At 29.7% G+C, this 56,659-nt stretch carries 58 protein-coding genes, 1 tRNA gene and 2 pseudogenes (2 of these 61 running past the window's edge); 42 read left to right on the top strand and 19 right to left on the bottom strand.

Annotated features, from left to right (window positions below; genetic code table 11):
* The 7 genes in view from ELQ12_RS01485 to ELQ12_RS01515 are tightly spaced (at most 18 nt apart) and all read left to right on the top strand, a layout consistent with a single transcriptional unit that may run on beyond the window.
* Positions 1 to 127: the 3' portion of an ABC transporter substrate-binding protein gene (locus ELQ12_RS01485; protein ID WP_070242939.1), read on the top strand. Its footprint begins 983 nt before the window's first position; the window shows 127 of its 1,110 coding nt (coding positions 984–1,110); the start codon falls outside the window, past its left edge; it ends in the stop codon at positions 125 to 127.
* Positions 128 to 145: 18 nt separating this feature from the next.
* Complete coding sequence (locus ELQ12_RS01490; protein WP_002852952.1) at positions 146 to 1,042, top strand: branched-chain amino acid ABC transporter permease; 897 nt, start codon at positions 146 to 148, stop codon at positions 1,040 to 1,042.
* Complete coding sequence (locus ELQ12_RS01495) at positions 1,042 to 2,094, top strand: branched-chain amino acid ABC transporter permease (RefSeq protein ID WP_070242940.1); 1,053 nt, start codon at positions 1,042 to 1,044, stop codon at positions 2,092 to 2,094. Before ELQ12_RS01490 ends, ELQ12_RS01495 begins: the two co-directional genes overlap by 1 nt.
* On the top strand, positions 2,091 to 2,861 hold the full coding sequence (locus ELQ12_RS01500; RefSeq protein WP_044793971.1) for an ABC transporter ATP-binding protein: 771 nt from the start codon (positions 2,091 to 2,093) through the stop codon (positions 2,859 to 2,861). The genes ELQ12_RS01495 and ELQ12_RS01500 overlap by 4 nt, the downstream gene beginning before the upstream one ends.
* Entirely contained in the window at positions 2,848 to 3,543 is a 696-nt protein-coding gene (locus tag ELQ12_RS01505; RefSeq protein ID WP_002852965.1) for an ABC transporter ATP-binding protein, read from the top strand. Before ELQ12_RS01500 ends, ELQ12_RS01505 begins: the two co-directional genes overlap by 14 nt.
* A 17-nt stretch (positions 3,544 to 3,560) precedes the next feature.
* A complete protein-coding gene (ccsA, locus tag ELQ12_RS01510; RefSeq protein ID WP_070242941.1) occupies positions 3,561 to 6,806 on the top strand; it encodes a cytochrome c biogenesis protein CcsA in 3,246 nt (1,081 codons plus the stop codon).
* Between the two features lie 15 nt (positions 6,807 to 6,821).
* On the top strand, positions 6,822 to 7,271 hold the full coding sequence (locus ELQ12_RS01515) for a hypothetical protein (protein WP_074486965.1): 450 nt from the start codon (positions 6,822 to 6,824) through the stop codon (positions 7,269 to 7,271).
* A gap of 2 nt (positions 7,272 to 7,273) precedes the next feature.
* Here the strand turns inward: ELQ12_RS01515 and ELQ12_RS01520 are convergent.
* The 3 genes from ELQ12_RS01520 to tgt all read right to left on the bottom strand — a co-directional run bounded on the left by ELQ12_RS01520 (position 7,274) and on the right by tgt (position 9,293).
* Positions 7,274 to 7,350 (bottom strand) — tRNA-Arg (locus tag ELQ12_RS01520).
* A gap of 52 nt (positions 7,351 to 7,402) precedes the next feature.
* Positions 7,403 to 8,170, bottom strand: coding sequence for a magnesium transporter CorA family protein (locus tag ELQ12_RS01525; protein WP_070242943.1), 768 nt, complete (start codon positions 8,168 to 8,170; stop codon positions 7,403 to 7,405).
* Between the two features lies 1 nt (position 8,171).
* Positions 8,172 to 9,293, bottom strand: a complete 1,122-nt coding sequence (tgt, locus tag ELQ12_RS01530; RefSeq protein ID WP_014516779.1) for a tRNA guanosine(34) transglycosylase Tgt — start codon at positions 9,291 to 9,293, stop codon at positions 8,172 to 8,174.
* 29 nt (positions 9,294 to 9,322) lie between these two features.
* Between tgt and ELQ12_RS01535 the strand changes: the two genes are divergently transcribed.
* From ELQ12_RS01535 to ELQ12_RS01555, 5 genes are read left to right on the top strand one after another with little or no spacing between them, the layout of a single operon-like run.
* Positions 9,323 to 10,723, top strand: coding sequence for a COG3400 family protein (locus ELQ12_RS01535; RefSeq protein WP_052857657.1), 1,401 nt, complete (start codon positions 9,323 to 9,325; stop codon positions 10,721 to 10,723).
* Positions 10,724 to 10,768: 45 nt separating this feature from the next.
* Positions 10,769 to 11,824 carry a 3-dehydroquinate synthase gene (gene aroB / locus ELQ12_RS01540; protein ID WP_070284217.1) on the top strand — a complete coding sequence of 352 codons (1,056 nt, stop codon included), beginning with the start codon at positions 10,769 to 10,771 and terminating at the stop codon, positions 11,822 to 11,824.
* A complete protein-coding gene (locus tag ELQ12_RS01545; protein WP_002880605.1) occupies positions 11,821 to 13,392 on the top strand; it encodes a mechanosensitive ion channel domain-containing protein in 1,572 nt (523 codons plus the stop codon). Before aroB ends, ELQ12_RS01545 begins: the two co-directional genes overlap by 4 nt.
* Positions 13,389 to 14,639, top strand: a complete 1,251-nt coding sequence (gene mtaB, locus ELQ12_RS01550; protein ID WP_002861742.1) for a tRNA (N(6)-L-threonylcarbamoyladenosine(37)-C(2))-methylthiotransferase MtaB — start codon at positions 13,389 to 13,391, stop codon at positions 14,637 to 14,639. Before ELQ12_RS01545 ends, mtaB begins: the two co-directional genes overlap by 4 nt.
* Positions 14,640 to 14,642: 3 nt before the next feature.
* A complete protein-coding gene (locus tag ELQ12_RS01555; RefSeq protein WP_070261217.1) occupies positions 14,643 to 16,253 on the top strand; it encodes an ATP-dependent metallopeptidase FtsH/Yme1/Tma family protein in 1,611 nt (536 codons plus the stop codon).
* A gap of 7 nt (positions 16,254 to 16,260) precedes the next feature.
* Here the strand turns inward: ELQ12_RS01555 and ELQ12_RS01560 are convergent, their stop codons facing one another.
* On the bottom strand, positions 16,261 to 16,677 hold the full coding sequence (locus ELQ12_RS01560; protein ID WP_004305692.1) for a PepSY-like domain-containing protein: 417 nt from the start codon (positions 16,675 to 16,677) through the stop codon (positions 16,261 to 16,263).
* Positions 16,678 to 16,775: 98 nt separating this feature from the next.
* On the opposite strand from ELQ12_RS01560, the gene ELQ12_RS01565 reads away from it, so the two are divergent.
* Positions 16,776 to 17,294: a rhomboid family intramembrane serine protease gene (locus ELQ12_RS01565; RefSeq protein WP_052949359.1), complete on the top strand. Its 519-nt coding sequence runs from the start codon at positions 16,776 to 16,778 to the stop codon at positions 17,292 to 17,294.
* Complete coding sequence (locus ELQ12_RS01570; RefSeq protein ID WP_070240127.1) at positions 17,291 to 17,803, top strand: histidine phosphatase family protein; 513 nt, start codon at positions 17,291 to 17,293, stop codon at positions 17,801 to 17,803. Before ELQ12_RS01565 ends, ELQ12_RS01570 begins: the two co-directional genes overlap by 4 nt.
* 14 nt (positions 17,804 to 17,817) lie before the next feature.
* Here ELQ12_RS01570 and rpoD read toward each other — a convergent pair whose 3' ends face one another.
* Positions 17,818 to 19,686 (bottom strand): RNA polymerase sigma factor RpoD, encoded by a 1,869-nt coding sequence (gene rpoD / locus ELQ12_RS01575; protein ID WP_134264523.1) that lies wholly within the window; start codon positions 19,684 to 19,686, stop codon positions 17,818 to 17,820.
* Between the two features lie 79 nt (positions 19,687 to 19,765).
* The gene (locus ELQ12_RS01580) at positions 19,766 to 20,647 is read right to left on the bottom strand and encodes a LysR family transcriptional regulator (protein ID WP_004305699.1); all 882 of its coding nucleotides are present in this window, start codon (positions 20,645 to 20,647) and stop codon (positions 19,766 to 19,768) included.
* A gap of 112 nt (positions 20,648 to 20,759) precedes the next feature.
* On the opposite strand from ELQ12_RS01580, the gene ELQ12_RS01585 reads away from it, so the two are divergent.
* Together ELQ12_RS01585 and ELQ12_RS01590 are read left to right on the top strand one after the other, a co-directional pair.
* Complete coding sequence (locus ELQ12_RS01585) at positions 20,760 to 21,857, top strand: YeiH family protein (RefSeq protein WP_134264524.1); 1,098 nt, start codon at positions 20,760 to 20,762, stop codon at positions 21,855 to 21,857.
* 92 nt (positions 21,858 to 21,949) lie between these two features.
* Positions 21,950 to 22,522: a hypothetical protein gene (locus ELQ12_RS01590; RefSeq protein WP_134264525.1), complete on the top strand. Its 573-nt coding sequence runs from the start codon at positions 21,950 to 21,952 to the stop codon at positions 22,520 to 22,522.
* A gap of 15 nt (positions 22,523 to 22,537) precedes the next feature.
* Here ELQ12_RS01590 and rsmG read toward each other — a convergent pair whose 3' ends face one another.
* Both rsmG and ribA read right to left on the bottom strand, forming a co-directional pair.
* Positions 22,538 to 23,104: a 16S rRNA (guanine(527)-N(7))-methyltransferase RsmG gene (gene rsmG, locus ELQ12_RS01595; protein ID WP_134264526.1), complete on the bottom strand. Its 567-nt coding sequence runs from the start codon at positions 23,102 to 23,104 to the stop codon at positions 22,538 to 22,540.
* Positions 23,105 to 23,665, bottom strand: coding sequence for a GTP cyclohydrolase II (gene ribA / locus ELQ12_RS01600; protein ID WP_070252672.1), 561 nt, complete (start codon positions 23,663 to 23,665; stop codon positions 23,105 to 23,107).
* Positions 23,666 to 23,722: 57 nt separating this feature from the next.
* Here ribA and hemB point away from each other — a divergent pair, with 57 nt between their 5' ends.
* The 6 genes from hemB to ELQ12_RS01630 are packed head-to-tail and all read left to right on the top strand — an operon-like array spanning position 23,723 to position 29,478.
* On the top strand, positions 23,723 to 24,706 hold the full coding sequence (gene hemB, locus ELQ12_RS01605; protein ID WP_134264527.1) for a porphobilinogen synthase: 984 nt from the start codon (positions 23,723 to 23,725) through the stop codon (positions 24,704 to 24,706).
* On the top strand, positions 24,703 to 25,623 hold the full coding sequence (gene argF / locus ELQ12_RS01610) for an ornithine carbamoyltransferase (protein ID WP_134264528.1): 921 nt from the start codon (positions 24,703 to 24,705) through the stop codon (positions 25,621 to 25,623). Before hemB ends, argF begins: the two co-directional genes overlap by 4 nt.
* A complete protein-coding gene (locus ELQ12_RS01615) occupies positions 25,620 to 26,111 on the top strand; it encodes a DUF2603 domain-containing protein (RefSeq protein WP_044779214.1) in 492 nt (163 codons plus the stop codon). The genes argF and ELQ12_RS01615 overlap by 4 nt, the downstream gene beginning before the upstream one ends.
* A complete protein-coding gene (hemN, locus tag ELQ12_RS01620) occupies positions 26,098 to 27,453 on the top strand; it encodes an oxygen-independent coproporphyrinogen III oxidase (RefSeq protein ID WP_134264529.1) in 1,356 nt (451 codons plus the stop codon). Before ELQ12_RS01615 ends, hemN begins: the two co-directional genes overlap by 14 nt.
* A 1-nt stretch (position 27,454) precedes the next feature.
* The gene (locus tag ELQ12_RS01625) at positions 27,455 to 28,720 is read left to right on the top strand and encodes a (Fe-S)-binding protein (RefSeq protein WP_134264530.1); all 1,266 of its coding nucleotides are present in this window, start codon (positions 27,455 to 27,457) and stop codon (positions 28,718 to 28,720) included.
* Positions 28,717 to 29,478, top strand: coding sequence for a DUF5416 family protein (locus ELQ12_RS01630; RefSeq protein ID WP_134264531.1), 762 nt, complete (start codon positions 28,717 to 28,719; stop codon positions 29,476 to 29,478). The genes ELQ12_RS01625 and ELQ12_RS01630 overlap by 4 nt, the downstream gene beginning before the upstream one ends.
* Before the next feature lie 2 nt (positions 29,479 to 29,480).
* On the opposite strand, the gene ELQ12_RS01635 is transcribed toward ELQ12_RS01630, so the two are convergent.
* On the bottom strand, positions 29,481 to 29,687 hold the full coding sequence (locus tag ELQ12_RS01635; protein ID WP_002853356.1) for a membrane protein: 207 nt from the start codon (positions 29,685 to 29,687) through the stop codon (positions 29,481 to 29,483).
* A 232-nt stretch (positions 29,688 to 29,919) separates the two neighbouring features.
* Between ELQ12_RS01635 and ELQ12_RS01645 the strand changes: the two genes are divergently transcribed.
* Together ELQ12_RS01645 and ELQ12_RS01650 are read left to right on the top strand one after the other, a co-directional pair.
* On the top strand, positions 29,920 to 31,140 hold the full coding sequence (locus ELQ12_RS01645) for an MFS transporter (protein ID WP_002861726.1): 1,221 nt from the start codon (positions 29,920 to 29,922) through the stop codon (positions 31,138 to 31,140).
* A gap of 1 nt (position 31,141) precedes the next feature.
* Complete coding sequence (locus ELQ12_RS01650; protein ID WP_134264532.1) at positions 31,142 to 32,293, top strand: M20 aminoacylase family protein; 1,152 nt, start codon at positions 31,142 to 31,144, stop codon at positions 32,291 to 32,293.
* Positions 32,294 to 32,296: 3 nt separating this feature from the next.
* Here the strand turns inward: ELQ12_RS01650 and yaaA are convergent, their stop codons facing one another.
* Both yaaA and jlpA read right to left on the bottom strand, forming a co-directional pair.
* Complete coding sequence (yaaA, locus tag ELQ12_RS01655; RefSeq protein WP_134264533.1) at positions 32,297 to 33,037, bottom strand: peroxide stress protein YaaA; 741 nt, start codon at positions 33,035 to 33,037, stop codon at positions 32,297 to 32,299.
* 91 nt (positions 33,038 to 33,128) lie between these two features.
* Positions 33,129 to 34,247, bottom strand: coding sequence for a lipoprotein adhesin JlpA (gene jlpA / locus ELQ12_RS01660; RefSeq protein ID WP_134264534.1), 1,119 nt, complete (start codon positions 34,245 to 34,247; stop codon positions 33,129 to 33,131).
* 218 nt (positions 34,248 to 34,465) lie between these two features.
* On the opposite strand from jlpA, the gene ELQ12_RS01665 reads away from it, so the two are divergent.
* A complete protein-coding gene (locus ELQ12_RS01665) occupies positions 34,466 to 35,305 on the top strand; it encodes a cysteine ABC transporter substrate-binding protein (protein WP_134264535.1) in 840 nt (279 codons plus the stop codon).
* 40 nt (positions 35,306 to 35,345) lie between these two features.
* A complete protein-coding gene (locus tag ELQ12_RS01670) occupies positions 35,346 to 36,593 on the top strand; it encodes an MFS transporter (RefSeq protein WP_134264536.1) in 1,248 nt (415 codons plus the stop codon).
* Here ELQ12_RS01670 and ELQ12_RS01675 read toward each other — a convergent pair.
* Complete coding sequence (locus ELQ12_RS01675) at positions 36,576 to 37,844, bottom strand: M20/M25/M40 family metallo-hydrolase (RefSeq protein WP_134264537.1); 1,269 nt, start codon at positions 37,842 to 37,844, stop codon at positions 36,576 to 36,578. The genes ELQ12_RS01670 and ELQ12_RS01675 overlap by 18 nt on opposite strands.
* Positions 37,845 to 37,911: 67 nt before the next feature.
* Here ELQ12_RS01675 and ELQ12_RS01680 point away from each other — a divergent pair, with 67 nt between their 5' ends.
* On the top strand, positions 37,912 to 38,439 hold the full coding sequence (locus ELQ12_RS01680; protein WP_002861717.1) for a thermonuclease family protein: 528 nt from the start codon (positions 37,912 to 37,914) through the stop codon (positions 38,437 to 38,439).
* An 8-nt stretch (positions 38,440 to 38,447) separates the two neighbouring features.
* Positions 38,448 to 38,621, top strand: a complete 174-nt coding sequence (locus ELQ12_RS01685; protein WP_002861716.1) for a hypothetical protein — start codon at positions 38,448 to 38,450, stop codon at positions 38,619 to 38,621.
* Here ELQ12_RS01685 and ELQ12_RS01690 read toward each other — a convergent pair whose 3' ends face one another.
* The 4 genes and pseudogenes from ELQ12_RS01690 to ELQ12_RS10575 form a co-directional block, all read right to left on the bottom strand.
* Entirely contained in the window at positions 38,622 to 39,200 is a 579-nt protein-coding gene (locus ELQ12_RS01690) for a hypothetical protein (RefSeq protein WP_002861715.1), read from the bottom strand. It lies immediately after the preceding gene.
* A gap of 71 nt (positions 39,201 to 39,271) precedes the next feature.
* Complete coding sequence (gene cmoB / locus ELQ12_RS01695; RefSeq protein ID WP_072223887.1) at positions 39,272 to 40,162, bottom strand: tRNA 5-methoxyuridine(34)/uridine 5-oxyacetic acid(34) synthase CmoB; 891 nt, start codon at positions 40,160 to 40,162, stop codon at positions 39,272 to 39,274.
* 149 nt (positions 40,163 to 40,311) lie between these two features.
* Positions 40,312 to 40,706, bottom strand: a pseudogene (locus tag ELQ12_RS01700) (ShlB/FhaC/HecB family hemolysin secretion/activation protein); the annotation flags it as partial.
* A 39-nt stretch (positions 40,707 to 40,745) separates the two neighbouring features.
* A pseudogene (locus ELQ12_RS10575) lies at positions 40,746 to 41,275 on the bottom strand (hypothetical protein); the annotation flags it as partial.
* A gap of 344 nt (positions 41,276 to 41,619) precedes the next feature.
* On the opposite strand from ELQ12_RS10575, the gene ELQ12_RS01710 reads away from it, so the two are divergent.
* Complete coding sequence (locus tag ELQ12_RS01710) at positions 41,620 to 41,994, top strand: thioesterase family protein (protein WP_002871461.1); 375 nt, start codon at positions 41,620 to 41,622, stop codon at positions 41,992 to 41,994.
* Here the strand turns inward: ELQ12_RS01710 and ELQ12_RS01715 are convergent.
* From ELQ12_RS01715 to ELQ12_RS01720, 3 genes are read right to left on the bottom strand one after another with little or no spacing between them, the layout of a single operon-like run.
* Positions 41,986 to 43,176, bottom strand: coding sequence for a hypothetical protein (locus ELQ12_RS01715; RefSeq protein ID WP_002871462.1), 1,191 nt, complete (start codon positions 43,174 to 43,176; stop codon positions 41,986 to 41,988). The genes ELQ12_RS01710 and ELQ12_RS01715 overlap by 9 nt on opposite strands.
* Positions 43,173 to 43,781 carry a uracil-DNA glycosylase family protein gene (locus ELQ12_RS10350; RefSeq protein WP_070242959.1) on the bottom strand — a complete coding sequence of 203 codons (609 nt, stop codon included), beginning with the start codon at positions 43,779 to 43,781 and terminating at the stop codon, positions 43,173 to 43,175. Before ELQ12_RS10350 ends, ELQ12_RS01715 begins: the two co-directional genes overlap by 4 nt.
* Positions 43,778 to 44,257, bottom strand: coding sequence for a GNAT family N-acetyltransferase (locus tag ELQ12_RS01720; protein WP_002853404.1), 480 nt, complete (start codon positions 44,255 to 44,257; stop codon positions 43,778 to 43,780). The genes ELQ12_RS10350 and ELQ12_RS01720 overlap by 4 nt, the downstream gene beginning before the upstream one ends.
* Before the next feature lie 130 nt (positions 44,258 to 44,387).
* Between ELQ12_RS01720 and rpmH the strand changes: the two genes are divergently transcribed.
* The 13 genes from rpmH to ELQ12_RS01785 all read left to right on the top strand — a co-directional run.
* Positions 44,388 to 44,522, top strand: a complete 135-nt coding sequence (rpmH, locus tag ELQ12_RS01725) for a 50S ribosomal protein L34 (protein WP_002776864.1) — start codon at positions 44,388 to 44,390, stop codon at positions 44,520 to 44,522.
* Complete coding sequence (rnpA, locus tag ELQ12_RS01730) at positions 44,519 to 44,845, top strand: ribonuclease P protein component (protein ID WP_002853349.1); 327 nt, start codon at positions 44,519 to 44,521, stop codon at positions 44,843 to 44,845. The genes rpmH and rnpA overlap by 4 nt, the downstream gene beginning before the upstream one ends.
* Positions 44,842 to 45,183, top strand: coding sequence for a membrane protein insertion efficiency factor YidD (gene yidD / locus ELQ12_RS01735; protein WP_002865962.1), 342 nt, complete (start codon positions 44,842 to 44,844; stop codon positions 45,181 to 45,183). Before rnpA ends, yidD begins: the two co-directional genes overlap by 4 nt.
* Positions 45,180 to 46,772 (top strand): membrane protein insertase YidC, encoded by a 1,593-nt coding sequence (gene yidC, locus ELQ12_RS01740; RefSeq protein ID WP_126224840.1) that lies wholly within the window; start codon positions 45,180 to 45,182, stop codon positions 46,770 to 46,772. Before yidD ends, yidC begins: the two co-directional genes overlap by 4 nt.
* A complete protein-coding gene (locus ELQ12_RS01745; protein ID WP_070210837.1) occupies positions 46,769 to 47,587 on the top strand; it encodes a Jag N-terminal domain-containing protein in 819 nt (272 codons plus the stop codon). The genes yidC and ELQ12_RS01745 overlap by 4 nt, the downstream gene beginning before the upstream one ends.
* The gene (gene mnmE / locus ELQ12_RS01750; protein ID WP_134264538.1) at positions 47,580 to 48,908 is read left to right on the top strand and encodes a tRNA uridine-5-carboxymethylaminomethyl(34) synthesis GTPase MnmE; all 1,329 of its coding nucleotides are present in this window, start codon (positions 47,580 to 47,582) and stop codon (positions 48,906 to 48,908) included. The genes ELQ12_RS01745 and mnmE overlap by 8 nt, the downstream gene beginning before the upstream one ends.
* A gap of 10 nt (positions 48,909 to 48,918) precedes the next feature.
* The gene (gene purL, locus ELQ12_RS01755) at positions 48,919 to 51,105 is read left to right on the top strand and encodes a phosphoribosylformylglycinamidine synthase subunit PurL (protein ID WP_134264539.1); all 2,187 of its coding nucleotides are present in this window, start codon (positions 48,919 to 48,921) and stop codon (positions 51,103 to 51,105) included.
* The gene (locus ELQ12_RS01760) at positions 51,102 to 51,872 is read left to right on the top strand and encodes a DnaJ family molecular chaperone (RefSeq protein ID WP_002892960.1); all 771 of its coding nucleotides are present in this window, start codon (positions 51,102 to 51,104) and stop codon (positions 51,870 to 51,872) included. The genes purL and ELQ12_RS01760 overlap by 4 nt, the downstream gene beginning before the upstream one ends.
* Positions 51,873 to 51,874: 2 nt before the next feature.
* Positions 51,875 to 53,407, top strand: coding sequence for a bifunctional phosphoribosylaminoimidazolecarboxamide formyltransferase/IMP cyclohydrolase (purH, locus tag ELQ12_RS01765; protein WP_134264540.1), 1,533 nt, complete (start codon positions 51,875 to 51,877; stop codon positions 53,405 to 53,407).
* Positions 53,408 to 53,505: 98 nt separating this feature from the next.
* Positions 53,506 to 55,098, top strand: coding sequence for a methyl-accepting chemotaxis protein (locus ELQ12_RS01770; RefSeq protein WP_126213547.1), 1,593 nt, complete (start codon positions 53,506 to 53,508; stop codon positions 55,096 to 55,098).
* Between the two features lie 9 nt (positions 55,099 to 55,107).
* Complete coding sequence (locus ELQ12_RS01775) at positions 55,108 to 55,542, top strand: META domain-containing protein (RefSeq protein ID WP_002871471.1); 435 nt, start codon at positions 55,108 to 55,110, stop codon at positions 55,540 to 55,542.
* A gap of 98 nt (positions 55,543 to 55,640) precedes the next feature.
* A complete protein-coding gene (locus ELQ12_RS01780) occupies positions 55,641 to 56,618 on the top strand; it encodes an agmatine deiminase family protein (protein WP_134264541.1) in 978 nt (325 codons plus the stop codon).
* Positions 56,615 to 56,659, top strand: the 5' portion of a protein-coding gene (locus tag ELQ12_RS01785) for a cation diffusion facilitator family transporter (RefSeq protein ID WP_002853697.1). The gene runs 843 nt beyond the window's last position; the window shows 45 of its 888 coding nt (coding positions 1–45); its start codon is at positions 56,615 to 56,617; its stop codon lies beyond the right edge, outside the window. Before ELQ12_RS01780 ends, ELQ12_RS01785 begins: the two co-directional genes overlap by 4 nt.

The following is a 56,659-nucleotide window of genomic DNA, read 5'->3' on the forward strand; positions in this document are numbered from 1 at the left end:
AACTAAAAATTATCAAGGTGTTTCTGGTGTTATTAGCATTGATCAAACAGGAAATGCAACTCGTTCTGTAGTGGTTAAAGAAATTAAAAATCGAAAGCAAAATTATAAAGATATTATCAATCCTTAAAGGAAAAATAGAAAGATTATGGATTCTACTTTATTTTTACAACAACTTGTTAATGGGCTTAGTTTGGGTAGTATGTATGCTCTTATTGCTGTTGGCTATACTATGGTTTATGGCGTGTTAAGACTTATTAATTTTGCTCACGGCGATATTATGATGGTTGGTGCTTATGCAGCTCTTTTTTGCATGACTAATCTAAATGTTCCTTTTCTAGGAGCTTTGTCTTTAGCAATGATTTTTGCTGCCTGTGTTGGAATAGCTACAGATAGAATTGCTTATAAACCTTTAAGACAGGCTCCTAGAATTTCATTGTTGATTACAGCAATTGGTATTAGTTTTTTCTTGCAAAATCTTTTTAATATGCTTTTTACTTCAACACCTAGAACTTTTACACCGCCAAGTTATTTTGAGGAAAGTGTTAATTTTGGTGGAGTGATAACAACTTATGGTTCTTTAATGGTTCCTGCTCTTACATTTGTTATTTTAATAGCAGTGTTATGGATTTTGTATAAAAGCAAATATGGTATAGCTATTCGTGCTTTGGCATTTGATATACAAACAGTAAATTTAATGGGTATAGATGCAAATCGTATTATTGCTATAGTTTTTGCCCTAGGTTCAGCTTTGGCAGCAGTTGGGGGTGTTTTTTGGGCTGCAAATTATTATTCTGTTGAACCTACTATGGGAACTTTAATAGGTTTGAAAGCTTTTGCTGCTGCAGTTTTAGGAGGTATAGGTTCTGTAGTAGGTGCAGTTTTGGGTGGACTTATTATAGGATTTACTGAAGTTGTTGTTGTGGCTTTTTTTCCAGATTTATCAGGCTTTAAAGATGCATTTGCTTTTATTTTTTTGGTGTTTATATTGTTATTTAGGCCTACGGGAATTTTAGGTATAAATTTTGAAAAGAGTAGGTTTTGATGATGGTTAAAATTAAGGTTTCACATTTAATCTTTTTAATTGCTTCAATTATTTTTATTTTCACTTCTCCTTATATTTTTGGGGACTATGGATTAAACATTGTTAATCAAATTGCTATTTTTATTATTTTGGCTGTGAGTTACAACCTTATTAATGGTGTAACTGGACAATTTTCACTAGAACCCAATGGATTTGTTGCGATTGGAGCTTATGCGGCTGCTTTAGTTCTTTTAAGTGCTGATGCAAAAAATGATCAGTTTTTTTTAGATGGTCCTAGTTCTTTTATTTTAGCTATCCAATCAAATTCCTTTATTCTAGCTTTAATCGTAGCTGGAATTTGTTCATCTTTGCTTGCCCTGATTTTAGCTTTTGCTGTATTTCGCGTGAGAGGGGATTATTTAGCTATTGTAACTTTAGGCTTTGGAATAATTATTAAAATAGCTGCTATTAATTTTCCTTCTATTACTAATGGCTCAAGAGGACTGGTAGATATTCCACAATTTTCCACGATCTATTGGACAGGCGGTATTGCTATTGTAGCGGTTATTTTAATTTTAAATATAGTTTATTCTAAATATGGTCGTGCAATGAAGGCTATAAGAGATGATGAAGATGCTGCAAGTGCCATGGGAATAAATACTTTTTGGATAAAAACTTTAGCTTTTGGCACTTCAGCATTTTTAGAAGGTATAGGTGGTGGACTTTTAGCTTGTCTGTTGACTACCGTATCTCCAACTCAATTTGATTTTTTACTTACTTTCCAGCTTTTGATTATTATTGTTTTGGGTGGACTTGGTTCTACTACAGGTGCTATCATAGGTGCGATATTGGTTATTGGTGGAAGCGAGTGGCTTAGATTTTTAGATGAGTTAAATATAAAAATAGATTCTTTAAATCTTGATATCCAATCAACACCAGGACTTAGAATGGTTGTTTTTTCTATTGTTCTGATTTTAGTAATGCTTTTTGCAAGAAAAGGCATAATGGGTTATTATGAGTTGAGTGATGTGATTAGAGGGATTAAAAAGCGTTTTAAAAGGAGTAAAAAATGATTTTGGAATTAAAACAAATTTCAAAAAGTTTTGGTAGTGTTAAGGCTATTAATGAAACTTCTTTTAAAATCAATGAGGGTGAAATTTTTGCTTTAATTGGACCTAACGGGGCTGGTAAAACAACTCTTTTTAATATTATAACAGGTAACTATAAACCTAGTTCAGGTTCGGTTGAATTTCTAGGAGAAAGAATTGATCACTTAAAACCTCATAAGATTGTGCATTTAGGAATAGCTAGAACATTTCAAAATATTAGACTTTTTTCAAGTATGAATGTGCTTGAAAATGTTCTTATTGGTTTTAATAAACAAATGAAATATAATATTTTTGAAGCCTTTTTGCATTTAGGACGTTTTGGAAAAATAGAACAAGTATTTAAAGAGAAGGCTTATGCAATATTAGAAGAACTTGGTATTGCAGAATTTGTTCATGAAAAGGCTACTAGCTTAAGTTATGGACAACAAAGAAAAGTTGAGATTGCAAGAGCAATGGCTACTCAGCCAAGATTATTATTGCTTGATGAGCCAGCCGCTGGGATGAATAGCTCTGAGAGCGATGAACTTGCTGAGCTCATTTTTAAATTACGAAAAGATTATAAAATTAGCGTTTTACTTATAGAGCATGATATGAAATTTGTAAATAAATTGTGTGATCGCGTATTGGTGCTTGATTATGGAAAAACAATTTTTGAAGGTAAACTTTGCGATGCTGTAAATCATAAAGAAGTAATTGCTGCGTATTTAGGGGATTTTGATGCTAATAGTTAAAGATTTGCATGTTTATTATGGATTAATTGAAGCTGTTAAAGGGATTGATTTTAAAGTGGAAACAGGTCATATTGTTTCTCTTATAGGTTCAAATGGAGCAGGTAAAACTTCAACTTTAAATGCGCTTTTAAACTCAGTTAAAAGAACTGGTGAGGTTAATTTCTTAGGTTATGATACTAAAAGACATTTAACTCATACTTTAGTTCAAAAAGGTATAGCTTTAGTTCCTGAAGGAAGGCGTGTTTTTATCAATTTAAGCGTAGAGGAAAATTTAAAAATAGGTGCTTTTAATAATGCTGAAAATTATGAGCATTTAAGAGAGCAAATGTATAAACTTTTTCCAAGACTTGCAAGCAAAAAGCATGCTTTAGCTGGAACATTGAGTGGAGGGGAAGCGCAAATGCTTGCGATTTCAAGGGCTTTAATGAGCGAACCAAAACTTTTGATGTTGGATGAGCCTTCTTTGGGACTTGCTCCAAAGATTGTGGGCGAAGTTTTTGATATTATTGTGCGTTTAAAAGAAGAGGGTATAACTATTCTTTTGGTAGAGCAAAATGCTTATTCTGCATTAAAAATAAGTGATTATGCTTATGTTTTGGAAAATGGTCGCATTGTAATGGAAAACGAGGCTAAAAATTTAATAGGTGATGATGAGATTAGAAAGAAATATTTAGGGCTTTAAAATTTAAAGGAAAAAGAATGAAAAATATAATAAAAAGCATAGGGGATTTAAGAGTTTCGGTTGTATTGTTTTTGCTTTTCGCGCTTTTTTGTGCTTTGGCAACTTTTATTGAAAGTGCTTATGGAACTCCTACGGCTTGGGCAATGGTTTATGATACTTTTTGGTTTGAATATATACAACTTTTACTTGGTATTAATTTACTATGCGGGATGTTTCGTTATAAAATGTTTGGGCTTAAAAAATTGCCTTTAATGATTTTTCATATTTCTTTTTTATTTATTTTAGTGGGTTCTGCAATGACAAGATATGCTGGTTTTGAAGGTATTTTACCTATTAGAGAGCATACTCAAAATTCACTTATAGAAAGTTCTAAGACTTCTTTGCGTATTTCTGCTATAAAAGATGGAGAACGCTATAGTGCGGTTAATGATCGTTATATAGGAAATTTGCCTTTTGCTAATTCTTTTAAACTAAAACTTAATTTAGGTGATGATCAAGCTGTATTAAAATATAAAGATTTAATTTTAAATGCTCATTATACTTATAAAGAAAATAATAATTCTGATCCTTTATTGGTTTTGATGCTTTCTCAAAAAGGATCTCAAGGTGTTGATGTTAAATTTGAAAAAGGTGAAGTTAAGAATATAGAAGGGGTTAACTTTGCTTTTATGAATGATAATGTTAAAGCACCTTTTGTAAAAATTGATGAAAATTTAACTTTAAGTTCAAGTGAAAACTTACATTTTTTAAGTATGTTAGATGGACAAAATTTAGACCTTAAAATTGGAGAAAAGGCAAATGCTAAGGAAAGAAGGCTTTATGAAATTAATGATATTAGTTTTGTAGTTAAAGCTGCTTCTTTGCATGCGCAAGAAGCTTTAGAAGGCTCCAATAGACCTCAAGATGAAAGTTTTTGGTTATGGTTTAAATCTGCTTGGTTAGAAGTGGGTAGAACTATGTTGATTTCTACTTTTGGCGAGCCTCAAAATTGGAAAAATTCTTTATTATTACATTTTAAAGATTTTGCTTTAAGCAATGAGAATAAAAACTTAGAATTAACTGGCTCTAATGCTTTAAAATTAGAATTAAGCTATAAAAATGAAAGTAAAGAATTTTATATTTTTGAATATAATAAACCTATTATGATAGAACTTGCAGGTCAAAAATTCTTTATTTCTTGGGCGCTTTCTTATGAACAATTGCCTTTTGATATTTATTTAAGAGATTTTGTATTAGATCGTTATCCAGGTTCTATGTCTCCAGCTTCTTATGCAAGTGAAATTACTGTAAAAAATAATAATGAAAATTTTGATTATAGAATTTTTATGAATAATGTTTTAGATTATGATGGCTATAGATTTTATCAAAGTTCTTATGATCAAGATGAAAAAGGGACTGTTTTATCTGTAAATAAAGATCCAGGCAAAATACCAACTTATATAGGTTATTTTTTGCTTTGTCTTGGAATGTTTATGAATTTTTTAAATCCTCATTCTAGATTTAGAACTTTGGCAAGATTAATCAATAAAGACACTTTAAAACATACAAGTGTGATTATTTTTATTTTATTGCTATCTTTTGGTTCTGAAAAGACTTTTGCTCAAGATTTAAATTCAACCTTACCTGTGGTAAATACTAATCATGCTAAAGCTCTTGCTACTTTAATAGTTCAAAAATCAGCAGATGGAAGAATGGTGCCTTTTGATACGCTATCAAGAGAAATTTTAGAAAAAATTCATCAAAGCGATAGCTATAAGGGTCAAAATTCTAACGCTGTTATGCTTTCCATGCTTGTTGATGTAAATAAATGGCAAATGGAACCTTTTATTTTAATGCCACAAAATCAAGCAGTTCGTGATGCTATTGCAAATATTTTAGAAATTCCTAGCGCTAAATATATTTCTTATAAAGATTTCTTTGATGAGAATAATCGCTATAAACTTCAAAAATATGTTGAAAATGCAAATCGTAAAAACCCAAATGCAAGAGGAGTTTTTGATAAGGAAATTATAAAACTAGATGAAAGAGCTAATGTTGTAAATTTAGTTTTTAGTGGTGAATTATTTAAATTTATTCCTGTTCAAAATAATCCAAATAATGTTTGGCTTGCACCTTTTTCTGCTGTAACTACTCTTAAGGGGGATGAAGGGCATATTGTTTTGGCTTTAATACAGAATTATTTTAGTGCCGTGGAAAATGCTTTTAAAGATGGCAATTGGACTAGAGCTGATGAAGGCTTGAAATTTATCAAGGAATATCAAGAAAAAATAGGATATAAAGTCATGCCTAGTAAAACCAAGGTTGAAATGGAAATTTTTTCTAATAAGGCTGAAATTTTCGTTAAACTCGCTCCTGTATATTTAATTGCGGGTTTTTTACTTTTGATTCTTGTTTTTTCTAAAATGGTCATACCGAATTTAAAAATCTCTTTTATATTTAAAGTGGTATATGTTTTAAATGTTTTAGCTTTTGTAATTCATACATTAGGTCTTGGACTTCGTGCTTATTTATCAGGTCATGCTCCATGGAGTAATGGCTATGAAAGTATGGTGTATATAGCTTGGGCATTGTCTTTGTCGGGTATATTTTTCTCTAGAAAAAGTCCTATAGCCTTGTCATTAACTTCTATTTTATCCGGTGTTGTATTAATGGTTGCACATTTAAGCGAAATGAATCCGCAAATTACAAATCTTGTTCCAGTGCTCAATTCTTATTGGCTTAGTATTCATGTATCTGTTATTACTGCTAGTTATGGATTTTTAGGACTTTGTGCCTTACTTGGTATCTTTACACTGTTCTTAATGTGTTTTCTTAAGAAAGATGGAAAATATAATCTTAATATTTTGAGAAATATTACAGAGGCTACAAGAATTAATGAAATGGCAATGATTTTTGGACTTTGTTTGCTTACTGTAGGAAATTTTTTAGGTGCAATTTGGGCAAATGAAAGTTGGGGGAGATATTGGAGTTGGGATTCTAAGGAAACTTGGGCTTTAGTTAGTATTTTGGTTTATGCAGCAATTTTGCATCTTAGAATGATTCCAAAATATTGTAATCAATTTGTGTTTGCTTTATGGAGTATGTTTGCTTATTGGGTTATTATTATGACTTATTTTGGAGTAAATTACTTTTTAACAGGACTTCATTCTTACGCTGCAGGCGAAGCGGCTCAAATTCCTAATTATGTTTATTGGGGATTTGCATTGATGGTGGTTTTAGCTCTTTTTGCAAGAAGGAAGCGAAATTTTGTAGGCAAACTGTAAATGAGCCATATTTTTTTGGTTATTTTTTGTGCTGCTTTAGCGCTTTTATTGTTTTTAGGCGTGATTGCTTATCTTATTACAAGTGATGGCAAAAAAACAATTAAAAAGCAAAAAACTAGTCAAAAGCAGCATGTAGCTGAAAAGACTAAAAAATTTGATACAGACTTAGATAAAATGATAATTGCTGCTTCCGATGTTAAGCTAACGGATATTGAATTAAAAGAACTTGCCAAACTTTATGTGCAGACACATAAACTTGGTTCAAAAACTTCTAAAGAATTAGATGAAGCAACAAAAAAGAAACTAGAATTTGTTTCTGCTTTGGCTGCAAATATTAATGCAAGTGCACAAACAGTCAGTTACTTAAATAAAGAACTTAAGAAAATTTCTGGATCTTACAAAAAAGAAATTGATGCTTACGAGCATATGGGATTAGCTAAAAGAAAAATTAAAGAAGATAAATAATATGGTGCGCTCAAGAGGATTCGAACCTCTGGCCTTTTGAACCGCAATCAAATGCTCTATCCAGCTGAGCTATGAGCGCAAAAATAAGTTAAAATTATATATAAATATTCTTAAAATAAGCAAAATTTTGCTTATTTTGTTTGTTTTTTAGCTTTTTTACCTTCATCTAAATCAAATTCTTTAGTCTTTTTTGAATGATAAAATATAAAACCTACAATCAAAATACAGCAAATCAAAGAAAAAATATAAAGTGTACCATAAGGGCTATCTTTGAAAAAAAGATTATTAGTATTCATTCCAAAAAATCCTACGATCAAATTTAAAGGCAAGAAAATAGAAGAAAGTATACTTAAAAGATAAATACTTTTATTCATTTTTTCATTTTTAATTGCACTTGTTAACGTATAAAGAGTATCAACTCTTGTTAGATGTTCTTTGGTGTTTTTACTTAAGATGCCGATGGATAAATTTAAAATTTTTAAATGTTTTTTGTATTGTGCTTGTTCACTAAGCAAAAGATTGAAAGCTTCGCTTAGAAGATTAATTTGCTTTAGATTTTTGTTGATTTTTTGTCTTAACACAAAGGATTTTTTGTAAAAATTTTTAACAAAACCACCTTTTAAGATAATACCTTCTTTGTGTTCTAAAAGGTTTTGAAAATGAGTATTTTGTACTTTAAAATCTTCTAAAATGGATTTAATAAAATTTGAAAATTCTTCTATGCTAGAAAGCTTAAATTCTTCATCTTGAAGTTTATAAATTTTTTCATCATTAAAAAGCCAAGTTTCCAAATTTAATCCCACGTAAACAAAAATTTTTTGTCCATAAATTTCACTATAGAAAGTTTCTAAATTCTTTGCTTGCAGGATTTTTTTTAGATTTTCATGTAGTTCTAGCATTTTATTTGCCTCTTAAGTGATAAAAATTTCTTTTAAATTGCGTAAAAGAATTATTCAAAATTGCTTCACGCATCTTTCTTGCAAGTTCAAGATAATAATGTAGATTGTGCAAACTTGCCAAGCGAAAAAAAGTAAGTTCTTTAGCTTTAAAAAGATGGTTCAAATAACCCCTTGAAAAATTACGACAAGTATAACATGAGCAAATAGGATCTATAGCTTCATGATCGTTGATAAATTCTGCTTTTTTAATATTAAATTTTCCAAAACTTGTGAAAAATGTTCCATTTCTTGCATTTCTAGTTGGCATCACGCAGTCAAACATATCTACTCCTCGCTCAACATTTTCTACTAAATCTTCAGGCGTTCCTACACCCATTAAATATCTTGGACGATTTTCATCTAGATAAGGGTTTAAGTTTTGTACTGTTTCATACATCAAGGCGTTTTCTTCGCCCACGCTAAGCCCACCTATAGCTAAACCATCAAATGGCATTTCGTTTAAACTTAAAGCACAACGCTTTCTTTCTTCATAATCTGTACCACCTTGGATAATACCAAAAATATTTTGCCCTATGCCTATACCTTTATTTTGCATATTTTTATGATAAGCAATGGCTTCTTTTGCCCAAAGTATAGTGCGATCAACAGAAATTTTAATCCTTTCTTTGGTTGCGGGTAAGGCTACTAAATCATCTAAAATCATCATAATATCAGAGTTAAAATCATATTGAGTATCTAAAACACTTTTTGGAGTAAAAAGATGACGACTCCCATCAATGTGACTTTTAAATTCTATACCTTCGTTAAAATGTTTGGAATTTTTACTTAAAGAAAAAGCCTGAAAACCACCACTATCGGTTAAAAAACTTCTATCAAATTTCGTAAAACCATGCAAACCTCCAAAATCTTTTACCACTTTAGAAGTTGGACGCAAGTACATGTGATAGGTATTTGCTAAAATAATTTTTGCATCAAGCTCATTTTTCATATCATTAGCATCAAGACTTTTAACCGCTCCCACTGTGCCAACAGGCATAAAAACAGGGGTTAAAAAAGTGCTGTGCGCGGTAGTGATTTCACAAACCCTTGCCATTCCATCTTTATGCTTTAATTTAAATTCCATTTGTTATAATTTCCTTTTTGGAGTTTAAAATGAATAATATTTTAATTATAATAGACGGTATTTTAGCAAAGCATTTCTTAGAAAGGCTTTGTTTTGAAAAAGGCTTAGGTTACTTTTTTACAGTAGTGTGTCAAAATAGTGAAAAAAATAACTTAAATATTTCTAGTGAGTATATTGACTTGCATTATTTTGATCCTACAAGCACAGCGCGTCTTGAAAATATTATGAGTAAAGATTTTAAACAGGCTTTTATTTATATGCAAGATGAATTTGAAACTAAAAAAAGTTATGAGGCTTTGCGTTCTTTAAATCCAAATTTAGAAATAGAAATAATGGATTTTTGGGGGTTAAGTGTTAATGATACTCATGCAAATTTAGCTGATGCTAGAATGACTTTAAGCCGTAGATTTATGGATTTTTTACCAGATATTGCTTTAACAGCTCAGTATATAGGACTTGGGGTTGGAGAGATTATGGAAGTAAAAATTCCAGCAGGGTCTATTTTTGCTTATAGGCACATAAGTTCAATACAACAAAAAAGGTGGCGCATAGTCCTTATTTATAGAAATTCTAAGATTTATTTTGTAAAACCATCTTTTGTTTTAGAGCCAAATGATAGCATTTTGATCGTTGGAGATCCTGTTGTTTTACAAAGTATTTTTCATAATATAAGAGGCAAAGCAGGGCAATTTCCTATGCCTTTTGGAAGTAATGTTTTTGCTTTAATTGATATGAAAAATATGAATCAAAATATGCAAGAAAGAGTGCTTGATACTACTTTAAAATTAATTCAAAAAAGCAATGCAAAAAGATTTTTTATACATGTTATCAATCCTAAATTAGGGGTAATGTATGAAAAATTAAAAAAACTTTCTGAGGATAAAGAAGGTGTGTTTTTTGATTATTTCAACACGGATTTTAAACAAATTTCCACATGGTTGCAAAATAATGATATAGGATTAGTTGTAACCGATATAAAAAATTTTGAGAAAGAAAAACAAGCTTTTTTTGATTTAAAAATTCCTATTATGAAGGTGGGTGAAGCTTCTTTTGATGAGCTTAAAGAAGCGATTATTTTAAGTGCCGATGAGAGTGAACTTGAAAATAATGCAAATGTCATTACTGATTTAAGTAAACAGCTTGATTTTGGAGTTATTTTATATTATTATAATCCAAATTCTCAAAATACTACAGATATGGAGGAGTATTTTAGAAGTTTATCTAAGCTTTATGATAAAAATATACAAATTATTAATAAAAATGATGAAAACCCTCTTTTAAATTTGCAATATCGCGAAGATTTGTTACAATTTGTGAGTTTTCAAAAAGAATTACTAAATAGAGATTTTGGCAGAAATTTAAGTACAAATTTAAATAGGCATTATTATAAAATGAGACAAAATTACCAACTTTTCATACCAGTAGAATAAATAATTAATTAAATGTGATAGAATAAACGCAAAAAGAGTAGTTCAATGCAAGTAGAAGTTAAGTTAAAAGAAAATGCTTATAAGGTTTATATTGATGAACTTGAAGAATTAAAATTTGATAGTAAGGTTTTTATACTTTCAAATCCTAAGATTTCAGGTCTTCATTTGAAAACATTACTTTCTAAAATTAAGGCAAAAGAAATTTTTATTGCTACTGTAAAAGATGGTGAAGAATATAAAAATTTAAGCACCATAGAAGAAATTTTAAACCAAATGTTTAATTCTAAATTGGATAGAAAAAGCGTGCTTATAAGTTTTGGTGGTGGCGTGATTAGTGATATGGGCGGATTTGCTGCTAGTATTTATCAAAGAGGTATTGATTTTATAAATATTCCTACTACACTTTTAGCTTGCGTTGATGCAGCAGTAGGTGGAAAAACAGGTGTTAATAATAATTTTGGTAAAAATCTTATTGGCACTTTTTATCAACCTAAAGCTGTATATTGTGAGAGTTCTTTTTTAAAGACTTTGAGTTCTAGGGAACTTGCTGCAGGTATGGCTGAATTTATTAAAATGGCGACAATGTTTGATGATAGTATACTTGATTTTATAGAAAAAATTGATGAAAAAAGTTTCTTAAATGCTACTTGCGAGAATGAAATTTTTACTCAAATTATAGCAAGAAGCATAGAACTTAAATCAAGGGTTGTTGAACAAGATGAAAAAGAATCAGGGCTTAGAATGCTTTTAAATTATGGACATACTTTTGCTCATGTTATAGAAAATTTTACAGATTATAAGTTTTATTTACACGGAGAAGCAGTAGCTATAGGTATGGTTATGGCAAATCAATTAGCTTTAAATTTAGGGTTTTTGGATAAAATGCAAAGTCAAAGAATAAAAGATATTTTACTTAAATTCAGTTTGCCAATATCATATAAAATCAATAATGTAGATGAATTTTATGAAGCTTTTTTCATGGATAAAAAAAGCTCTAATAAAAAAATCAATTTTGTTCTTGCTAGTCCTTTGGGTAAGGGTTTGATAAAAAGCGATATTTCTAAAGAAGATATAATTGCAACTTTAAGAGAATTTCAATGAAAAAAATTATTATTTTAACCTTTTTTGTTGTTTTTGCTTTTGGTGATGTAAATCGGACTATTATTAATAATATAAATGAGAAAATTAATACTTTAAATACTGTAATCAGTGCTAGTATTTGGAATATACGTTATGAAAATTTTATAAAATATCAAGATATAAATGATGAATTAATCATTTTAAATCTTAATTTAAAAAAGACTTCCGATATTCACCAACAAGAAGAACTTAAACGCAAGATAGCAAATTTAGAAGAGCAATTGAGCTTGCTTAAAGAATATAAAGATTTAAATTTTGCACAAAGTCTTAGTGCTCCTGATAATATAGAAACTTTATCTAAACTTACTAATCCTTTGGCTATTATAGGAGCTTTTTCTCATATTAAGAAATTAAAAGGAGAAAAGGAAGAGTATATATTTAAATTTAATGATTTTAAAAATTTAGTAGATAAAATTAGAGAAAAAAACTCAGAACTTAAGGAATTAGTTGAGCTTAAACCAAGTGTTGAGAATATAGAAGCTTTAAAGGCTTCGGATAAAAAATTAGAAGAATTTGAGCAAGCTTTAAATTTTGCTAGTGTTTCTTATTCTGTTTATGAGAAAAAAATTGATGAAGAGCTTTCTCGAGTAAGTGCTGAGATTAAAGTTCAAAGTTTAAGGGCTGTAAATATACTTGTTGCTATTGTTGTTGTTATAGCTATAGCTTTTATGTTGAAATTTATTGCTAAAAAATATATTAAAGATAGTGAAAGATATTATACCGCTACGAAGATTATTAATTTTATTAATATAAATATTATTTTTCTTATTTTGCTCTTTGCTTATATAGAAAATATTACTTATCTTGTAACTATACTTGGTTTTGCTTCTGCAGGCTTAGCTATTGCTATGAAAGATATGTTTATGTCTATGCTTGGATGGTGTGTGATTATTTTTGGTGGAAGTTTTAGAGTAGGGGATCGTGTAAAAGTTTTTCAAAATGATACTACCTATATTGGAGATATTATAGATATTTCTTTTTTACGCATTACTCTTTATGAAGAGCTTACGCTTGAAACTTATAGCAAAAATCGTCGTAGTGGGCGTATTATATTTATTCCTAATAACTATGTTTTTACAAATTTGCTTGCTAATTATACTCATCATGGTATGAAAACCGTGCTTGATGGCATTGATATAAGTGTTACTTTTGATAGTAATCTTGATAAAGCGCAAGAAATTGTGGAAAATATTGTTACACGCCATGCCAAAGGTTATACTGAGCTTGCTAGAAAAAATATAGCTCGTTTACAACATGAATATAGTATTAAAAATCCTAAAGTGGAGCCAAGGTTTTTTATGTTTTTTGAACATTGGGGAATGCGAATTTCTGCATGGTATATGACCAATGCTTATGCGGCTTTGGTATTAAGAAGTACGATTAGTAAAGAGATTATAAAAGAATTTAATAAGCATAAAGATATAAAAATTGCTTATCCATCGCAAAATTTATATTTAGGAAATTTAAATCAAAATCATTTTGAACAACATCATGAAAATATGCATTTTCATGCAAGGAATAAAGATTGAAAGAAAAAGTTTTTTTTAAAACCTTTGGGTGTCGCACAAATATTTATGATACAGAGCTTTTAAAAAGTTATGTAAAAGATTATGAGATTATAAATGATGAGAATAAAGCACAAATTATCGTTGTAAATTCTTGCACGGTTACAAATGGAGCTGATAGCGGGATAAAGTCTTATGTAAATACCATGCAAAAAAAAGGCATTAAAGTTATACTTACAGGTTGTGGTGCTGTAAGCAAGGGTAAGGAGCTTTTAGATAAAAAGCAAGTTTTTGGAGTGCTTGGAGCGTCAAATAAAGATAAAATCAATGAATTTTTAGGAGCAAAGACAAGTTTTTATGAACTTGGAAATTTAAATTTTATTGATAAAGATATAGTTTGCGAATATGAAAATCATACCAAAGCTTTTGTGAAAATTCAAGAAGGTTGTGATTTTGCTTGTTCTTATTGTATTATTCCTAGCGTGCGGGGAAAATCAAGAAGTGTGGATGAAAAAGCTCTTTTAAAACAGGTTGAAATTTTGGGAGCTAATGGTTATAGTGAAATTGTTTTAACAGGGACTAATATAGGTTCATATGGGCTTAAAAATGGCACAAGTTTAGGCAAGCTTTTGCGGAAAATGGGACAAATTTCAGGTATAAAACGCATAAGGTTAGGTAGTTTAGAACCCGCACAAATTGATGAGAGTTTTTTAGAAATTTTAGATGAAACTTGGCTTGAAAGGCATTTACATATTGCATTGCAGCATACAAGTGAAAAAATGCTTCGTATAATGCGAAGAAGATCGCATACGGATAATGATTTAAAGCTTTTTAATACTATAGCAAGCAAAGGATATGCTTTAGGGACGGATTTTATAGTAGCTCATCCAGGTGAGAGTGAAGAGCTATGGCAAGAAGCTTTGAAAAAATTTAAAGAATTTCCACTCACTCATATTCATGCTTTTATTTTTAGTCCTAGAAACAACACGCATTCTGCTACCATGAAGGATGTGATAAATGGAACTTTAGCTAAAGAAAGGCTAAACACTTTAAAATCCATAGTAGAAAAAAATAATTATGAATTTAGGAAAAAAAATCAAGTTTCACTTGAAGTTTTGATAGAAAATCAAAAAGATGGTTTTTTTGAGGGTTATGATCAGTTTTTTAACAAGATCAAAATTAAAAGTGATAAAGATATAGCTAAAGAATGGATTGTTATATCTGAATATGAAGTGCAAGAAAAGTCTAACTTTGCAATTTTAAAAGGCTAGATAATGAAAAATAAAAAGATAATTTTAGCATCTTTTATGGTTTTATGTATGCTTTTGGGAATTTTATATTTTAAAAATGAACCTAAATATATAGATGAAAATCTTTATCAAAGTCTATTAAGCCAAAATTTAATCCAAAAAGCTGTGATTGATAAAGACGAAATTTGGCTTAAGGCAGAAGGTGAAAATTACGTAATTATAAAAGATGGCATAGATATAAAAACACTTTTAGCAAAAGTTCCTATAGAGGTTAAAAAAGATAACACGCTTTGGGTGTTTTTTATTTTACTTGTTTTTATTATCGCACTTTTTGTAAGTTTTGGTTATTTTGCCCGTAAAAAAGAATTGGCTAAATATCCTATATCAAATAAGAATCACATTCAAGCTCAAAATTCAAATATTAATTTAGAAAGTTCTCATATAAAACCTGTGATTTCAGATATTACTTTTAATGATGTAGCAGGTGTTGATGAAGTTAAAATGGAACTAAGCGAACTTGTAGATTTTTTACAAAATCCTAAAAAATATAAAGAATTTGGTGTAAAAATGCCAAAAGGTGTTTTAATGGTAGGCCCACCAGGTGTAGGAAAAACATTGATAGCAAAAGCAGTTGCAGGAGAAGCAGGGGTGCCATTTTTTTATCAAAGTGGTTCAAGTTTTGTTGAAATTTATGTAGGTATGGGTGCAAAAAGAGTTAGAGAGCTTTTTTCAAAAGCTAAAATGATGGCTCCTAGTATAGTTTTTATCGATGAAATAGATGCTGTAGGTAAAGCAAGGGGAGAAATGTCAAATGTTGAAAGAGATAGTACTTTAAATCAACTTTTAACCCAAATGGATGGTTTTGAGGACAATAGCGGGGTTATAGTTATAGCTGCAACAAATAAAATCGAACTTATGGATTCTGCTTTATTGCGTTCAGGGCGTTTTGATAGGAGAATTTTTTTATCTTTACCTGATTTTAAGGATAGACTTAAAATTTTAGAAATTTATATGAAGGATAAAAATAATAATATCAATTTAAATAAAATCGCCAAAGCAAGCGTAGGTTTTAGTGGAGCAGGACTTGAAACTTTGGTCAATGAAGCGGCAATTAATGCTTTAAGAAGAAATAGTGCTTTAGTTGAGGAAAGTGATTTTTATGCTGTATTAAATAAAGTTCTTTTAGGCAAGAAAAAGATTTTAAGTTTTAATGATGAAGAGAAAAAAATTCAAGCCACTTATCAAGCTGCAAAAGCTTTGAGTGCATATTATTTTGACATAGGATTTGATAAAATAACTCTCATTGAAGATCGTTTTAAAGAATATGAGCATAATATAAGATCAAAATCAGAGCTTATCAATCGTATAAAAGTTTATTTGGCTGGTTCTAGAGCTATGAAATTAATTTACAATGAAAGTTATACCAACTCGCAAGATGATTTTTTAAAGATTAAAGAATTGCTTGATTATATGTTGAGTTTTGATATGTTAGAAGAGTCAAATTTAAATGAACAAAAAAAAGAAATGGATGAATTTTTAAATTCTATGAAGGATAAAATTTTAAAATTATCAGAGCTTTTGCTTGAAAAAGAAAAGATAGAACATGATGATGTTAAAAATATAATGCAGATTTGATTATATTTTAATCATCAATTTCTTTGTGCAAGATAGTTCCATTAAAATCTATAAGAATTTTTACATCGTTATCAAATTTAATCTTGTAATGGTTGATTTTTCTTTCGATTTCTCTAGCTTTTGTATTTGGAAATTCGTTTTTAATGATATTAGCTAAATTTTGAGGTAAAAAATCTAGTTCAAAAGGAAAGGCTTTATTTTCAATTTCTTTCCAAGCTCCATCTATGTCAAATTCAAGTTCTGTCCCATCGCTAAGATAGACTTCATAGGAATTTTTGTCTTTTTGCACGATCCCTATAGGTGCTTTGAAATTATGTTGTAAAAATTCTTTAGAAACACTTGGCAAATTATCAGCAGAAATTATTATATCAGCGTTTAAAGATAAACTTAAAATAGTAATAATACTTAAAAATTTAATTTTCAATATTTTTCCTAATTATTTTTTAGTAAAATTGTAAAGAATTTTATGTGAATTTTATGTGAATTTTAAGACAATATTATAAAAAATAAAGGTTTAATACTTTGCTTACAATTTTTTTAATTTTTTTAAATGTTTTATGTTATTTTTTGATTTCTTATGATTATTGCAATATCCTTGGTTTGAATATTTTATTTTTTAATGGAGCTTATTGGCAACTTTTAAGTTCAATGTTTTTACATGGAAATTTAACTCATCTTATATTAAATATGATAGTTTTATTTCAATTTGGGCGTATATTAGAAACTTATTTGGGTGCTTTGCGTTTTATTTTTATTTATTTTATTGGCGGGTTGTTATGTTCACTTTTAAGTGTTTTTTATGTGTATTTTGATTTTAAATATTTTGGAGAAAATATAAATGTCATAGGTGCTAGTGGTGCAATTTGTGTTTTAATGGGTTTTTATGCTGTTCTTGATAAAAATAGCACAAAAGGACTTATAGTGGCAATTTTACTTATGAGTTTTGCGCCATTACTTATGGGGGTAAATGTTGCTTGGTATGGTCATATTTTCGGGTTTATATGTGGTTATATTTTAGCTAAAATAAAAGAGGTAAAATGAAAAAAATTTATATTATAAGACATGCAAAAGCAAGTAAGAGAGGAGATATCGATGATTTTGAAAGAAAGCTTACTAAGAGTGGAAAGGAAGATTTAAAAAAACTTTTTAAGAATCTTGCCTTGCATGAAATTCATCCTGATTTAGTGTTATCAAGTCCTGCTGTTAGAACCGCTAAAACAGCGAAAAAAATAGCCAAATTTTATAATTTTGATAAAAATAAAATTTGTTTTGATGAAAGATTGTATCTTTGCAATGTTGAGAAATTGCTAAAAATTTTGCAAGATATTGATGATGAGTTTAATGAAGTGTTTTTAGTGGGCCATAATCCTGGTTTAATGGAGCTTGGAGAGTTATTAAGCTCGCTATGTTTAGCTTCTTTTCCAACTTCTTCTATCTTGTGTTTAGAATTTGATATTAAGGAATTTAAAAATTTAAAAAAACATAGCGGAAAATTAGTTTTTTTTGAACATGTACGCAAGTTAAAAGAAGAAAAAGATTTAGGTTTTTAGTAAGAGATTGACTCTTACTTCCAACCTTCTATATAATTTTTTAGTTTTCTTCCTACTTTAGGGTGTTTGAGTTTTTTTATAGCTGAGCTTTCTATTTGTCTCACTCTTTCTCGAGTGACATTAAGCTCTTTCCCAATTTCTTCTAAGGTTCTATCGCTTTCATCATCCATTAAGCCAAAGCGCATTCGAATTACCGCTTTTTCCCTATCGTTTAATTGATCTAAAACTTCATCAATTTGTTCTTTTAAATCATCCTTTAAGATATGATCCATTGGAGAAAGTGAATTTCTATCTTCAACAAAATCTCCAAATTTACCATCATCTTCATTTCCTATTGGAGCTTCAAGAGAAATTGGTTCTTTTGTAATTTTAATAACTTGTTTAACCTTATCTACGCTTAAACCTACTTCTTTAGCTATAACGCTGACATCAGGTTCTTTTCCATCTTTTTGTAGATGTTCGCGGATAATTTTGTTAATTTGATTGATGGTTTCTATCATGTGGATTGGAATTCTTATGGTTCTTGCTTGATCAGCTATAGCCCTTGAAATAGCTTGCCTGATCCACCAGGTTGCATAAGTGGAAAATTTATAACCCCTTTTGTATTCAAACTTATCCACAGCTTTCATCAAGCCTATATTCCCTTCTTGAATAAGATCTAAGAAAGGTAGACCACGATTTGTGTAGCGTTTAGCTATGCTTACAACAAGACGCAAGTTTGATTTTGCCATTCTTCCTTTTGCTTCATCAGAGATTTTTTTACCACGTTTAATTTGCTCTAAAATTTCTTTTAAACGTGATTTTTCAAGATCAAAGCTTTTTTCACTGGCTTCTTTAGTTTGAAATAGTTTTTTAATTTCCATATAAGTGCTTACCATGGTTGTTTCTAAAGCTCGCTCTGTGATTTCTTCTTTGCTCAATTTTGTAATATCTTTTAAAATATCTGCATGGCGTTTTTTAAGTTCATCAGAAAACATAGGTAAGCGGTATTCTAAACGCTTAAGTTCTTTGTCAAATTCTTCATCACTTTTTAGTGCAGTTTCCATTGATTTTACGATTTCACTAATAAGTTTTGAAGTAGGACCTAGATCCATTAATTTTTCTTTTAAAATATTTTTTTTGAATGCAATACTTAATTTATCTAAAAGCTCATCTCCACTTTCTTTGTCTTTGGATGTTTTTAGCCAATCTTTTTTAGCTTTTTCTAGAGCTTTAAATTTTTCTATAACTTTTAAAGTTCTTTCATCTTCTTTTTTGCTGTTTTTTTTAGTATTTTCTTCATCTGTTTCTAATTCTGTTTCGTTTTCTTCATCTTCATCTATATCAAGTTCATCAAGTTTATCATCACTTTTTTCTTCATCGTCAAAGCTTTTAAATAATTCTTTTACTCTTCTTTCTCTGTTTATTAAAGGTTCTTTATAATCTAAAATAAAATCTATTAAATAAGGTACAGAACAAAAAGCATCAATAATAATATCTTCACCAAGTTCTATTTTTTTAGAAATTTCAATTTCTTCATCTTTGCTTAATAAAGCAATTTGTCCCATTTCTCTTAAATACATACGAACAGGAGAGTCTGATCTGCTCCATTCTAATAAATCGTTTTCATTGGCTAAATCAAATTCGTTCTCAAGGCTTGTATCTTGGAGTTTTTGTTTTTCTTCTTGGAGTCTTTTTGCATCTTCTATGTTTTTCATTTGTGCAATTTCGGCCGCTGAAAAAAGTTGCACTTTGTGTTTTTTCACTAATGCTTGCACTTTTTTAGCGGTTGATGCACTTGGTTGTTTTGTAAGATATTTTACCAATTTTTCATATGTGATATAATCTTTTGCATTTTCTTGAAATAATTCTTCTAGTTCAGCTTCTTGAGTTTTGGCGTTCATTGATTATCCTTGAAATTTATATAAGCTTTAGATTTTATCTAAAAATTGCTTAACTTTCTATATAAATCGGTTATTATGCTTATGATTTAAATATTTTTTCAAATTTTTCTAAAGCTCTGTTAAAATTATAATTTTTTCTTTTTAAGGTATAAAATTTACGCTTTAGGTTGATATTTTTTAACTTGATTTCATAAAGTGTTGAATTTTTTAATTCTTTTTCTATGCTTTTTTTGGAAAAAATAGAGATTGCTTTTTTTTGTAAAACAAGTTCTTTAATCGCAGCCATTCTATCAAGCTCAAGAAAAATATTAAGTTTTTTTGAGCTTGCACCAATTTCGTTTAAAAATTTATCCCTTAAGCCTGAGCCTACTTCTCTTAAAATCCACTTTTGTTCTAAAAGTTCATCGATATAAAATTCTTTTTCATTGAATTTTTTATCACTTGTGGCTACTATAAGTTCATCATTTTGCCAAAAATTTATTTCTAAATTTTCATACTCCACTAAAGCTGGATCAAGTTCTGCTTCAATAATTGCAAATTCTATATTTCCGTTTTTTAGCAAATTTAAACATTCTTTTGAATTCTGTGTTTGAGAGCGAATTTCTATGTTTTTAAATTCTGCTTTAAAATCAAATAAAATAGGAGCTAAAAAATGTTCAGAAATGCTTTGAGTTGAGGCTATTTTTATTTCCCCTAAGAGCATACTTTCGTCGTTTAATTTTTCTAAGCTTTGGTAGTAGGCTTGTATAATTTTTAACCAATTTTTTCCTAGTTCTAAAGCTTTTGGTGTAGGTAAGAGTTTTTTTCCAAGTCTTTCAAATAAAATGCCATCAAATTTATTTTCTAAATTTTTAATTACTATTGAAACATTAGGTTGAGTTATGGAAAAATTGTTGGCTGTATGAGTTGGACTTTGAGTGTTTAAAAGATCTAAAAATATTTCCATATCTTTGATTTTCATGAGTGATTCCTTTATTTAATAAAAAAAAATTATTATAAAAATTAAAATAATATATTTTTATAATTTTAATAAAAAAAATATAATAACACAAAATTTAGAAAAAGGAAAATAAATGAAAACAAGTTTTTTAGCACATAGCATGGCTATAGTGCGTTCAAATTTTAAGGGTTTGCTTTTTACTGCTTGTATAGTGATTTTTGCTATGTATTTTTCTAGTGTTCAAAGTATCAAAGATACTACTCATTTGGCAGCGACTGCTTTTGCTATCATCATAGGAGTGTTGCTCTCTCCTTGGTTTTTTAAATACCAACATCATTTTCAAGCTGGAGTGCATTTTAGTGCAAAAAAGCTTTTAAGACTCGGTATTGTTTTATATGGTTTTAATATTACTTTAACTGAGCTTTTAAGTGTAGGGTTGAAAGGGTTTTTACTTTCTGCTATAGTGATATTTTTTGTTTTTATTATTGCTTTATTTGTAGGAATGAAAATTTTTAAACTCGATAAAGAAACTTCTATGCTTGTTGGAGCCGGAAGTGCGATTTGCGGTGCGGCAGCGGTTTTAGCGTTGGAGTCAAGTTTAAAAAGTGATCCTTTTAAAGGAATTTTAGCTGTAGGTACGGTGGTGATTTTTGGACTTGTGTTTATGTTTTTGTATCCTATAGCTTTTTCTTTAAATCTTTTTCCTTTTTTTGATCAAAATGCTATGGGGGTTTTTATGGGGGCTACTTTGCATGAAGTGGCAAATGTTGCAGGTGCCGCTGAAATGGCAAAAGATATGGCAGGATTTGAGCAAGGTGCTTCTAATGTTGCAGTGATTATAAAAATGATGAGAGTGATTTTACTTGTGCCTTTTTTGCTTATAGTGACTTATTTTTTTGCTAAAAATCAGCATTCAAGCAGTGGAAAAACTGCAAAAAGTATTACTATTCCTTATTTTGCATTCGCATTTTTAGGTATGATAGTTTTAAATACATATCTAGCAACTAAAGAAAGTATTTTAGGTATTGCTACGAGTGATATTATTTCTTTAGGTAAAACACTTTGTACTTTATGTATTGTTTTTGCTATGGCAGCTTTAGGTTTGCAAATTGACTTTAAAAAATTTTTAAAGAGTGGCTCTAGAGTATTTGGTTTGGCTTTTGTTTTAGGGCTTGTTTTGATTTTTGGAGGATATTTTTTAACTTTGACTTTTAAAGGTATACTTTGGTAATAACAATTATTTTTTGAAAAAAATTATTTTTATTAATCAAGTGATAATATAATTATTTTTGTTTAATAAAATCTCATTTTGAAGGAGTTAAAATGAAAAAAATTGTTTTAAGTATTTTAAGTTCTTGTTTATTAGCATCTGCTTTAAGTGCCGTATCTTTTAAAGAAGATAGTTTAAAAATATCTTTTGAAGGGTATAAAACTAAGGATATGGTAGGAGTAGAAGGTGAATTTAAGAATGTAGAATATAAATTTTCTAAAAATGCAAAGGATTTTGCAAGTTATCTTAAAGGCGCTAAAGCTACTATAAAGCCAAGTAATGCTTTTATGGGTGAAGGCAATGATGTTATAACTAATAATATCACAAAAGTGTTTTTTCCTGCTTTATTGGGAAATGCAGATATTAAAGTTGTTTTCCAAGATGTGATTGTAGGTGAAAACAAAGGCATTATTTCAGCAAAAATTACCATGGATAAAAAAAGTACTATTGTACCTTTAACTTATACCATCAAAGATAATAAATTTGAAGCTAAAGGGCAGCTTGATTTGCATACTTTTAAAAATGGCTCTAAAGCGTTAAAAGCATTAAGTGATGCTGCTCCAGGACATGGTGGAATCTCTTGGCCTTTGGTTGATATCAGTTTTAATGCTGATTTAGCAGAATAAAAAGTAGCCTTAGGGCTACTTTAAAATACAGTATTTTCTTAAATTATTTTCAAAAATTTCATAATTTTTTATATTTTCAAGTTCTTGATAAATTTCACTGCCTTTCCATAAAATAAAAACCGTATTGTCATCTTTTAGATTTTTGCAAATTTCAAGCAAAGGCTTGACATCCATTAAGGCTCTTGAAGTGATGATATCGGCTTTAAAGGTATTTTTACATTCTTGAACTTTTTCTTTGTAAATATGTAAATTTGAAAGTTCGCATTCTATTTTTAGTGTCCGTAAAAAGGCAACTTTTTTGGGATTGGGTTCGAAAAGGTGAAAATTGCTTTGCAGTAAAAAGGCTAAAAATACAGCTGGAAATCCTGCGCCACTTCCTATATCGGCAATATTTTTTGCTTTAGAAAAATCATAAAAATCTAAAATTTTAATACTATCAAAGATATTTTCATCTATATTTTTTAAATGAGTAAGATTGTGAATGCGGTTAAATTTAGATAATAATTCTTTATAAATTTTTATTTTTTCTTCAAAGTTTTTTAAATCATAGTTTTGTAAAAAATCATAATCTTTAAAAATCATTTATTTAAGATGTCCCATTTGAGTTTGTTTTATGTTTAAATACTCTGCATTAAAACGATTAGGTTCTATTAAAATCGGTATGCGTGTGATGATTTTTTCTTTAATAGAATCTAGCTTTTCAGGGTTATTTGTAAGTAAATTAACCTTAGAAATTTCATAGTATTTGAGTATAAATTCTACAATTTCATAAGTTCTCTCATCGGCTTTAAAGCCAAGCTGATGATTTGCTTTAATCGTATCAAAACCTTTATCTTGTAAAGCATAAGCATTAACCTTGTTAAAAAGTCCTATACCTCTTCCTTCTTGTCTAAGATAAATCACCATTCCGCCGTTTTTTTCTATATATTTGAGTGAAAATTCAAGCTGTTCTCCGCAGTCACATTTTAAACTTCCTAAAGCATCTCCTGTTAAGCACTCTGAATGAATTCTTAGATTGAGTGTGTCTTTTGGAGTATTTTTAAATATACATAAATGTTCTTTATCATTTTCTTTAAAACTTTGTATTTGGAAATTTCCCCATTTGCTAGGTAAATTCGCAATTTCTGAAATTTTTATTTTCATTTACTACTCTCTATAATCAAATTTATGTTAAGATTTTAGCAAAAAAAGGACAAAAAAATGTTTAAAAGATTTAGAAGATTAAGGCTTAATGAAAACTTAAGATCTATGGTAAGGGAAAATTCTTTAAGCGTGAATGATTTGATTTATCCGCTTTTTGTGGTTAGTGGAACGGGGATAAAAAAAGAAATTTCTTCTATGCCCGATGTGTTTCAAATGAGTTTAGATGAAATTTTAAAAGAGTGTCAAAATGTAGTCAACTTAGGTATTAAAGCTATTATACTTTTTGGCGTTTTAGAAAATGAGAAAAAAGATAGTTGCGGAAGCGATGCTTTAGATGATGAAGGGCTTGTTGCAAGAAGCATAAGAGAGATTAAGAAAAATTTTCCAGATCTTTTTGTAATTAGCGATCTTTGTTTTTGTGAGTATACAGATCACGGGCATTGTGGGATTATCGATCCAAAAACAAAAAGCGTAGATAATGATGCCACTTTAGAAATTTCAGCCAAACAAGCCTTAGTTCACGCAAGAGCAGGGGTAGATATGATAGCACCTAGTGGGATGATGGATGGTATTATCACTACTTTGCGTGAAGCTTTAGATAAAGAAGGTTTTGAAAATTTGCCTATAATGGCGTATTCTACTAAATTTGCATCAAGTTATTATGGGCCATTTCGAGATGTAGCAGAGTCAGCTCCAAGTTATGGAGATAGAAAAAGCTATCAAATGGATTTTGCTAATGGTAAAGAAGCTTTAGAAGAAAGTTTGGAAGATGAAACGCAAGGAGCTGATATTTTGATGGTAAAACCTGCTCTTGCTTATCTTGATGTGGTTAAGGAAATATCTCTTCATTCTAACTTGCCTTTGTGTGTTTATAATGTAAGCGGAGAATATGCTATGCTAAAGGCAGCTAAAAATGCGGGAGTGATTGATTATGAAAAAATCTTATATGAAACTATGATAGCTTTTAAAAGAGCAGGGGCAAAGCTTATCATCACTTATCATGCCAAAGAATTAGCTAAAATGTTAAAAGGAGAAAAATGAAACATTTTTTAACTTTAAGAGATTTTTCTAAGGAGGAAATTTTAAGCCTTGTAAATCATGCTAGCGAGCTTAAAAAAGAGCCTAAAAAACTTTTACAAGATAAAACTTTAGCAATGATTTTTGAGAAAAATTCTACAAGAACAAGAATGGCTTTTGAATTAGCCATAACAGAGCTTGGCGGAAAGGCTTTATTTTTAAATAGCAATGATTTACAACTTAGTCGTGGCGAGCCTATAAAGGATACAGCTAGGGTGATAGGGGCGATGGTTGATTTTGTTATGATGAGAGTCAATAAACATAAAACTTTACTCGAATTTGCAAGATATTCTAAAGCCCCTGTGATCAATGCTTTAAGCGAGCTTTATCACCCTACTCAGGTTTTAGGAGATTTGCTTACTATCAAAGAATGGAATAAGATGCAAAATGGTATAGCAAAAGTTGCTTTTATCGGAGATAGTAACAATATGTGCAATTCTTGGCTTATTGCGGCTGCGATTTTGGGCTTTGAATTTAGTATAGCTATACCAAAAAACTATAAAATTAGCCCTGAAATTTGGGAATTTGCTATGAAACAGGCTTTGATTTCAGGAGCTAAAATTTCCTTAAGCCATGATAAATTTGAAGCCTTAAAGGATAAAGATGTAGTCATCACCGATACTTGGGTTTCCATGGGTGAAGAGAATGAAAAAGAACGCAAGATTAAAGAATTTGAAGGATTTATGATCGATGAAAAGGCTATGAGCATTGCCAATAAAGACGCGATATTGCTTCATTGTTTGCCTGCTTATAGGGGTTATGAAGTGAGTGAAGAAATTTTTGAAAAACATGCAGATGTGATTTTTGAAGAAGCAAGAAATCGCCTTTATGTGGTAAAAGCCTTGCTTTGCTTTTTGGATAATCAGAGAGGAAGAGAATGAAAGAGCTAGAAAAGTATAGCATTTGCTTAAAACGCATTGATGAATTTAGTCAAAATCTAGGAATAAAGAAAAAAGATAGAACGATTTTTAAAATGAAGCAAAGCGAGAATGAAAACGAAAAATGTTTAGTTCTTGAAAATGGAAGTTTTGATTCTCCTGAGCCTTGGTTTGTGATTGATGAAAACGATGAAATTCACACTTTGCTTTCTTTACAAAGTCTTAAGAATATACTTGAAAGTTTAAAACAAAGTCAAAAAGAGAATTTTGAATTGCGTTTAGAAAAGGCGATTTATCAACAAATTCCTGTAGATTTTAACGATGTTTGGACGGTTGCTATGGATGAGATCAAGCAAAAGGCGCAAAATGGCACCATGGAAGTTAGTATTGATCTTGAAAAATTAATTTCTAAAATCAAACAAAAGCATCCAAATTTATTTGTAGATATGCAAGCGATGATAGAAAGGGTAAACCAAAATGAGAGATTATAAAGCTTTTGTAAAATACTCTAAAGCAGGACCACGCTACACTTCTTATCCTACAGCAGTAGAGTTTAATGCAAATTTCAAATACGAAGAATATATAGAAATTTTAAAAAAGCAAGATAGATCTTTATCGCTTTATTTTCATTTACCATTTTGTAGGAGTGCCTGTTATTTTTGTGGTTGCAATGTTATTTATACAGCCAAAGAAGAGAGTAAAGAAAGATATTTAACTTATATTTTTAAAGAGCTTGATATTTTAAGTACTATTTTAGATACTAAAAGAGAAGTGGTGCAAATGCACTTTGGGGGCGGAACTCCAACTTTTTTTAGTGCTAAACAACTTCAAAATTTGATTTTAAAAATCAGATCTATTTTTAGAAATTTTTCTAAAGATGCAGAGATTAGCTGTGAGATCGATCCGCGTTTTTTAAATGACGAACAAGCCACAGTTTTAACACAAAATGGCTTTAATCGTATCAGCTTTGGAGTGCAGGATTTTGATGAAAAAGTTCAAAAAGAAATTCATCGCATCCAGCCTTTTGAATTAACACAAAATGCTTTAAATCTTGTAAGAAGTAAAGGCATAAAGTCTGTAAATATGGATTTAATTTATGGTTTGCCTTATCAAAATTTACAAAGCTTTACACAAACTTTAGAAAAAGTTATGCTTTTAAATCCTGATCGTTTGGCGATTTTTAATTACGCTCATGTGCCTTGGCTTAAGAAAAATATGAGAAAATTTGATGAAAATACCTTGCCAAGTCCTGATGTTAAACTTGAAATTTTAGAATTTTGTGAGAATTTTTTGAGTAAAAACGGCTATAAAATGATAGGTATGGATCATTTTGCAAAAGAAAATGATGAGCTTTTTAAAGCTTTAGAAAATGGAACTTTACATAGAAATTTCCAAGGTTATACTACTAAAGGTGGTGCTAATTTAGTCGGTGTTGGGCTTACAAGTATAGGCGAAGGACAAAGACATTATGCGCAAAATTTTAAAGATATGTCAAGTTATGAGGCTGCATTAGATAGAGGAGTTTTGCCTTTTGAAAGAGGCGTAGCTTTAAGCGATGATGATGAGCTTAGAAAAGCAGTGATTATGGAGTTAATGGCAAATTTTAAGCTTGATATCAAGTCAATAGAAAAAGAATTTTGCATTGATTTTCAGGAGTATTTTAAAGAGGATTTAAAAGCTTTAGAAGAATACAAAGATTTTATTAATTTTGATGAAAATCTTATCAAAGTCAATGAAACAGGTGTTTTGCTTATAAGAAATATTGCTATGTGTTTTGATGCTTATATGAAAAACATTAGTGAAGATAAAAAAGTATTCTCAAAAACGGTGTAAGATGAAATTTAGTCAAATAAGTGATGCTTGTGTTAAATGTGGCAAATGTATACCTGTTTGTACTATACATGAAGAAAATCGCGATGAAATTACCAGTCCAAGAGGATTTTTAGATCTTTTATCTGCTTATAAAGAGGGAATTCTAGAACTTGATAAAGAAGCTAAGAAAGTTTTTGAATCTTGTTTTTTATGTACCAATTGTGTTGAAGTGTGTCCAAGTAAATTAAGAGTAGATAATGCCATAGAAGAAGTTCGTTATGACATAGCTAAAAAATTTGGTATAGCTTGGTATAAAAAACTTATTTTTTTCTTTTTAAGAAGACGCACAATTTTAGATTTGGTAGCTAAGCTTGGCTATGTGTTTCAAAGTTGTGTGTTTAAAATTCAAAATGAGAATGAAAATACAGGTATGAAGGCAAGATTTTCCATGCCTTTTGTTAAAAAGGGAAGATTACTTACAAGTTTTAATAAAAAAAGTTTCTTAAATTCTAATCCAAAATTTATCAATAATGATGGAGAAAAAACAATAGGTTTTTTTGTAGGTTGTTTGGCGAATTATTTTTACATAGATACGGCTAATGCAGTGCTTAAAATCACTAGGGAATTAAAAATCAATGTGGATTTGATGAAAGAACAAGTGTGTTGTGGAGCGCCGCAATTTTTTACGGGTGATTTTAAAAGTGTTGAAGTTTTGGCTAAAAAAAATATTGAGTATTTTGAAAAAAAATTAGAAAAATTAGATGCTATTATAGTTCCTGAGGCTACTTGTTCGGCTATGTTAAAGATAGATTATGAACATTTTTTTATAATGCAAAATGATTTAGACTGGGCAAAACGCGCAAAATGTGTGTCATCTAAGATATATATGGCTAGCGAGTATTTTTATAAATTTACTTCTTTGGAAGAAATTTTAAAAACAAAAAATAAATTTAATTATAGCATTACTTATCACGATCCTTGCCATGCAAGAAAAATGCAAGGGGTTTTTAAAGAGCCAAGAGAACTTTTAAAAACAAATTATCATTTTGTAGAAATGAGTAATTCTAATACTTGTTGCGGTTTTGGCGGGATGAGTATGCAAACGGATTATTATGATAAAGCCTTAAGTGTAGGGCTTAAAAAAGCACAAATGATCGATGAAAGTAAGGCTAGTGTGGTAAGTGCCGAGTGTTCAGCTTGTAGAATGCAAATTTCAAATGCATTAGAACAAAATTCAAGTAAGGTTGTTTTTGCTAGTCCTTTAGAGCTTATAGCAAAAGCTTTGTGATGATGAAGATAGTATTTAAAGGCAAAAGTTCTGAATATGAAATTCAAAGATCGTGCTTTTGTGTTGATGCTTTTGTGATTAAAGATAAGATTGAAGAACGAGATGGTGTTGATTTTATCACTTCAAATATAGAGCTTTTGGAATTTAGTGATGACAGTTTTACTTTTGAAGAAATTGTAAAACATTTTAATATTTGTAATAGTGAAGATATGATTATCGTTGAAGATTTTGACATGAAATCAAACAAAGATAATCAAAACCAAGAAGATAATATAGAACATGGCATCTTAAAATCCGAAAAAATAATACATGAAAACACAAAACAAATAAGTATGCAATTTAAAAATTTAAAATTTTTTTCAAGAATTTTTAAAAATGAAAATTTTCTTTCTGATTTTAAAGAAAGCAAGCAAGAAGTTGTTGCTATCAAAAAACATGAAAAACTTGAAATTTTTAAAAATTTATCTCAAGAAGATCAAGAAATTAGTTTTGTTAAAATTGAAATTTTAAATTATGATAGTAATGAAGATAGTTTAAGTTTTAATCTTGATATATTTCCAAGCGGTATGAGCTATAAGTATGGAATTTTAAAAGGTTCTATGCATATTATTTTACAAGGTAAAACTTCTAGTACGATGCTTTTTCCGTTTTTAAAAAGCATGATTTATAAAAATAAAAGCGAAAATTCAAGTGAAAAAATTTTTACTTTAATGATAAATCAGAAAAAGCACTATAAACTTATCGCAAATCTTTCTTAGTTTTATTTTATTATATTTTCTATATTAGAGCGATTTTTTTCAATTAAAGAGCGATTTTTTTGAGTTGTTTCTTTAAGATCGGCTATATCTTCTTTCATATTTTGTATGTTTTGGTTGAGTAATTTTATCTTTTTTTCATAGCGAGTAACGATGATAAAGACTACAAATAAAAATATAATAATCAAAAAAATAAATGCTAAAAATTCCATATTTTTCCTTTTTAAAACTAGATTTTGAAATATATCATTTAAATACTTCAAAAAACTTTTATGGGTTTTTATTTTGTATTTTAGTTTTTTTATCTTTAAACTTATATATAAATTTTCAAAAAGTAACAAAAAAATATATAAAAAAATAATTAAATTAAAAAAATAATCAAAGATAATAAATATCTCATTTTTTTATGTTATATTTTAATAAATATCCAAAAAGGATTTTAATATGGAAAAATCACTTTTATTTCATTTTAGACGCATTGGGGTTGAATTTATTATTTTTAGTGTTTATGCTGTTTTTAGTATCTCTTGGGCAGCAACAGGGTCTTTAATGCCCTTGATTTCAAATGATCTTGCTCTAAATACTCAGCAAGCTACTTTAATCACTAGTATGATAGTAGTTGCGAAAATTTTTGGTGCTTCATTTACTGCTTTTTTGGTTTATAAATTCGGATTAAAAAAGGGATATTTTTTAGGCTGTATTTTAATGAGTTCGGGTATCTTTTTAAGTTTTGTAGATAGTTATAGCGGTATTTTGATTATAAGATTTTTAACAGGGCTTGGTTCAGCTTGTGCTTTAGTTTGCTTAGTGCCTATTGCACAACAATGGTTTGAAAAAAAAGCTTTACATTTTGTAATTAGTTTTAATATGACTTCAAATTTGGTAGGCATTACCCTAGGACTTGTTTTAGCTGAAAGTATCTCAAATTATTTTGGAAATTGGAGAGATTCTTTATCATTTTATGCTTGGATTAATTTGATTTTATTGATTTTGTGGCTTTTTGTAGGTAAAGATGAGAATAAAAAAGAAGAAAAAAAGAATAATGCAAAAGATCTTATTTATGCTCTAAAATCTCGTGTTACTTGGGGTATGATTATTTTTTACATAGGGCCTATTTTATTTTTAAATTCTCTTTTTACTTTTTTACCAACTTTTTATGCGCAATATGCGGGTTTTAGTAAAGAATTAGCTGATTTTGCTAAAAAAGAAATTCCAGCCTTGGCTAATTTTGCTATTATTTTTGGTCCTTATCTTGGATTATTTTTTAAAAGAAAAAATATTTCTTTTAAAATAATGTTATTGTCTGGAGGAGCGTGTATTTTTATATGCGGATTTTGTATGTTGTTTTTACAAAATTTAGTATTGATACAGATTTTTGCTGTGTTATCAGGCATTTTTTATTCTATGTGGTTTCCATTTTTCTTTAATCTACCTTCAGAATTAAAAAATTCCAATCCAAATCAAACTGCTTATATTATGAGTGCTTTTTGGAGTATTACCTTTGTTATACTATCATTTAACCTATGGGTAGTATCTTGGAGTGTTGATAAAACCCATAGTTTTACTTTGGGTTTTGTTTATATTTTTGCTTTGATTTTTATTTCAGCGATCTTAGCACAATTTGTTTTACCTAGAAGAGAAAATTTTATACAAGGAGAAAAATAGAATGAATTTAATTCCAGAAATACTAGACTTACAAGGCGAATTTGAAAAAATTCGTCATCAAATTCATGAAAATCCTGAGCTTGGTTTTAATGAATTATGTACTGCAAAATTAGTGGTACAAAAATTAAAAGAATTTGGTTATGAGGTTTATGAAGAAATAGGAAAAACAGGCGTTGTTGGGGTTTTAAAAAAGGGAAATAGCGATAAAAAAATAGGGCTTCGTGCAGATATGGATGCTTTGCCTTTACAAGAATGCACAAATTTGCCTTATAAAAGCAAAAAAGAAAATGTAATGCATGCTTGCGGTCATGATGGACATACTACTTCTTTATTGCTTGCTGCAAAATATTTAGCAAGTCAGAATTTTAATGGCACTCTAAATCTTTATTTTCAACCTGCTGAAGAGGGTTTGGGTGGTGCTAAGGCAATGATAGAAGATGGATTGTTTGAAAAATTTGATAGTGATTATGTTTTTGGATGGCACAATATGCCTTTTGGTAGCGATAAGAAATTTTATCTTAAAAAAGGTGCGATGATGGCTTCTTCGGATAGTTATAGCATTGAAGTTATTGGAAGAGGTGGTCATGGAAGTGCTCCAGAAAAGGCAAAAGATCCTATTTATGCTGCTTCTTTACTTGTGGTGGCTTTACAAAGCATAGTATCTCGCAATGTTGATCCCCAAAATTCAGCAGTTATAAGCATAGGAGCTTTTAATGCAGGGCATGCTTTTAATATCATTCCAGATATTGCAACGATTAAAATGAGTGTTAGAGCATTAGATAATGAAACTAGAAAGCTAACTGAAGAAAAAATTTATAAAATTTGTAAAGGTATTGCACAGGCTAATGATATAGAGATTAAAATCAATAAAAATGTTGTTGCACCAGTGACTATGAACAACGATGAAGCTGTGGATTTTGCTAGTGAGGTTGCAAAAGAATTATTTGGCGAAAAAAATTGTGAATTTAATCATCGTCCTTTAATGGCAAGTGAGGATTTTGGATTTTTTTGCGAAATGAAAAAATGCGCCTATGCTTTTTTAGAAAATGAAAACGACATTTATTTACATAATTCTAGTTATGTTTTTAATGATAAGCTTTTAGCTAGGGCTGCAAGTTATTATGCGAAGCTAGCTTTAAAATACTTAAAATAAAAACTAATCTAGAATTTCAAGCACAATTTCTTTCTTTAAACCTTTGATTTGAATTTCTTTGAGTTTTAGGTTTGAAGGAAGGTTTGCTAAAAGCTCTTTATTGTTTTTTACTTGGTTTTTTGCACTTATGGAGAGTAAAATTCCCCTATAAGCTTTAGCAAAATGACTGATGACTTTACCATTTTTTACAAATTTATAAGTATAAAATTTCTTTTTTGGGGTGTAGAATTTATCATAAAATCCCGCTCTAAGATCAAGTATTTCTTCATTTTCTAAGTACTCATCTAAGGCTTTACTAAAATGTTCTTTATAAAATTTCTCTATGGTAAAATTTCCTATTTTAGCCCCTTGCTTGAATTTATAAAAGGGTAGGGTATCATTAGCTCTTACAACGCCAAAAAGATTAGAAAATATAAGAGTATTTTCTAAAATATAAGCTTGGCTTTTTTTATCTAAGGCTTTAAAATTAAGATATTCATAACTTACCCCAGTGTAAAGCATTATAGCTTCTTGGGTGGGAGCTTGTTTTAAGTCGTGTTTAAATTTATCAATTTCATTTTCGTTTTTAATGCCAAAAAGTTCTTGTAAATTCTGTAAACTTGCGTTTTTGATAAATTCTTCATAATGCTTTAAAGCTTCCATTCTATAAGGAAATAATTCTTTAAATATAAATGAGTTTTCATTGATGGGATTTTTTACGCAATTTGCATTTTTGCTTTCACTAGGGGAGAATAAAATTTTCATTTTAGCCTTTTTTGTTAATATTATGAAAACATTAAGAGCAAAGAATTTAATCTTGCTTTTAATGTTTTTGAAGTTTTTATCATTTTAAAATTTAAAATGACGCTCCGCCCATTAACATAGAAAACATGATAAATGGGAGTATAATTTTTAAAGCTTCTGTGGCATCTTGATTGTTGATGCTTAGTTTTTCTATGCTGTCGATTCCTTGTGTGCTATAGTCACTAACAGGGATGTTTTTAAATTTTAAATCAAGATTGAGTTTATAATCATCGTTTTGAGTGATATTGTTTAAAATAGCTAAAGCTTTATCAAAGATTAATGCTTGTTCTTCATTTTGACTTTGAGCTTTTAAGGTTTGTAGATTTTCCTTAGCAGTTGTTATATAGCTATTAAATACACCTTCGGTTTTAAGAGTTGAATCAATTTTAAAATTATTTAAGATGATGTATTTTTGGATTGTATTGCTAAAATCTGAAGCTTGTTTGTAGTTTGCCATATTAAGAAGTTCATTGATAGCTTGTTCATCCATAGCTAAAGTTTGAGTGTTAAATTTTATACCCTTAGAATCAAGGTAATTAAGTAAATCTTCTTTTAGATTTATATTTAGATTTGTATTGAAATTTAATTTTGCGTTATAAAATTTTATATCAAGATTATCTAGATAATTGTTTTCTTGTTTGTTGATAGAGTTATCAAATGATAAAGTATAAGAATCCGAGCTTAATTTATTGATAAAAGAGCTGATTTTTGGATCTTGTTGAAATAAGCTTGCATTGATGTCACTAACAACTTTTTCTCCAAGTTTAAAATCTTCAAAAACCAAATTTGATTGTATGCTTTTTTGGTTTTTAAAAAGATCGTTGTAATATTCTTTAATGTTAATTGATGTATTTGCTTCGCCTTTGTAAATTTCATTTGAGCGAATTTTGATATTTTTTGCTTGAAATAGTTCTTGATACTCATCGTTGTTATCTTTTGCAAGAGTTTTGAAATTTGAACTTAAACACGCTATAAAATCACCATCTGCATTGCATTTAAAATCAGAAAATTCAATCTTTATTCCAGAATCCTGAGAAAGGTTTGCAATTTCTTGTTTAACTGTTTGATTTAGTTGATTTTCATATTTTTTAACTGTTTTTTCATCTATGGAATTTCCGCAAGCTGAAAACAAAACAGCTATTCCAATAGAGAGAAAAATACCTTTTTTCATAGTTTTCTCCTTAAAAATTTTAAAAAAAAGATTATATCTTTTTTTACTTAAAATTTAAACAATGCTAAAAGAGAGTGTGAGATTAATTACATTTTTACACATAGGAAAATCTTTTTAGTTTGTTTCAAATGCATTATTTATAATTTTAAGTATAATTAACTTTGCAATTATTATATATTTTGCAATAGCTTTAAGCTTATTTTAAAGAAAGGAAATGTATGAAAAAAATACTTCTAAGTGTTTTAACGGCCTTTGTTGTAGTAGTATTGGCTGCTTGTGGAGGAAATTCTGACTCTAAAACTTTAAATTCTCTTGATAAGATCAAGCAAAATGGAGTTATTAGGATTGGGGTATTTGGCGATAAACCACCTTTTGGTTATGTGGATGAAAAAGGAAACAATCAAGGCTATGATATAGCTTTAGCTAAACGCATAGCAAAAGAACTTTTTGGCGATGAAAATAAGGTGCAATTTGTTCTTGTTGAAGCTGCAAATAGGGTTGAGTTTTTAAAATCAAATAAAGTAGATATTATTTTGGCTAATTTTACTCAAACTCCGCAAAGAGCCGAGCAGGTTGATTTTTGCTTGCCTTATATGAAGGTAGCTTTAGGCGTAGCTGTACCAAAGGATAGTAATATAACTAGCGTAGAAGATTTAAAAGATAAAACCTTGCTTTTAAACAAAGGCACAACAGCAGATGCGTATTTTACGCAAAATTATCCTGATATTAAAACTTTAAAATACGATCAAAATACCGAAACTTTTGCCGCTTTGATGGATAAAAGAGGCGATGCTTTAAGTCATGATAATACCTTGCTTTTTGCTTGGGTGAAAAATCATCCTGATTTTAAAATGGCTATCAAAGAGTTAGGCAATAAAGATGTTATCGCACCAGCAGTTAAAAAAGGCGATAAAGAACTTAAAGAATTTATCGATAATTTGATCATTAAACTAGGCCAAGAGCAGTTTTTTCACAAGGCTTATGATGAAACTTTAAAAGCTCATTTTGGAGATGATGTTAAGGCTGATGATGTAGTGATTGAAGGTGGAAAAATTTAACAAAGGGCTTTTTGCCCTTTATATTGATTTAGGATAAAATATGCAAAAAAAATACAAAAATATTATTTATGCTTCTTTGGGTGGAATTTTGGAATTTTATGATTTTGTGCTTTTTGCCTTTTTTTTGGATATTTTTGCTAAGGTATTCTTTCCGCAAAATGATGCTTTTTGGATGCAGATAAATGCTTATATAGCCTTTGGTGCTGCTTATTTAGCGCGTCCTTTTGGTTCTATTGTGATGGCACATTTTGCTGATAGATATGGAAGAAAGAATATTTTTTATATTTCTATGCTTTTGATGGTTTTGCCTAGTTTTGCTTTAGCTTTTTTGCCAAGTTATGAAAGTATAGGTATATTTGCTACTTTGATTTTATTTACTATACGTATTTTGCAAGGTTTAGCCGTTGGAACTGAGGTGAGCGGAGCTTGGATTTATGTGAGCGAATTTGTCAAAGGGCGTCAAATTCCTTTAGCTCTTGGTTTTATTTCAGCGACTTTAACCATAGGTTTATTGCTAGGAAATATTGCCACTTTAGGCATAAGATCTTATTTTACCCCAGAAGAAGTTCAAAGCTATGCTTGGAGAATTCCTTTTATCATAGGAGGATTTTTTGGAATTTTAGCTTTGTTTTTAAGAAATAAACTCAGCGAAACTCCAGAATTTTTAAAAGTTCAAAATGAAAATAAAATTTTAAGTTTTCCATTGTTTGAAGCTTTAAAAACTCATAAAATGAGCATGCTTGTTTGTTTTTTAATGACCATGGTTTTAACAAGCGGTGTGGCAACTTTGATGATTTTGCCTAAGTATTTTGAAAGTCTTTTAGCTATGAGTAAAACTTCTGCTTTATGGGTACAAAATTTTGCTATTTTAGCGGTGATTTTTGGAGCTTTATTTCAAGGTTTTTTAGCAAGCAAATGGGGGAGCTATAGGATTTGTTCTATTTTTAGTATAGCTTTTATTATCTTTGGTATGCTTTTTAGTTTTTATGATGAGAAATTTTTATTTTATTTTTTACTGGCTTGTTTTACACAAGGTATTATCACTTTCGCACCTGTTTTTATGACACAAATTTTTAAAAGCGAACTTAAATTTAGTGGGCTTAGTTTTGCTTATAATATTTCTTATGCGATTTTAGGTTTTTTAACCCCTTTTGTAGTTAATGCTTTTTATAAAGAGTATTTAGGTATTTATCTTGCTATAGTGGGATCTTGCTCCTTATTTTGCGTGTTTTTGTTAAAACGCGTTTTTGCAAGAAGCAAGATTAAAGAATTAAGCATTGTCTTTTAAAACTTCAAAAACAACCTTAGATATTTTTTCAACTGAAGCGATTTCGCAATGCTCATCAGTTGAATGAGGATTATGGATATTTGGACCTATAGAAGCGCATAAAAGCTCTTGTTTTTTCTCTATAATGCCACACTCAAGCCCTGCATGGATAGCTGAAACTTTGGCATTAGACGATACTTTTTTAAGCGCTTTAAAAACCATGTCGCTAAGTGCGTTTGGTTTGCCTTCCCAAGGTGGATAGAAATTAAAACTTCTTACTTTAAAATCAAAAGCCTTGAAAAATTCTAAAGTTTCAAATTCTACTTGCTTAAGTCCATCAAGTATATTAGATCTTGCAAAAAGTGCGAATTTGATTTGTTTATCTTGCATTCTTAAAGTAGCTAGGTTAATGCTTGTTTGAACTATACCTAGATTTTCATCATAAGCTCTAACTCCATGAGTAAAAGAATTTATAAGGCTTAAAAGTTTGTTACTTTGATCGCAAATTTCAAATTCACCTTCTTCTTTAAAATCACATTTTATCCAGTTATTGCTCTTTACTTCATTTTTAAAATGCACTAAAGCTTTGGCGTGTTTAGGTATAGAATTGATTCTTTCTCCACCTTCAAAAGAAATGATTTCTCCTTTATTTTCTTGTATGAATTTAGCCATTTCTTTGATGGAGCTTTTTTCGTTGCGTACGATATTTATGCCTGAGTGTCCACCTTTAAAATTTTGCGCGCAAAGCTCATAAATTTTACCCTTTTTTCTAAGGGTATTAAAAGGCAAGCTAGCTTCTATATCTACTCCACCTGCACAGCCTATCATGATCTCATCATCGCTTTCATGATCTAAATTTAAAAGCATTTTAGATTCTAAAGTGTGCTCGAGTGAATTCACTCCCATGAGTCCTACTTCTTCATCGTTTGTAAAAAGACACTCTAAATTTTCAAATTCAGCCATAGTGCTCATCATGATGGCTATACCTATACCATTATCCGCGCCAAGACTTGAATTTTTGGCTCTTAAAAAGCCATTTTCTTCATAAACTTCTAAGTTTGGTGCATCGCCCATACAGACCATATCATAATGGCTTTGTAAGCAAATTTTTGGTTTGCCTTTTATGGCATGGATATTTCCTGCCTTATCTACACTCACCTTAAAGCCTTTATCTTTAGCATAAGAGCTTAAAAATTCTTTCATTTGTTCTGTTTCATAACTGCAATGAGGAATTTTACATAATTGTTTAAAATTTTCTATAACATTTTGCATTTTATCTCCTTTGTTTTGATAAAATTATGGCATATTTTTTAAAATTTAAAGGCAAAATGATTAAAAAATGAGAATAAATTATAAAAAATTATTTAATTTAAGAAAATTACTAAGTGATCCAAAAAAACTTTTTTCTGTATTAATTTTTACTCTTGTAGTTGTTTTTATCCAGAATTATATTGCCCAAAATTCTAGTTTTGAAGGAAAAGTAGTTAGAATTATTGATGGAGATACTATAGAAGTTAATCATGAAAACAAACTCGCTAGAATAAGATTTTTTGGTATAGATGCACCAGAACTTAAACAAAGTTTTGGAAAGCAATCAAAAGAAGCTTTAAGTAGAATTTTAAGCGGTAAACAAGTTGAAATTATTTATAAAAATAAAGATACTTATGGTAGAATTGTTGCTATTGTAAAGCTTAATAATGTTGATATTAATCGATTTTTAGTAAGCAAAGGCTATGCTTGGGCTGATACTTACTATAGTAACGCTTATATTAAAGAACAAGAAAATGCTAAGAAAAATCATTTAGGTCTTTGGAAAGAGGGTAATCCTATAGAGCCTTATAAATGGAGAAAACACAATAAATTCTAAGGAAAAACATGAAAAAATATATTTTAATGATACTATTAGTTTTAGGAATTTCTGGATGTTTTGTAAATGAAAGAGGAATTTCAAATCGTTTTTATGATGATTGCAAAGAATATTATGATGGAAGTGGAACTTATCATAAGGATTGCCCAAAGAATTGGGTGGATATTAAAATGACTCCTTGATTATTTTCCACCCACAGAGGTCATTAATGCAGCTGCTACGGCTTCTGGATTGTTGATTTTGGCACCTTGTTCTTGATTTTCTGTAGGTTTAACAGTATTAAGTGGCGGACGCTTGAGTTTAAATATATGCTCATCAGTGCTAACAACTTGTATCGTTCCTTCAAACATTTTAATTTCTTTAACATGCCCGACCACTTTTACATCTCTTTTTTTGGAGGTTTCGTCAAAAAGTGCATGAGCTTCAAGTTCTAAAACATCGCCTAATTTAAGCGGAGCATAAAAAAAACATTTTGATCCAATAATCACTGAAAATTCTTTATTGATAGAGGCTTGTGCTACATAGTTTGCCGCAGCGAAAATAAAGGCATCAAAAATCAATCCTTGATCATCTGCTACCATTTCGCTTGTGGTTATTAAAATTGATTTGGCATAGTTTTTATCAATTTCTATAATGGTTCCAGCAAGCGAAGTGTTTAATTCAGGACAAGTGAGTAATTCTGCTCTAACACGAGATATATCTTCTGCAGATGCGTATTCTTCAAGTTGTGCATATTCTTCAAAATTATCTTTTTTTGCCATATCTAACCTTTAAATTCTACTTATCTACTTCAAAATATCTAAAGCCTAGATCGACAAAAAGCAAAAAGAATTTATATCCCAATACGCACATAAACTCTTTTGGGTGCTTCATAGCCTTCAATGGTAAGATTTTTATCCTTTGGATCTAAGAAATTTTCCAGCGAAAAAGAGTCTATCCATTCTGTTTTTCTTTGTTCGTTTTCATCGGTTTTTTTTGTAGCCAAAACTTCAAATTCTTTAAATCCTGCTCTTTCACACCAGTTTTTTAATGCACTAATGCTTGGTATAAAATAAATATTTGGAATTTTAGAATAAGTTTTATTAGGCACAAGAGCGATTTCTCTCTCATCTTCTATATACATGGTATCTAAAAAAACAACTCCATTTTTATTAAGTCCTGCTTTTAAATCTTTTAGCATTTTTATAGGATCACTTCTATGATAAATCACCCCAAGACAGAAAATCACATCAAATTTCAAGCCATAGCTTGGAAGATCTTCTACGCCTAAAAGTTCGTATTCTATAGGAGTTTTAGCTAAAGCGTTAATGAGTTCAAATTGCAAACGGTATTTGATAGAAGGATCAAAACCTATGAGTTTTGCAGGATTAAATTCAAGCATTTTAAACATATAATAACCATTATTACAGCCTATATCAGCAACGCATTTTTGAGAAATTTCGTTCATAAAAGGCTTTAAAATATTAAATTTAATAAAACTTTGCCATTCTGTATTGATGAAAAGATCGTCTATTTTAAAAGGACCTTTTCTCCATGGTTTAAGTTCTTTTGTTATAGCTAGGATTTCATCTTTGGCTTGAGAATTTGTAGATAAATTTACACTATCATCTAAAGAAAAATTACAAGCAAGATTGAGAGCTTTAAGTTCTTGAATTTTAGCGTATAAAGGGTGATTTAGAAATTGTTTTTCGAGTAAATTTTCTTGCATTTTTATCCTTGATATTTGCTTTTAATGCTAAATTATAACATTAAAAGCTTTTATGGCAATATAAATCTCATATGTATTAAATATTTGATCAAAAATAAATTTTTAAAAACTCAAAATACTTCCCAAAACTCACATAAGCTTTAGAACTATAATCATCATTTTTATAAAGCTTTAGCTAAATCAAGCTTAACATAAAAATTTCCTGTTTTATTATAAAGCAGTTGCAAATCATAGGCATTCATATAGTTTGTTTCACTTGCTCTATATAGTTTAGAAACATTCTCACACCAAGAATAACCTATATCATAAAAAGGAGTGATATAAAAATCTTTCAAAGGAGTAGCCATTCTAAGTCCAAAGCTAGCCACTACAGCATTATCTCTATCTTCATTATTATAAACCCTTACTCCATAAGGACCTACTAAAGATATAGTTTTACTATTATACTAGTATAAATAGATTCATTAATAACTTGTTGATAATTTAAGCTAAAAAGATGAGTAAAGGTATCATTAAAGAAATAAGCATTGTTAAGATTGACATTAAGTTTAGCAAATTTTCAAATTCTACTCCATCTACTTTGCTTGTTTCTATACCTCATTAAGAAATTCATGCGTTGATTGCTTTTAGAACTGCTAAGATTTTTATATGAGTATCTTTAGGTTTAAGATAAAAACTGAACTAAGTTCTCCTTGTTCTAATATAAGTTTATTATAACTTGCATTAGCATAATCGGTTTTTGCTATGATTAAAAAAGGAAGTGCTCTAACTGTTTTTATTGCTATGATTAGCTGTATTGACACTATTAAAAGAAAGAACTTTATCTTCTCTCATATCAGAAGTAAGTAAATAATGTTTAAAATTTAAATCGTTTATATTTATAATATTTACTTTAGTATTGTTATAAATTAAAGTAATATTGTTAATATCATGTTTAGAACTCTTAGAATAATAATTTATACCTTGGGGTTTTTATAAGTAGAATTGGTTTTATCATAAAGTTTGTTATCATTAAAATAATACTCTGGAATATTTAAATTTTGATTGTCTGTAGTATTTGCTTGAGTGACTAAAAGCATTGATGCTTAAGAAGGTAACAATAGAAAGTTTAAAACAAAATTTCTCTATACCCCTCCCCGTGAGTTAAAAAGCTTAATGGCTGGCATAGATATCCTTAAATATTGATTATTATATTTTAACTATTTAACAATATCTGTAAATATTATTAAAAGGAATCGTAATTATAATATTCTTAAGTATATTAATTATAAATAAAATATTTAAATAATATTAATAATAAAAAAGTTATTTTTTAATTTTATTTTTTATAATATATATTTAATATTATTAAAAAACTTTATTAAATTAATATTGGACGGAATTTTTTAATATAAGCTAAAAAGCGATATCAAAGAATTTCCGTTGTATAATCTAATGTTTTTTAAATGTAAAATATTTTTTAAGGTAAAGCGATGAAAATGCGTGTGTATTATGAAGATACTGATGCGGGTGGAGTGGTGTATCATAGTAATTATTTAAAATTTTGTGAGAGAGCAAGAAGTGAAATTTTTTTCAATAAAAAAGTAGATATTTTTGATGCGTCTAAGGGACATTTTTTGCTTGCAAAAGCAAATTGCAATTTCTTAAAACCTGCAAAACTTGGAGATATAATAGAGATTAAAACAAAAATTTTAGAAGTCAAAAATGCTTCTGTGGAAATTTCACAAGAAATTTATAAAGATGAAATTTTGCTTTTTAAAATGGAATTAACTTTAGCTTTTATTAAAAACGAAAAACCAGCTAGAATGGATATGCAGTTAAAAAAGCTCTTTGAAGAATTATTTTAATTCTTCAAAGCTTGCTTGTTTGCCTTGCATAAGACGCACTTTGTAATCAACTTGAGAATTTTTGATTTTCTCATCAAATAAACTTTCACTTTTTTTATTTAAGAATTCGGTATAAAAGTAATCAACTCCTATACTAGTGGCATAAGCAATCCAGTTATAATCTATACTTTGATTAAAAATTTCATTAAGATAGACTAAGTTATCATCGTGGTTATTGATAGAATTAGCAATGATGAAATTTTCTCTATCTCCTTGTTGTGTTAAACTTAAAAATGTTGGATTATAGTTGATTTGAGTGGATAAAAGCACATAAGGATGAATGTTATAAATTCTTAGTTGAGAACTTGCTAGAGCTGTTTTGATCAATGGAGTGTTAAAAAATATTGAGGCATTATTAACTCCGCCTTGTGATCTTAAAAGTCTGCTAAAATCAAGCTTCTCGCCTTCTATGGTATATATTCTAGCATTATTATTTTGAGCAAGAATTCTTGAATTTAGATTGCTTGATAAGGCAGAGCCATCGCTAAATATTGCGATATTAGCATTTGATTTGCTTAAAAGTGTGGCAATTTGAGCATCATAGTCAATACTTCCAAAAATAATATTTTGATTTGAAAATTGTATGTTGTTTTTATGGATGGTCGGTATAAAAATTTTCATATTTCCTGAGTAATTTTTCAACTCATTGGCACCTTTTAGAGTAAATCCAGCTATGGCATACTGATATCCTTGAGCTTGTGCTGCATCAAGCGCGGCTCGAATTTTATCACTATCTTCTGTGCCAGTTAAAAAAACTTTTACTTTGATTTCAGCTCTTTGTCTTAAAAGATAGGCTATGCTTGAATTTATTATAGTATTTGAGTAGCTTTTTATGGTTTTTTCTGGGATAATTATCGCAAGTTTAACAGAAGTAATTTTTTGAACATTTTTTTCAAAATCAGTAATGGAATTTAATAATTTTGCATAAACATTAGATAAAAATTGATCGTTTTGGTCTGCAAATTCACTTAAAAAACTGAGATACAATCTTGATTCTAAAAGATCAAAAAGACAATTTGTGTTGCATTCTTGAACGCTTAATTTAGGATAAAAATTTTCAACAGGTTTTACATCGACTAATTTTTGCTCTTTTGCATTAAGCAAAAAGCAAGATAAGAAAAATATTAAAAATATTTTTTTCATAAAAATCCTTTAATTTTTTTTAAATCTTGTATGAAATTTTTTTCATAACTTGGATTTTTTTCTATAAAATCTAAATCATAACTTGGCATTATGAAAAAATTTTTATAAGCAAAAACTTCACCTTTTAAAATGTGATAATCTTTAAATCCCAAGCTTTTAAATGTGTATTCTCCTAGACAAAGCAAAAAAGCAGGTTGAATCAGTTTTAGTTCGTTCCAGAAAAATGGTAAGCAAGATTGTAGCGAAAAATCATCAAATTTTCCATTACAAAAACATTTAAATAAATAAGAAAAATAAAAATCTTCATCGCAAAGCTCTAAAATTTGATAAATATAGTGTTTTAATTTTTTACCTTTTTTTGAATTAAGTAAAATTCCGCTTTCATTTTCACTCTTTTGCCCAAAAACATCAAGAATTAGCAATTTGGCATTTTTTATCTTAGGCTCCATAAGACTAAATTTTCTTGTTTTGGAAAATTGGCATAAGGTGCAAGATGAAACAAGTTGTTTTAATTCTTGAAAATTTTGTACTTGTTCAAAGTGGTTTGTATGTGTATCAACAAAGTTAAATCCCATAGCTTTTAAATAATAAAGACTTCTTATCATAAATCACACAATTTTTCTAAATTTTCTCCACTTAGACGATAATTTCTCCATTGTTTAAGATGTTTAGCGTTTAAACTTTCATAAAAATTAATACCTAAAATATTATCATTTAAGCAAACCCAGTCGAGTCTTTTTAAATTTTCTTTTTTGCAAATTTCTCCTAAAAATTTAAAAACAGCTTTTCCATAACCTTTTTTACGAAAATCTTCTCGTATATAAATATCTTCAAGATAAATTCCACCACTACCCCAAAAAGATGAAAAAGTATAAAAATAAATCATATAGCCTATAGTTTTTTCATTTTCTTTTAACAAAAAAGCACGAGCAAATTTATTTTTTAGTAAAGAATGTTCTAGTTTTTCTTTCGTGCATTGAAGAAAATCTAACATATCTTCGTATTTTGCAAATTCTATGATCATTTCTTGTAAAATATCTAAATCTTCTTGTCTTAAATCAATAATTTTAAATTCTGACATTTTTAACCTTTTAAAAATAATTTCAAAATTTATCAAAAGAATTTAAAAATTACTCTTAATCAAAAGCAATTTATAAGTAAGATTAAGATAAAATACAAGTTTATTTTATAATTTTTTAAGGAAAAATCAAATGAAAAGAACTTATCAGCCGCATGGCACTCCAAGAAAACGCACTCATGGTTTCCGTGTTCGTATGAAAACTAAAAATGGTCGCAAGGTGATCAATGCAAGACGCGCTAAAGGTAGAAAAAGACTTGCTGTGTGAAAAATTTTGATAAATTTAGCACAAACGAGGAATTTTCATCTGTATATAAAGTAGGTAAAAAATGGCATTGCGAAGGTGTGATCATTTTTTATCTGAATAGTTATGAAAAAAAAATAGCAGTTGTTGCTAGTAAAAAAGTTGGAAAAGCAGTGGTTAGAAATCGTTCAAAACGAATTTTAAGGGCTTTGTTTGCTAAGTTTGAAAGATATCTTCAAGATGGCAAATATATTTTTGTAGCTAAAAATGAAATCACTGAACTTTCTTTTTCTAGGTTAGAAAAAAATCTAAAATGGGGATTGAAAAAACTAGAATGTTTCAAATGATATGCCTAAAAATACTCCGTTTTTATCAGAAATTCTTAAGCCCTTTAAAACCCGCTGCTTGTAGGTATTATCCTAGTTGTTCTGAGTATGCACTTTGGCAGTTTCAAAAAAAGAATTTTTTTCTAGCTTTTTTTTCTACTTTTTTTAGAATTTTAAGATGTAACCCTTTTTTTAAAGGGGGATTTGATTATCCTAGAGTTTCTAAAAATTTTTATCCTATGAATTTATGTTTTAAGCCTATATTTTTAGCAAAAAAACAACTTTGTTTTTTATACATACCTTATAAAAATAAAAGTTTTTATCTTATAAAAATCATCTTTAAAAGGACAAATCAGTGAATAATTCAAATAATATTTTTCAGCAAAAGCGTATACTTTTGGCTGTTGTGATTTCTTTTTTATTTTTTGTTGTTTATGATTATTTTTTCATTCCAAAGCAACCTTTAAAAATAGAACAAAACATTACACAACAAAATCAACAAAACACAAGCATAAATAACACTCCTAATATACAAAATACCACCACAAATACTCCAAGTGTGGCTTTAGTTTCGCAAGATAGTGTGATATCTAAGGTTCAAAGCAAACATTTTGAAGCACAAATTGACTCTTTTGGTAGAATTTCTGCTTTTTATTTAAAAGATAAAAAATACCAAAATGAGAAAGGGGAATTTATAAATCTTGTTAGCAAGGAAAATAGTCCTTATCCTTTAGAAATGCGTTTTAGTGATCCAAGTATTAACTCAGAGGCTTTTAAATTTCCTTATATTGCTAACTCTAGCAATCTTTTTGTTGATGAAAATGGAAGTCAAGTTTTAAAACTCACTCAAAATCTTTCCGGATTGAAAATCGAAAAAGATATTACTTTTTATCCAAAAGGAAATTATGAGATAGAAGTTAAACTCAGCAAAAATGCAAATTATTTTATAAGTCCAGGATATCGTCCAAATATTGCCGTAGATAGTTATACAGTTCATGGTGCTTTGGTAATGGATAATAAAGAAACCATCGAAACTTATAAAGATGGAGATGTAGAGAAGGATGAAAGTGCTAATAATGTCGTAATGACTTCGGCTTTTGATAGATACTATGCAACTTTCTTTTATAATTTTGATAAACCTTTAAATGTGGCAATCAGCAAGGATGCTAATAAAAACCCTATAGTTTTTGCTTATAGTGATAATGAATTTAAAGCAGGGGGTTATATAGGTTCTAAAGAACATGTGATTTTAAGAAGTATAGATCCACGCCTTGAAGCAGTTGTTGAATATGGTTGGTTTACTTTTATTGCTAAGCCTATGTTTGAGTTTTTGAATTTCTTGCATCAGTATATAGGAAATTGGGGTTGGGCTATCGTTGTGATGACTTTAATTGTGCGTATTATTTTATTCCCACTAACTTATAAGTCTATGATTTCTATGAATAAACTTAAAGATCTTGCTCCTAAAATGAAAGATATTAGAGAGCGTTATAAAGGCGATCCACAAAAAATGAATATGCATATGATGGAGCTTTATAAAAAACATGGTGCAAATCCTATGAGTGGTTGTTTGCCTATACTTTTACAAATTCCTATTTTCTTTGCTATTTATCGCGTTTTGCTTAATGCTATTGAGCTAAAAGCAGCTCCTTGGGCGTTTTGGATACATGATTTATCGGTAATGGATCCTTATTTTATTTTGCCTATTTTAATGGGTGCAACGATGTTTTTACAACAGCTTATTACACCTATGACTATACAAGATCCTATGCAAGCTAAGATTATGAAATTTTTACCAGTGATTTTTACTTTTTTCTTTATCACTTTCCCAGCGGGACTTACGCTTTATTGGTTTGTAAATAACCTTTGTTCTTTGGTTCAACAATGGGTTATCAATAAAATATTTGCTAAAGAACATCACAAAAAACAAGCGGAGCATGAAAAATGAAAATCGAAGCCATTGATCTTCAAAGTGCCTTAACAGAAGCTTCAAGAAGTTTAGAATGTTCTGTTATGGACTTAGAATATGAGATTATTCAGCATCCAAGAAAAGGTTTTTTTGGATTTGGAAGAAAAAAGGCAATTATAGAGGCTAAAGCAAAAAAAAGGATTTTGAAAAAAAATCCTAAAAAAGAATTTACAAGTTCAAAAAATCACAAACTAGAAACACATGAGCCAAAACAAGAAAACAAGATTGAAATAAAAAATGAAAAAAATAAAAGTCAAAAAGAAAAATACACAGTAAAAAGTGATGAAATTTTTGATAGTTTTCATCGAGAAAGCAAAGGAGTGCGTAATGCTCAGGATATTTTAGATGAGATTCGTATTCAGCTTGTAAAACTTTTAGAAAGCTCCCAGTTTAAAATAGAGCTTAGTGAACTTAGAATGTATGATGAAGATTGTGTTTTGATTCGATTGGATGGAGAAGATGCTGCTTTGATGATAGGCAAAGAAGCGCATCGTTATAAGGCTATTTCTTATCTTTTGCATAATTGGATCAATTTAAAATATAATCTTTTAGTACGCCTTGAGATCGCTCAATTTTTAGAAAATCAAATTCAAGGTATGCAGCTTTATTTACAAAGCGTGATTGAAAAAATTAAAATTCATGGACGCGGACAAACCAAACCTTTAGATGGGGTTTTGATAAAAATTGCTTTAGAGCAGTTAAGAGCTGAATTTCCAGATAAGTATGTAGGAATTAAGCAAAATAATGATCAAAGATTTGTTGTAATAAACGACTTTTTCAAAAAAGATGAGTGATACTATAGCGGCTATTGCCACAGCTCATGGTGTGGGTTCGATTTCTATTGTAAGATTAAGCGGTGAAAGGGCTTTAGAATTTGCCTTAAAGCTTAGCCACAAAACCAAACTCACCCCCCGTCATGCTACTTTTACAAAACTTTTTAATCAAAATAATGAAATTATCGATGAAGCTATAATGATATATTTTAAAGCCCCTTATAGTTTTACAGGAGAAGATATAGTAGAGTTTCAAACTCATGGAGGATTTAGTGTGAGTGAAGTTTTACTCGAAGAACTTGTGAGTTTAGGGGCGAGACTTGCTTTAGCAGGGGAATTTAGCAAAAAAGCGTGTTTAAATGGCAAAATGACTCCTTTAAAAGCTTTAAATATACAAGATCTCATACTTTCAAAATCTGCACTTGCAGCTAAAATTATAGCACGCAACATGCAAGGAAACTTAGGAGAACTTTTAGAAAAAATTCGCACAGATTTGGTTAAAACCTTGGCTTTTGTAGAAACTAGCATTGATTATGCTGATGATGATTTACCTTCTGATTTATTAGAACAAATTTCTACTATGTGTGAAGAAAATTCTAAAATTTTAAAAGAAATTTATACACTTTCTCAAAGCAAAAAAGGACTTATAGAAGGTTTTAAAATCGCTATTGTAGGTAAGCCAAATGTAGGCAAATCTTCGCTTTTAAATGCCTTGCTTTCTTATGAAAGAGCTATTGTTTCAGATATAGCAGGCACCACTCGTGATACTATAGAAGAGAGCTTTAAATTAGGAACGCATTTATTACGCATTATAGATACAGCGGGTATTAGGGAAAGTAAAGATGTTATAGAACAAATCGGCGTAGCTTTAAGTAAAAAAAGTTTAGAAGATGCAGATATTATTTTGGCAGTCTTTGATGCTTCAAGAGTGCAAGATAAAGAAGATGAGAAAATTTTTGACTTATTAGCAAATACTGATAAAAAAATCTTTTGGATTTTAAATAAAAGTGATTTAGAAAATGTTTTCAAAAATACTCAAAATAAAAATTTTATCAAGCTTAGTGCTCAAAAAGATATCACTTTGTTAAAAGAAGAATTGCAAAATTATCTTAATTCTTTTGATAGCGAAGGTATTATGGTAAGTTCTTTAGATCTTATTAATGCTTGTAAAATTTCAAGTGAAGCGATTTTTAGAGCTAAAGGACTTTTAGAGGAAAGTTCTTTAGAACTTTTTGCTTTTGAACTTAATTTAGCTATTAATGAACTTGCAAGATTTACCAAAGATTTTCAAAGAGATGAAATTTTAGACGAAATGTTTGGTAATTTTTGTTTAGGAAAATGAAAGGATAAAAATGGATAAAGAAACCATAAAAGCACATAAAATCAGCGATGAAGAATATGCACAAATTTTAGAAATTTTAGGACGAGAACCAAATCTGTTAGAACTTGGGGTTATTTCTGCGATGTGGAGTGAGCATTGCTCTTATAAATCCAGTAAAAAATATCTTAATGGTTTTCCAACTAAAGCACCTTGGGTGATTCAAGGCCCAGGAGAAAACGCAGGGGTTATTGATATCGGGCAAGGTATGGCAGCAGTTTTTAAGGTAGAAAGTCACAATCACCCTAGCTTTATCGAACCTTTTGCAGGTGCGGCTACAGGAGTAGGGGGAATTTTGCGTGATGTTTTTACTATGGGTGCAAGAGTGGTTGCAGGGCTAAATTCTTTAAAATTTGGCAATATTCATGATGAAAAATGCGGCAAACATCAAAAATACCTTGTTAAAGGTGTGGTAAATGGAATTTCTCATTATGGAAATTGCATGGGTGTGCCAACTATAGGTGGAGAATGTGCTTTTGATGAGTGTTTTAATGGAAATATCTTAGTTAATGCCTTTGCTTTAGGGGTTTGTAAAAGTGAAGATATCTTTTATGCTAAGGCTGAAGGTGTAGGAAATCCTGTGATTTATGTGGGTTCAAAAACAGGGCGTGATGGACTTGGTGGAGCGGTTATGGCAAGTGATAGCTTCAATGAAGAAAGCAAATCTTTGCGTCCTACAGTGCAAATTGGCGATCCTTTCAGTGAAAAACTTCTTATGGAGGCTTGTTTAGAGCTTTTTAAAACCGATTATATTGTGGGTATTCAAGATATGGGTGCTGCAGGGCTTACTTCAAGTTCTTTTGAAATGGCAGGAAAAAGTGGCAGTGGTATGAAACTTTACTTAGATAAAACTCCTATGCGTGAAAGCGGTATGACTCCTTATGAGTTAATGCTTAGCGAATCTCAAGAAAGAATGCTTATTTGTGCGAAAAAAGGCTATGAAGATAAGGTTATAGAAATTTTCAAAAAATGGGATTTAGATGCTGTGGTTATGGGTGAAGTTACCAATACAGGAAAAATGGAGCTTTTTTGGCATGATGAGCTTGTAGGGCTTATTCCTATCGAGCCTTTAAGTGAGAAAGCGCCGATTTTAAGTCGCCCTACAAGCGAGCCAAAATATTTAAGTGAAATTAAAGACTATAAATTTGAGTTAAAATCAAGTGTTCAAGAGCTTTTTATACAAATGCTTCAAAATGAAAATATTAATAATAAAGCTTTTATTTATGATCAATTTGATTCAAGCGTGCAAACCAATACCATAAAAGCTGATGGAAGATTGGGTGCTAGTGTTATTCGTATCAAAGAAAATGGTGCAAGTGTGGCTATGGCTATAGAATGTAATTCACGCTTAAATTATGTAAATCCTAAAATAGGAGCAGCTTTAGCAGTAGCTTCTGCAGGAAGAAAGGTTGCTTGCACAGGAGCTAAGCCTTTGGCAATAAGTGATTGTTTAAATTATGGAAATCCGCAAAATCCTGAAGTGATGTGGCAATTTGCACAAGGTTGTGAAGGTATTAAAGAAGCTTGCAAAGAGTTAAATACTCCAGTAGTAAGTGGCAATGTTTCACTTTATAATGAAACCGAAGGTGTGAGTATTTATCCAAGTCCTACTATAGTAAGTGTAGGGGTTTTAGAGGATGCAAATAAAACCTTAAAAGCTAGTTTTGAAAAAGAAAATTTAAGCGTTTATCTTTTGGGTGAAAGTTTAGGAGAATTTGGTGGATCTATGGTAATGAAAATCCAAGATAAAAAAGTATCAGGAAGCCTTAAAGAGCTTGATTATAAAGCTGAACTTGCACTTTGGGATTTGCTTTATAAGGCCAATCAAAATTCTTTACTTGAGTGTGCCAATAGCGTAGGAATAGGGGGTATTGCCATGACTTTGGCAAAAATGTTTGCTATTTCTAGTGTGGGTGCAAATTTAACAAGTGATTTTGATGATGAAAAAATGATTTTTGATGAGAGTGCAAGTCGTGCTATAGTAGGGCTTAGTAAAGAAAATGAAGAAGCTTTTTTAAATTTAGCTAAAGAATTTGGAGTAAAAGCTTATAAATTAGGTGTGAGTACAAGCCAAAAACATTTTAAACTTGATAGCATTGAGTTAAGCAAGGCTGAACTTGATAAGCTTTATTTTGAAAGTTTTAAAGAGCAAATCCAATGACTTTAGTTTTAATTATACTCGTTGTTTTGGTGTTTTACTGGTATTATAAAACTTGGGGAAAACAGGATTTTTTAAACTCAGCTACAAGAGGAGCTAAAGGCTTTGCTAAGGGTTTTGCTCGTGGGGTTATGGAAGAAAGAATGGATGAGTTTAAAAGGCGTATGAATTACTATGTTATCGCACTTTTGGCAAAAATTGCAAAAAGCGATGGCAGAGTAAGTGAAAATGAAGCTGAAATGATCAAAGATCTTTTAGATGCAAATGCCAAAGATGAAAAAGAAAGAGCTTTTTTAAAAGCAAGTTTTAACGAACATAAAGAAAATTTAAGCGATGCTTTTTATGTAGCAAAAGATTTTTTAAAAGAAGTGCCTTTACCTAAAAATGAGCGTTTTAATGTCTTACGTGTGCTTGTTTTTATGGCTTTAATCGATGCAGATTTTAATGCTAAAAAGCGTGAAATTTTAGAGCAAATCGCTAAAGCCTTTGATATAGCAAAAAGCGAATTAGATGCTTTTATTGCAAGTCTTTCAAATTTAAAAAGTTCTAAAAAAGAATTAAGTCTTGATGAAGCTTTTGCTATTTTAGAACTTCCAAATAATGCAGATTTAAATGCGGTAAAAAAACAATACCGCAATTTAGCAAAAAAATACCATCCTGATATTTTAAACGCAAACAATGTCAGCGAAGAAGAGCTTAAAATCGGCGTAGAGAAATTTCAAAAAATCAACGAAGCTTATGAAAAAGTTAAAAAACATTTAGAAAGGTAAAAATGAGAGCATTACTTAGTGTGAGTGATAAAGAAGGCATAGTAGAATTTGGCAAAGAGCTTGAAAATTTAGGTTTTGAGATTCTTTCAACAGGCGGGACTTTTAAGCTTTTAAAAGAAAATGGAATAAAAGTTATAGAAGTGAGTGATTTTACAAAGAGTCCTGAGCTTTTTGAAGGGCGTGTGAAGACTTTGCACCCTAAGATTCACGGTGGGATTTTGCATAAAAGAAGCGATGAAAATCATATCAAACAAGCAAAAGAAAATGAAATTTTAGGCATTGATCTAGTTTGTGTAAATTTATATCCTTTTAAAAAAACTACCATTATGAGCGATGATTTTGACGAAATTATAGAAAATATCGACATAGGCGGACCTGCGATGATAAGAAGTGCAGCAAAGAACTATAAAGATGTGATGGTGCTTTGCGATCCACTTGATTATGAAAAAGTGATTGAGACTTTAAAAAAAGGTCAAAATGATGAGAATTTTCGTTTAAATTTGATGATAAAAGCTTATGAGCATACAGCAAATTACGATGCTTATATTGCAAATTATATGAATGAACGCTTTAACGGAGGTTTTGGAGCGAGCAAATTTATAGTAGGACAAAAAGCATTTGATACAAAATATGGAGAAAATCCACATCAAAAAGGGGCTTTATACGAGTTTGATGCCTTTTTTAGCGCAAATTTCAAAGCCCTTAAAGGCGAAGCAAGTTTTAACAATCTAACCGATATTAATGCAGCTTTAAATTTGGCTAGTAGTTTCGATAAAGCTCCAGCTATTGCTATAGTAAAACATGGAAATCCTTGCGGTTTTGCTATAAAAGAAAATTTAGTACAAAGCTATATATATGCTTTAAAATGCGATAGCGTCAGTGCTTATGGAGGAGTGGTTGCAATCAATGGAACTCTTGATGAAGTTTTAGCAAATAAAATCAATGAAATTTATGTAGAAGTAATTATAGCAGCCAATGTAGATGAAAAAGCTTTAACCGTGTTTGAAGGTAAAAAACGCATTAAAATTTTCACTCAAGAAAGTCCGTTTTTAATCCGCAGTTTTGATAAATATGATTTTAAACATATTGATGGGGGTTTTGTATATCAAAACAGCGATGAAGTAGGCGAAGATGAGCTTAAAAATGCAAAGCTTATGAGTCAAAGAGAGGCAAGTAGGGAAGAATTAAAAGATCTTGAAATCGCTATGAAAATAGCAGCATTTACCAAATCAAACAATGTTGTTTACGTAAAAAATGGCGCTATGGTGGCTATAGGTATGGGTATGACAAGTAGAATCGATGCAGCAAAGGCAGCAATCGCTAAAGCTAAAGAAATGGGACTTGATTTGCAAGGTTGCGTTTTAGCAAGTGAAGCCTTTTTTCCTTTTAGAGATAGCATAGATGAAGCAAGTAAAGTAGGGGTTAAAGCTATAGTAGAACCAGGCGGAAGCATAAGAGATGATGAAGTGGTAAAAGCAGCCAATGAGTATGGTATGGCGCTTTATTTCACAGGCGTAAGACATTTCTTACATTAAGTTTAATGGAATGTTATGTTTTTTACACATAATTCAATAAAAATTAAATAAATTATGTGTAAAATATTTCTGAAAAATTTTATTTTTAGGAAATTGTGATGTTTAAAACTATAGGATTTAAGGTTTCTGCTGCAATTTTTGTGGTGTTGCTTATAAGTTTTATTGTTATGCAAGTGATTTTAAATTTGGATTTTAAAAATACTGCCAATAAAATGAGCAGGGCAAATTTAGATACCGTAAGTACTTCTGTTTTTCAAACAATGAGAATGGCTATGAATTTAGGAGATCCTGAAAAAATTAAAGAAGCTATTGAAGATGCAAAAAGTATAGAGGGTATTAGTGATATTAAAATTTATCCTTCAAAAGATACTATAGATCTTTTTGAGATGAAAGCCCCTCAAATTTCAAATGATAAGCGTATTATAGAACAATTTTCAAATCCTAAAATTCAAGCTTTAGAAGAAAATGTAAATGGTGTTGTGCATTTAAGATTGATACGCCCTTTGATTGCAGATGAAAGTTGTGTTGCTTGTCATGCAAATGCTAATATAGGGAGTGTGATAGGGGTTATGGATATATCGCATTCTTTAGAAGGTGTTCAAAAAGATATAAGTAAAACCAGTCAATCTTATATTATAATATTTACTATTGCTTTGATTTTTACCCTTTGTGTGGTTCTCTTAATGCTTAAAGTTGTTGTTGGAAAGCCTGTTTTAGAGCTTTTAAATCATGCTAAAGAATTAGCTCAAGGAAGTGGTAATTTAAAAGCTCGTATTTCAGTTAAAGGTCAAGATGAAATTGCTTTAGCTTGTGGATATATCAATCAATTTATCGAAAAAACTCACAAGGCAGTTAGCGGTGCAAGTCATAATTCAAAAAATGTAGAAAAACAAAGCAATCTTTTAAATTCAAATGCTATTTCTTTAAGTGATATCAGTTCACAAAGTCATAAGCAAATAGATCAAAGTTTTAAACTTGGTGCAAATGTTGGCAATGAACTTGGAGAACTTGCTAGTTTGTCAAATAAGGCAAATAGTGCCAATGAAAAATCCTTTTTATTATTAGAGCAAATGCTTAAATCTTTGTTTAATGTTGCTAATAAAGTATCAACAGTATCTCAAAATGAAAATGAATTGGCTAAAAAAGTTGAAAACATGGTTAATCAAGCAGGTAATATACAAAAAGCAACTCAAATGATGGATGAGATTGCAGATAAAACCAATTTACTATCCCTAAATGCTGGCATAGAAGCAGCTAGGGCTGGTGCATTTGGACGAGGTTTTTCTGTAATTGCTGAGGATGTTAGGCAGTTGGCTCAGAACAGTGAAGAATTTTTGGGAAATGTAGCTCAAATTACAAAAGAGCTTTTGCAAAGTATTAATGAGGTTAGCGCAGAATTAAAGAAAAATGCTCAAAGTATACAAGCTTTAAATGATGACACCACTTTATTGGTTGATGATGCTAATGAGGTTAAATTATGCAACGAAGATGCTAGGGCTTTGGTAACTCAATGTACTGAAAAAATAAAAATTTCCCAAGAGAATATACAAAATTTACTTTCTCGTATGCAAAAAAATGTCGAAGTAAGTGAAAAGAATGAAGAAATTTCTAAAATTCTGCTTCAAGTTGCAGATGAGTTAAAAATAGTGTGTCATAATCTCGAAAGCGAACTTAACCAATTTCAAATTTAAAGGAATAAAATGAAAAAAACGCTTCAAATTGCTTTAGCTGCAACTTTTTTTGCGGGTTGTGCTAGTACTTCTGTTACTTCATCTACTTCTAAAGGTAATAATGAACTTGTGCAGAACCAGCTTTTCAAAATAGAAAAAATTATAGTTAATGGTAAAACTTTTGATCCAAAAAACGCAGAGGAAAGTCCAAATATTAGTTTTGAAAATAATAAATTTTATGGTTATTCAGGATGTAATCGTTTTTTTGGTTCTTACCAAACTAAGGCAGATACTTTGCAAATCGAAGGTGATCGCGTAGCTTCAACTCAAATGCTTTGTCACCCAATGGATGTAATGGATTTTGAAAATTCTTTCCTTTCAAATTTCAAAGGAACTTTTAAAATTTCAAATGAAAATGGAAAACTTGTTTTAAGTAATGATGAAATGAAAATCTTTTTTAAATAATACACTAAAGCCTCGAAATATCGAGGCAATCTTCTTAAATTTGACAAAATTCCAAAAAATGATACAATTATAATTTTATTATCAAAAAAGGTAGTTAAATGATAAAATCAATTCCTGAATGGAGTGAGCAAGAATACCTCATGCTTTCTTTACCTCATGAAAAAAGCGATTGGAGTCCATATTTAGAGGAAATTTTGCAAAGTTATAAAGAATTTGTAAAAGTGGTAAGTGAATTTCAAAAAGTTTTACTTATAGCTCCTAAACAGAGTGATTTTGAAAATTTTAAAGATATAAAAAATGTTGAGTTTTTTAAATGTGATACAAATGATACTTGGATACGTGATTTTGGAGCTATAGATATAGTAGAAAATAATCGTTTAAAGGCTCTTGATTTTACTTTTAATGCTTGGGGAAATAAATTTCAAAGTGAGCTTGATAATGCTGTAAATTCTAAGCTTTTTAAAGAAAAATTTAAAGAGGAGCTTAAAAAGGTGGATTTTATTTTAGAAGGAGGAAGTATTGATTTTAATGGAGAGGATGTGATGCTTACAAGCTCTCATTGTCTTTTAAATGAAAATAGAAATTCTCATCTAAACAAAACTCAAATTGATACAAAATTAAAAGAAATTTTTGGCTTAAAACAAATTATTTGGCTAGAAAATGGTTTCATAAAAGGTGATGATACAGATCATCATATCGATACCTTAGCAAGATTTATAGATAAAAATACCATAGCGCATTGTATTTGTGAAGATGAAGAGGATGAGCATTATTTGCCTTTACAAAAAATGAAAGAAGAGCTTAAAAAAACAGGCTTTGATTTATTAGAACTTCCTATACCTAAGCCTTTATACTATGAAGGAAGAAGATTGGGGGCGACTTATGCGAATTTTGTTTTTATAAATAATGCTTTAATTGTGCCTTTTTACAAGGATAAAAATGATGAAATCATAGCTAAAAGACTTTCTAAAGCTTTACCTAGTCATAAAATTATAGGAGTAGATGCAAGAGTGTTTTTACGACAAAACGGTTCTTTGCATTGTTCTTGTCAAAATCGTTTCAAAGGTTTAAGATGAGTTTGCAAAAAAAAGCAACTCTTGTAGCAAGTTTATGTGCT

The organism is Campylobacter sp. US25a (assembly GCF_004379075.1).
Taxonomy (GTDB): Bacteria; Campylobacterota; Campylobacteria; order Campylobacterales; family Campylobacteraceae; genus Campylobacter_D; species Campylobacter_D jejuni.

What these genes read in the sequence shown, in the direction of transcription:
- rpoD (WP_134264523.1), bottom strand. Translation starts at nt 19,686, where the DNA reads ATGAACGCCAAAACTCAAGAAGCTGAACTAGAAGAATTATTTCAAGAA.
- ELQ12_RS01680 (WP_002861717.1), top strand. Translation starts at nt 37,912, where the DNA reads ATGAGAATAAATTATAAAAAATTATTTAATTTAAGAAAATTACTAAGT.
- tgt (WP_014516779.1), bottom strand. Translation starts at nt 9,293, where the DNA reads ATGGAATTTAAATTAAAGCATAAAGATGGAATGGCAAGGGTTTGTGAA.
- ELQ12_RS01535 (WP_052857657.1), top strand. Translation starts at nt 9,323, where the DNA reads ATGAATAATATTTTAATTATAATAGACGGTATTTTAGCAAAGCATTTC.
- ELQ12_RS01545 (WP_002880605.1), top strand. Translation starts at nt 11,821, where the DNA reads ATGAAAAAAATTATTATTTTAACCTTTTTTGTTGTTTTTGCTTTTGGT.
- ELQ12_RS01775 (WP_002871471.1), top strand. Translation starts at nt 55,108, where the DNA reads ATGAAAAAAACGCTTCAAATTGCTTTAGCTGCAACTTTTTTTGCGGGT.
- ELQ12_RS01490 (WP_002852952.1), top strand. Translation starts at nt 146, where the DNA reads ATGGATTCTACTTTATTTTTACAACAACTTGTTAATGGGCTTAGTTTG.
- ELQ12_RS01650 (WP_134264532.1), top strand. Translation starts at nt 31,142, where the DNA reads ATGAATTTAATTCCAGAAATACTAGACTTACAAGGCGAATTTGAAAAA.
- ELQ12_RS01555 (WP_070261217.1), top strand. Translation starts at nt 14,643, where the DNA reads ATGAAAAATAAAAAGATAATTTTAGCATCTTTTATGGTTTTATGTATG.
- ELQ12_RS01720 (WP_002853404.1), bottom strand. Translation starts at nt 44,257, where the DNA reads ATGTCAGAATTTAAAATTATTGATTTAAGACAAGAAGATTTAGATATT.
- argF (WP_134264528.1), top strand. Translation starts at nt 24,703, where the DNA reads ATGAAACATTTTTTAACTTTAAGAGATTTTTCTAAGGAGGAAATTTTA.
- ELQ12_RS01645 (WP_002861726.1), top strand. Translation starts at nt 29,920, where the DNA reads ATGGAAAAATCACTTTTATTTCATTTTAGACGCATTGGGGTTGAATTT.
- ELQ12_RS01615 (WP_044779214.1), top strand. Translation starts at nt 25,620, where the DNA reads ATGAAAGAGCTAGAAAAGTATAGCATTTGCTTAAAACGCATTGATGAA.
- ELQ12_RS01500 (WP_044793971.1), top strand. Translation starts at nt 2,091, where the DNA reads ATGATTTTGGAATTAAAACAAATTTCAAAAAGTTTTGGTAGTGTTAAG.
- ELQ12_RS01685 (WP_002861716.1), top strand. Translation starts at nt 38,448, where the DNA reads ATGAAAAAATATATTTTAATGATACTATTAGTTTTAGGAATTTCTGGA.
- hemB (WP_134264527.1), top strand. Translation starts at nt 23,723, where the DNA reads ATGTTTAAAAGATTTAGAAGATTAAGGCTTAATGAAAACTTAAGATCT.
- ELQ12_RS01625 (WP_134264530.1), top strand. Translation starts at nt 27,455, where the DNA reads ATGAAATTTAGTCAAATAAGTGATGCTTGTGTTAAATGTGGCAAATGT.
- aroB (WP_070284217.1), top strand. Translation starts at nt 10,769, where the DNA reads ATGCAAGTAGAAGTTAAGTTAAAAGAAAATGCTTATAAGGTTTATATT.
- mnmE (WP_134264538.1), top strand. Translation starts at nt 47,580, where the DNA reads ATGAGTGATACTATAGCGGCTATTGCCACAGCTCATGGTGTGGGTTCG.
- purL (WP_134264539.1), top strand. Translation starts at nt 48,919, where the DNA reads ATGGATAAAGAAACCATAAAAGCACATAAAATCAGCGATGAAGAATAT.
- yidD (WP_002865962.1), top strand. Translation starts at nt 44,842, where the DNA reads ATGATATGCCTAAAAATACTCCGTTTTTATCAGAAATTCTTAAGCCCT.
- ELQ12_RS01635 (WP_002853356.1), bottom strand. Translation starts at nt 29,687, where the DNA reads ATGGAATTTTTAGCATTTATTTTTTTGATTATTATATTTTTATTTGTA.
- hemN (WP_134264529.1), top strand. Translation starts at nt 26,098, where the DNA reads ATGAGAGATTATAAAGCTTTTGTAAAATACTCTAAAGCAGGACCACGC.
- ELQ12_RS01590 (WP_134264525.1), top strand. Translation starts at nt 21,950, where the DNA reads ATGAAAAAAATTGTTTTAAGTATTTTAAGTTCTTGTTTATTAGCATCT.
- ELQ12_RS01570 (WP_070240127.1), top strand. Translation starts at nt 17,291, where the DNA reads ATGAAAAAAATTTATATTATAAGACATGCAAAAGCAAGTAAGAGAGGA.
- jlpA (WP_134264534.1), bottom strand. Translation starts at nt 34,247, where the DNA reads ATGAAAAAAGGTATTTTTCTCTCTATTGGAATAGCTGTTTTGTTTTCA.
- ELQ12_RS01670 (WP_134264536.1), top strand. Translation starts at nt 35,346, where the DNA reads ATGCAAAAAAAATACAAAAATATTATTTATGCTTCTTTGGGTGGAATT.
- ELQ12_RS01690 (WP_002861715.1), bottom strand. Translation starts at nt 39,200, where the DNA reads ATGGCAAAAAAAGATAATTTTGAAGAATATGCACAACTTGAAGAATAC.
- ccsA (WP_070242941.1), top strand. Translation starts at nt 3,561, where the DNA reads ATGAAAAATATAATAAAAAGCATAGGGGATTTAAGAGTTTCGGTTGTA.
- ELQ12_RS01580 (WP_004305699.1), bottom strand. Translation starts at nt 20,647, where the DNA reads ATGAAAATCAAAGATATGGAAATATTTTTAGATCTTTTAAACACTCAA.
- ELQ12_RS10350 (WP_070242959.1), bottom strand. Translation starts at nt 43,781, where the DNA reads ATGATAAGAAGTCTTTATTATTTAAAAGCTATGGGATTTAACTTTGTT.
- ELQ12_RS01495 (WP_070242940.1), top strand. Translation starts at nt 1,042, where the DNA reads ATGATGGTTAAAATTAAGGTTTCACATTTAATCTTTTTAATTGCTTCA.
- ribA (WP_070252672.1), bottom strand. Translation starts at nt 23,665, where the DNA reads ATGAAAATAAAAATTTCAGAAATTGCGAATTTACCTAGCAAATGGGGA.
- ELQ12_RS01710 (WP_002871461.1), top strand. Translation starts at nt 41,620, where the DNA reads ATGAAAATGCGTGTGTATTATGAAGATACTGATGCGGGTGGAGTGGTG.
- ELQ12_RS01585 (WP_134264524.1), top strand. Translation starts at nt 20,760, where the DNA reads ATGAAAACAAGTTTTTTAGCACATAGCATGGCTATAGTGCGTTCAAAT.
- ELQ12_RS01505 (WP_002852965.1), top strand. Translation starts at nt 2,848, where the DNA reads ATGCTAATAGTTAAAGATTTGCATGTTTATTATGGATTAATTGAAGCT.
- rpmH (WP_002776864.1), top strand. Translation starts at nt 44,388, where the DNA reads ATGAAAAGAACTTATCAGCCGCATGGCACTCCAAGAAAACGCACTCAT.
- ELQ12_RS01745 (WP_070210837.1), top strand. Translation starts at nt 46,769, where the DNA reads ATGAAAATCGAAGCCATTGATCTTCAAAGTGCCTTAACAGAAGCTTCA.
- ELQ12_RS01760 (WP_002892960.1), top strand. Translation starts at nt 51,102, where the DNA reads ATGACTTTAGTTTTAATTATACTCGTTGTTTTGGTGTTTTACTGGTAT.
- purH (WP_134264540.1), top strand. Translation starts at nt 51,875, where the DNA reads ATGAGAGCATTACTTAGTGTGAGTGATAAAGAAGGCATAGTAGAATTT.
- ELQ12_RS01715 (WP_002871462.1), bottom strand. Translation starts at nt 43,176, where the DNA reads ATGAAAAAAATATTTTTAATATTTTTCTTATCTTGCTTTTTGCTTAAT.
- ELQ12_RS01665 (WP_134264535.1), top strand. Translation starts at nt 34,466, where the DNA reads ATGAAAAAAATACTTCTAAGTGTTTTAACGGCCTTTGTTGTAGTAGTA.
- yaaA (WP_134264533.1), bottom strand. Translation starts at nt 33,037, where the DNA reads ATGAAAATTTTATTCTCCCCTAGTGAAAGCAAAAATGCAAATTGCGTA.
- ELQ12_RS01675 (WP_134264537.1), bottom strand. Translation starts at nt 37,844, where the DNA reads ATGCAAAATGTTATAGAAAATTTTAAACAATTATGTAAAATTCCTCAT.
- ELQ12_RS01780 (WP_134264541.1), top strand. Translation starts at nt 55,641, where the DNA reads ATGATAAAATCAATTCCTGAATGGAGTGAGCAAGAATACCTCATGCTT.
- ELQ12_RS01525 (WP_070242943.1), bottom strand. Translation starts at nt 8,170, where the DNA reads ATGCTAGAACTACATGAAAATCTAAAAAAAATCCTGCAAGCAAAGAAT.
- rsmG (WP_134264526.1), bottom strand. Translation starts at nt 23,104, where the DNA reads ATGATTTTTAAAGATTATGATTTTTTACAAAACTATGATTTAAAAAAC.
- ELQ12_RS01770 (WP_126213547.1), top strand. Translation starts at nt 53,506, where the DNA reads ATGTTTAAAACTATAGGATTTAAGGTTTCTGCTGCAATTTTTGTGGTG.